The organism is Limnohabitans sp. Rim11, from assembly GCF_001269365.1.
Lineage (GTDB): Bacteria > Pseudomonadota > Gammaproteobacteria > Burkholderiales > Burkholderiaceae_C > Limnohabitans_A.
The window spans coordinates 112245-169915 of record NZ_CXOM01000004.1 but is presented as its reverse complement, the minus strand read 5'-3'; the positions used below and the strand labels follow the sequence as shown (position 1 = coordinate 169915).

Genomic DNA, 57671 nt, shown 5'->3' with positions numbered 1-57671 from the left:
TGACTATCACTTGCATCTGGCTTGGAACAAACAGCCAGAACGCACAGCCAGTTTAGTGGTGTATCCGCATTTTCAAAAGGCGGTCATTCCTGGTTGGCTGGACAAGGGCTTGAAGTGGCGTCATAAGGCCACGGCGTTTCTAGACAACACATTGGTTTTGGCCCCCAACCCAGAATGGGTCAAGACATTGCCCAATGGCAAATTGCCCGATCGAACTGACTTTGCCACTTACGGCCAAGATTTGCAGGCTAGGGTCAAAGTTTGGAAAGCGGCAACATCGGCCAGTCAACAACTTGCCGATGAATTTGCAGATTGGTTACAGAAGCCCAACATGGACTCTGTCCAAGACCTCTAATTACATCGAAGCGATCAGCATCTCTCGGTATTCGTCGGGGGTTGCAATACGGGGGTTGGTTTTGTGGCAATGGTCTGCCATAGCACCCTGAATGACGTCATCAAACAATGATTCTGTAACCCCCATGGCTTTCAAGCCCGATGGCAGCCCCAAGCGTGCGCTCATGTCTTGAATGGCCTGCGGAATGTCCGAGCCTGAAGTTAAGCCCATCACTTGCGCCATGCGGTTCAAACGGTTTTCTTTTTGAACAGACTCGGCAACAGCGTTGAATTGAACAACGGCTGGCAAGAACATGGCATTCAAGGTGCCGTGGTGCAGGCGGGGATTGACGCCGCCCAAACTGTGACTGAGAGAATGGACGCAACCCAGACCCTTTTGGAAGGCCATGGCGCCTTGCATGGACGCGCTCATGAGATGCATGCGGGCTTCTTTGTCTTGGCCATTTTTGGTGGCGCGCTCTATGTGTGCCCAAGCACGTTGCAAACCATCCAGACCAATGCCATCTGCGGGTGGATTGAAAGCTGCGGCCATGAAAGTTTCCATGCAATGGGCAATGGCATCCATGCCAGTAGCCGCAGTCAACATGGGGGGCAATCCAATGGTCAGCTCTGGATCGCAAATGGCGGCCTTGGGCACAATGAACCAAGAATGGAAACCGAGTTTGCGGCCATCGTCCACAATCAAAATCGCACCCCGTGCCACTTCGCTGCCAGTGCCACTGGTGGTTGGAACCGCAATGAGGGGTGCCACGCGGTCTGTAATTTTGAGCGAGCCGCCTTCAATGGTGGCGTAGGTTTTGAGGGTGCCTTCATGCGTGACAGCGATGGCCACACATTTGGCGCAATCAATTGAAGAGCCACCCCCTACAGCGATCAAGCCATCGCAACCCTGCGCTTTGTAAACCTCGCTGGCGGCACGAACGGCGGCCTCAGTGGGGTTGGACGGTGTTTGGTCAAATACAGCCACCTGAAAGCCTGGCAGTGCATCCAAGGCTTTTTGCAAAATACCTGCGGCCTTTACGCCTTGATCGGTGACGATGAGTGGCTTGTGGATGCCCACGCGCTCGCACTCTTGTTTCAAGAGTTGGATGGCGCCGAAGTCGATTTGAATTTGGGTGACGTAATTGATAAAGGCCATGGCAATTTCTTTGAATGAGTTACGATCAACTCTAATCCAAGATGGCCCTGAAGTCAGCCTCCACAACCCTTAAACAGTCACTTTGGCGATAAATCTGCCACCATGAGTTCTCATCCCAATCCTCACAGCCGACTCACCGATGCCATGCGCCTCGTGCTTCGGAACATCGAGCGGGCAGGGCGTCCGCCCATGTATTTGTTAACAGCCCAACAGGCCCGCTTGTTTTACGAAATGTCAGCCAGTATTTTGGATTTGCCCGAGCCCAGAATAGCGCGCGTAGAAAATTTGCAAATTCCTATGCGAGATGGTCAATTGGTCAAGGCCAGGTTGTTTGCGCCAGTCGTCAAGGGGCAGGGCGCGCCCTTGCCATGCTTGGTGTATTTTCATGGCGGTGGCTTCACCATTGGCAGCATTCAAACTCACAATGTGTTGTGTCGTGAACTGGCTCGTATGGGGCACTGCGCAGTCATCTCAGTAGACTACCGCTTGGCCCCTGAACATCGTTTTCCTGTTGCCACCAACGATGCATGGGATGCCGTTCAATGGGTGGCCAATTCAAGCAGCAAACTAGGGCTTCGTGCCAATGCATTGGCGGTAGGCGGCGACAGCGCTGGCGGCACCTTGGCTGCGGTATGCGCCATCCAAGCCAGAGATGTAGGCTTGAAATTAGCCCTGCAGCTGCTCATTTATCCGGGCACAGCCGCACGTCAAGAAACGGCCTCGCATCACACCTACGATTCAGGATTTATGCTCGACAAGGCCACTGTCGATTGGTTTTTTGACCACTACATTGATGCCAAAGACCGCGATGATTGGCGCTTTGCACCGATGCTGGCTGAGCGTCACGATGGCCTTGCGCCTGCTTGGATTGGTTTGGCAGAATGTGACCCGCTGGTTGATGAAGGCGTGGCGTATGCCGATTTGCTTCGCATGTCGGGTGTACCGGTTGATATTGAGATTTACCATGGTGTGGTTCATGGCTTCGTCAACATGGGGCGAGTCATTCCAGAAGCTAGCCTGGCTCACGCAGACGCAGGGCGTGCATTAAAGCAAGCCTTCAGTGCAAGACCTTGAATCAAGATTTATAAAGTCAGAAAGAATGTCCAACATGAAACGCAGTGACTTTCGTTTTTTTCATCGCCTTCGTGTTCGCTGGGCCGAAATTGACATGCAGAAAATTGTCTTCAACGGCCATTACTTGACCTACATTGACACAGCGGTGACCGCATATTGGGGCCGAGTTGCGTTGCCCTACGATACGGCATTTCATATATTGGGCGGTGAGTTGTATGTGAAAAAAGCCACGCTGGAATATCACGCTTCTGCACTCATGGATGACGACTTAAGTGTGGGCATGAAATGCAGCAGATTAGGCAAATCTTCAATGGTCTTTGAGGCCGGTATTTTTCGGGGTGACAAATTGCTCATTAGCGGCGAACTCATCTATGTCTTTGCAGACCCCGCCACCCAAACATCCAAGCCCATCCCTGAAGCTTTGCGCAACATTTTGTTGATTTTTGAAGCAGGTGAATCTGTCGTCGATTTAAAGACAGGTAACTGGGATGAACTCAAAGATGGGGCAGCTGCTTTGCGCACCGAAGTTTTTGTAGAAGAACAAGAAATTCCGCAAGAACTTGAATGGGATGAACACGATGCCAAAGCACTGCATGCGTTGGTCCTGAACAAATTAGGCCAACCCGTTGCTACAGGCAGATTGCTTCAACCTCAACCCAAGCTGGCTCAAATTGGGCGTATGGCCGTTTCTAAAGCATTGCGGGGTGGCAATTTGGGGCGCATGGTCATAGATGCCCTTGTCGATGCCGCTAGACAACGAGGCGACCATCAAGTGATTTTGCATGCGCAATGTAGTGCAGAAGGCTTCTATCGACGCCTAGGATTCAAAGCGCATGGCGAAGTCTTCCAAGACGCCGGCATCGATCACATCGAAATGACGATGAAGCTTGTTTAAATGTCTTCAAGCAAGGGGTAGGGCAGTGCTTTAACCAGCAGCTGAGGTCCCTTGGTGTTACCCACATGAAGCGCTTGCGTGGCGGCACTGATTTGCATAGACACAATGCCCCACCAAGCAGTGTCATTGGCTGGACTGGCTGGACTGGCTGAGCTTGCTGCACTGGCCACGGTGCCACAAGCCTGCTCAGGTTCGTCGGCAGTAAATACCTCTTGCCCCACTTGAAGTGGACTTTGGCTAGAGACAATGTAGGCGCGGCGTTTCAGAGTACCTCGAAACTGGCTTCTGGCCACCACTTCTTGACCTGGGTAGCAGCCCTTTTTAAAGCTGACGCCTTCGACCGATTCATAGTTCAACATTTGGGGCACAAAGGCTTCCGAGGTAACGGTTTGAACCATGCTGATGCCCGACAACACTTCGGCAAGTTGCCACTCGGCGTCACTCACAATGGGCGTGGATTGGCTGACAAAGGCTTGGGTGTTGGGGTGATCTTTCGAGCCAACCCACAAGAGTCTGGCCACTGACATAGAGTCACTTGTAGCGCTGTGCAATTTGATGAAACTGTGCTCACCTTCAGTGCTTGCGCGCCATGAAGGCTCAGAGACCAAGCCAGGGCAAGCTTTTTCAGCCGCTTCGCCCAAAAAACCTCTTAACTCGTACTGCTGTGTTGCATCAGAAAGTTTGACTTTGGCCCGCATCACAAACATCGACAAACGCTTGACGGTGGCTTGCAGCAGATCTTTGTGACAAATCATCAAGAATTTCTCATTGCTGATTTTCAAGACAATGAAACTGGCCATCAAACGACCTTTGGCCGAACAATATCCGGCAAATCGCGCTTGCCCGACAGGCAAGAGCAAGACGTCATTGGTCAATTGACCTTGTAAAAAGGTCCCGGTATCGGGTCCTTCCGCCAAAATGAGGCCCCAATCTGGGGGTGTCAGCATGCCAGAAGGCGAGAATTTCAAATCAGGTTCAATCGGTTCCATGGCTGAATTATGATCTCCTCTGAAAAACCCAAAGGATTCAAGGTTTGAGTCGCCCCGTTTCAAAAGCTAAGAAAAGAAAACCTTCACGAAAAAGTCGTTCGTGGGGCGCTTTTCTGTCCTTGAGTCTATTGACCCTCATGGCTATTTTGGCCGGTGCAGTGGCCTGGTTAGAAATGCCCATGGGGTTCAAGGAACAGCCGCTGAATGCTAGCAGCCCTCAGGTGCTAGATTTGTCCGTAGAACTCGGTACCACGCCCAAAGGCGTGGCTCAAGCCATTGCCGATGCGGGTGCTGATGTGTCGCCTCATTTACTTCGCGTTTGGTTCAGACTGTCGGGCCAAGACCGCGCCATCAAGGCGGGCAGCTACGAAATCACGCCAGAGATGACGCCTAGAAGTGTGCTGAACATGTTGGCCCGGGGCGAAGAAAGCCTGAAGTCAGTCACCCTGGTTGAAGGTTGGACCTTCAAGCAATTTAAGCAGGCATTGGCCAAAGCAGAAACCGTGAAGCTCACCACGCAAACCCTTTCTGACGCCGAAATCATGTCGCAACTGGAGCGTCCTGAGCTACATCCTGAAGGACGTTTTTATCCGGACACCTACACTTATTCAAAGGGTTCAACCGACTTGGCCATCATGAAACGGGCCCTCAAAGCCATGGACCGACAGCTTGAAAAAACTTGGAATCAAAAGCCTGCGCAGCTCAAGTTGGCCAATGCTACTGAGCTGCTTACCTTGGCCAGCATCGTCGAAAAGGAAACAGGCCGAGCCAGCGACAGACCCTTGATTTCAGCTGTGTTTCACAATCGTCTCAAGATGGGCATGCGCCTGCAAACTGATCCAACTGTCATTTATGGCCTGGGTGACGCCTTCGATGGCAATCTTCGCCGAGTTGATTTGAGAACCGACACCCCTTACAACACCTACACGCGCGCCGGTTTACCGCCAACGCCCATTGCGATGCCTGGCAAAGCAGCCTTGATGGCCGCTATTTCTCCCGCGGCCTCCAATGCACTTTACTTTGTGGCCAAGGGCGATGGCTCCAGCCATTTCAGCCAATCGCTGAACGAGCACAATAACGCGGTGAATAAATATCAACGCGGTCTATCTAAACAGGATCCTTGAGTCATGCGACAAGCTTGGTTTATCAGTTTTGAAGGCATCGATGGTGCCGGGAAATCAACGCACATTGAGGGCTTGGCTCAGTGGTTTAAAAGCCGTGGCCATGTGGTCACTTTAACGCGCGAGCCTGGCGGAACGCCCTTGGCAGAAAAATTCCGTGAGTTGGCCTTGCACGAGGCCATGGACCCCCTTACAGAAGCCTTGGTGATGTTTGCAGCTAGACGCGAGCACTTGTTGCAAGTTATTGAACCCGCCCTTGCGCGAGGTGAAGTGGTGCTGTGCGATCGGTTTACAGATGCCACCTTTGCCTATCAAGGCGGGGGGCGAGGATTCGATTGGAACGTCTTGAAAAACCTCGAACAGATGGTTCAAAACGTCCCAGCGAGCCAACTCAGACAACCTGATCTGACCATTTGGTTTGACCTGCCACCAGCCGTTGCAGCAGAACGTTTGAGTACCGCGCGATTGCCTGATAAGTTTGAATCACAGTCGCAATCTTTTTTTCAAGCCGTCCGAAATGGCTATGCCAAACGCATGCAGGAGGCGCCTTCGCGCTTTGCCCAAATTGCGGCGGATCAATCGCGTGAAGCGGTCTGGGCTGATGTTTTGATGGCGATCGAAACGGCGTATGCCAAATGACTGAATTAGCCCCCTGGATTCAAAAACAAAGCGTGTCACTGTTGTCGCAACAGGGGCATGCTTGGTTGCTGCAAGGGCCATCAGGTTTAGGCCAATACAACTTGGCCACCTCGATGGTCAGCGCTTGGCTGTGCGAGTCTGAAACTGCACTAACCCAGGGCGCATGCGGTCAATGCGGTAGTTGCCATGCGCTGAGTGTTCACACCCATGCCGATTTGTTGGTGCTGATGCCCGAAACCATTTTGCTAGAACTGGGCTGGCCACTGAGCGAAAAGGCGCAGTCTGAAATTGACAACAAAACGCGCAAACCCAGTAAAGAAATTCGCATTGAAGCGATGCGTGATGCCATTGAATTTTCTCAGCGCACCAACGCCCGAGGAAAAGGCAAAGCGGTGCTGGTGTTTCCAGCTGAGCGCATGAACCACGTCACAGCCAATGCTTTACTGAAAACCTTGGAAGAACCACCAGGCGATGTGAAGTTTGTATTGGCCACAGAGGCTGCACATCAATTACTGCCCACCATTCGCAGTCGGTGTTTGATTCACACCATGACTTGGCCTATAGAGTCAGAAGCCGTTGCTTGGCTTCAAGCGCAAGGACTTTCAATAGAAGATGCCGCATCACTTTTGAAAGCGGCCGGTGGCCGTCCAGACGAAGTTTTGAAGCAACGAAATTTAGGGCAGTCCATGCAATGGTGGGCCAAGTTTCCCAAGGCCATGATGGCTGGCGATGCTAGCTACTGTTCTGAATTGCCGCCCTCCGAAGTCATCGATGCTTTGCAAAAGCTTTGTCACGATCTACTTATGCTGCAAACGCAGGCTTCTTTGCGCTATTTCAATGAAACTGACCTGCCCAAACTCAAGGTGACTTCAGCCCAACTCACTGCTTGGTTTAAACGCCTTTCTCAAGCCGCCAAAACCTCAGAGCATCCCTTCAATACGGGCTTGATGCTTGAGGCACTTTGCACGGAAGCACGTGAAGTGATGAACAGCCCCGCCTAACATGTACACCGATTCTCATTGCCATCTTTCATTTGCTGAGCTTGCAACTCAGTTACCCGACATTCGCCTGAAAATGCAGGAAGCTCAAGTGACGCGTGCGCTTTGTATTTGCACCACGATCGAAGAGTTTGAAAATGTCCACGCTTTAGCCACCACCTACGACAACTTTTGGAGCACAGTAGGAGTTCATCCAGACAACGAAGACATCTACGAACCGACGGTGGCTGACTTGGTTCAAAAGGCCAGCTTGCCACGCGTTGTCGCCATCGGTGAAACTGGTCTGGACTATTACCAGATGGACGAGAGGAAGGGCGGCAGAGGCATTGGCGACATGGAATGGCAACGGGAACGCTTTCGAACCCACATTCGTGCTGCACGCCAGGTCAAGTTGCCCATGGTGATTCACACTCGTGCCTCTTCGGATGACACCATTCGGATTTTGAAAGAAGAGGGCGAAGTAGGGGACTCCAACAGTGCTGGGGGCGTATTTCACTGTTTTACTGAGACTCAGGCAGTGGCCAAAGCAGCGCTTGATTTGGGTTACTACATCTCTTTTTCAGGCATTTTGACCTTCAAGTCGGCTCAAGATTTGCGAGATGTGGCGGCTTGGGTACCGTTGGACCGGCTTTTAATTGAAACTGACAGTCCTTATTTGGCGCCAGTTCCGTACCGAGGAAAAACAAACAATCCTTCTTACGTTCCTTTTGTAGCCAAACTGCTGGCCGAATTGCGAAACATGGCGCCTGAAACAATGGCTGTACTGACAAGCCATAATTTCGACCGACTTTTTACCAAAGTAGCCGCTTAAAGAAAGCATTTGTATGCTCATATTTAACTTTAATAAATTAATAAAGTGCTCTGTTTTTATTGTATTTTATTCGTTTTCCCACTTAGGCTTTGCAGGATCGTATGAAGACTTTTTCAAGGCGGCACAATTTGATGATTCAAGAACTATTTCCAGCTTGCTTGCAAGAGGTTTTGATCCCAATACAGTCAATTTAAATGCAGAACCTGCCTTGCTGTACGCGTTGAGTGAAGGTTCTTTCAAAGCCTTTGAAGTTTTGGCCAAACATCCCAAAACCAATCTCAATGTGCGCAATAAACATAGTGAGTCGGCCCTCATGCTTGCCAGTCTCAGGGGCAATTTACCTCTGGCCAAATTGCTAATCCAAGGCGATGCGGACATCAATCATCCCGGTTGGACAGCCTTGCATTACGCATCAAGTGGCGGCCATACAGAAATCATGCAATTGTTATTGGACAAAAGTGCCTACATCGATGCTGAATCGCCCAACGGCACGACGCCATTGATGATGGCTGCACGTTATGGCAATAGCAAAGCGGTTCAGATTTTGATTGATGAAGGCGCTGACGTTCAACTCAAAAATCAATTGGGTCTCAGCGCGCTTGATTTCGCCAAACAAGGCAACCGTCTTGATTCTTTGGCTTTGATAGAAGCTGAGATCAATAAACTTCCTAACGATAAGTCTGCAGTGCCATCTGCGAAGCCATAAGTAACCAAGGGCACAGGCCATCTACTTAGAAAACTTGTACCTCACCATCTTACTAACTTCATACGATGTATATTATGTTAAGTAACGTATTGGAGTCAACAGACAAGATCATTAGTTGGAACTCTCAGTCCTAGATGCTCCAAATGAAATGGCCCTATTGGGGCCATTTACATATCAAGGATTCAATTGCAGGACTTGTGTAGGACCAGAGGTCGACATCCTTAATGGTCTGTACTTGACCTGACCCCATTCATCCTTCATGTCTCGATACCGAGGCGAAAACGGATTGCCGCTCTGCCCAGTTTGATAAATAAAGCCAGACTCGTCCAAGTTAGACAAATCGTACACAGCGCGCATTGAAGCTGCATGGCGTGTGGCAAATGGCACGGTAGCGCTACTGGTCCAGTATTGACCCACATTCACTGTGAATGCATCGCCGCAGCTTGGCCCAGACACATCAAAGAACGCAGCCAGTGGCTTTACATTGCCAAAAGGCTTGTGCACGCTCAGCGCAGGATGTGCACGACCCCAATTCCAGCTGGCAACCTTATCGCCCTGCATGGCCATAATTTTGTCCAAGGCCGTATCCAGTGCTTTGTTCATCAAAGATTGGCAACCAGATTCACCGCACCATGATTTGTCTTGGCTAGCCAAAACTCCTTCAACAGCAGGACGAAATGCACGCTTACCAAACAAGGCTTTAAAACGAACCTCGCCAATCTTAGGAATTAGGATGGCGCGTGTGACTTCATCAATCCAAACGGCATAAATCAAAGCACCTGCGGAATCTTGGTTCATGACACCCTTGAATGATTTCAAGATGGGCAACACTTCGGCGGCCTTGGCATGCTGAGAAGTTAAAGACTGCATGTACGGCAACAAACGATCGGCGGCCAAAGAATGCACATCGGCTTGAATGGTTTTCATTCGAGGCGCATCCAATTGAGAGCCCTCAGACAACAACTGCGCAATGCGATCAAAACGCTCAGGCCCTGTCCAATCATTGGTCAAGAATTGAGCATAGCCAGGCGGTAATATCTTTTGATTGGCTGTGGCATGCCAACCGCGCTTTTCAATATCGGCTTGCGACACTTCAGGCGTTTGATCGTAAGGAATCCATGATTGCCAGTCGTATTGGGCCAGCCATCCTGGTGCTGGCACCATGCCTTGCAAATCGTTGGCTGCAGAACGCACGGGCACCTTGCCTGCGGCTTTGAACAAAACACGCCCTGCTTTGTCAGCCATCACCACGCTTTGCATCGGCGAATGGTTCTTAGAAAAAGCCAGCCTTAACTCGGCCACTGAATTGGCAAAATTGGCTTCCATACCAGCCACAATGGTTTGATTGTCGATATCCAACGCAGTCCAGCGCAGTGCAATGGCGTATTTGTCAGTGTTCAAGAACTGAGCGTAGGCGGGTTGTACGTCAGAAATAACTGGACCATGCCGAGTAGTGCGAACCTTGATGTTGACATCGCCCTGCCCTTTGACTTTGATCACTTCGTTGCGCGTCTCAAAAGCTTGTTGCCCTGTAGGAGTACGGTAGTTGTCCTTGCCTTCTAAAGCTTCTAAATACAAATCTTGAACATCAGGACCTGTATTGGTAAAGCCCCAAGCGGCTTGGTTGGTTCGGCCCAAAACAACAAACGGCAAGCCTGGCAAAGTAGCACCCACCACGTCTAAAGCACCGTGCGTTTGACCGTCTGAAAACTTGCCTGCGGGTGCATGCAATCCAGCAAAATACCAAACGGCCGGCGCACTCAAACCTAAGTGTGGATCGTTGGCCAACAAAGGCAAACCCGATTTGGTATTGTTACCAGGCAGCACCCAGTTGTTGCTGCCCTTGCCTTCTAGAACGCCAATATCCAAGGTCGTCGAAGACAACAACTGTTGATTGGCCAAGGCTTGGGCTTGAGGCGACTTCTCTGGGGCATAAACACCTAAGGATTTGTAAAGCGCCGCAACATCCACTTTAGTGCCGCGAGATTCACCTGGATAGGGCGGCATCAGCTTCCACAGATCATCCGTGCTTAAGGTTTGCAAAGCCATCATGCGGGCAAATTCATTGCCCCAGTTGCCACCCAAATCCAAGGCCATCATGAGCGCCCAACCGACACTGTCAACCGCGGTCCATGGCTTCATGCTTTTAGACGGATTGATGCCCAAAATAACAAACTCTGGAGCACGCCACTGCGCGCTTGCATAGCCAGCTTGAACCCCTTCGGCATAGGCTTCTAAGGCCTTTTGAGTATTGGGAGGCAGTTTGTCAAATTGCGCTTGCGCAGCTTTCATGATGCCCAAAGTGCGCATCAGTTTGTCTGTTTCTAAGGTGGGCGTACCCAACCATTCAGACAGCTCGCCATGCATCACTTGGCGATTAAAAGCCAATTGCCAGCCACGTTCTTGCGCGTGAACATAACCAATAGCTCGCCATGCATCCATAGGGGTCTTGGCATGTATGTGTGTCACATCGGATGCATCACGTTTAACTTCGACACCAGCAGCCAAACCCATCACTTGGGCTTCACCCGCCAAGGGCGCCATAGACCGCAAAAGATAAATTTGAAAAGCGCCAAAAGCCGTAAGCGCCAATAAGACCAGTGCCAACACACCACGCAGAAACCATTGGCTCCAACGTACAGATTTTCTAGCCATTAAATGTGGCCCCAAACTAAGAAGGCGTCGCGGCCTTCGGTGGCTAAATCAACTTTGGCCCCAACAGGCAAAAGAACTTTGGTGGCAACGTGGCCAAAAGGCAAACCCGTCAGCACAGGTATCTTCAGTTGGGCGCGCAATCTTTCAATGACGGTTTTCAATTTGAAACCTTTGTCGTGAGGAACCAATTTGTAAGAAGTAAATTGTCCAAACACAATGGCTTTTTGTTGCTGCAAAACACCTGCATTGAACAACTGCGTCAACATGCGTTCAATTTTGTAGGGATGCTCACCCACATCTTCTAAAAATAAAACGCCGCCTTTGATCGATGGAAAATAAGGCGTACCAAGCAAGGATGTGAGCACAGCCAAATTACCCCCCCACAACACGGCATTGTTGACCTTCACAGGCTTTGCAATGTCATCGGCTGAGAATCGCCAACCTGTACCCTCCCCTTGCTCCAAACACAAATCATCAAAGCAAGCTTGCATGATGTCATCGGGCTCACCCTCGGGGCCAAAGTCTTCTCCTAGCGCAGGGCCTTGCCAAGTAATGCGCTGCGTTTTGGCATAAATAGCCAATTGAAAAGCGGTGAAGTCACTCAAGCCGACAAATTGCGTGCCTTTGTCGATGGCTTTGGCAATGGCTTTGTAGGGCAACTGGGTCAGCAAACGAGTCAGACCATAACCACCCCGAGTAATCATGGCAATGTCAGCGCCGCTGGCAGCGGCACGGCCAATGGCGCTGAGCCGTGTTTCATCATCACCGGCAAACCGCATGCTGCTGCTTAATGCATCTGCATCAATTTCAACCTGATGACCTTGGGCTTGGAGACGCTGGATGCCTCTCTTGAATGCCGCTTTATCGCGCACCGCACTGGAGGGTGAAAAAATATAAATGTGACTCATGAGTTCGGTACTTTAAAAAACTGAACGGCAGCTTCAGCGATCGATTGTCCATGTTCCTGAACGAAATGCCCAGCCTCAGGCAACAGCATGGGTTCAGGACAATGGCGTATATTTTTTTGCAATGCGCGCATGATGGGTTCACCCAGCACGGGGTCTTTCATGCCAATGGCCATGAGCGATTGACCTTGCCAGTCATTTCGCCAGAAGCTGGCGGCTTGTCTAGATATCTCTGCACCAGGGCTACCTAAGTGTTCGGGCACCATGGGCGGAAACGCATGCAAGGCGGCTCGATGTCCTTTGTCGGTAAAGGGTCGGTTGTAGGCTTGGGTTTCTTCAGTGCTCATGTGTTTGTTACCCCGCGCAAACAATTTGCCCACATCAAAATCGGGGTTGTCTTTGCACCAAGTACGCCAACTCAGAAATCCCTCAGACAAAGGCTCAGAGCCAGTGCAAAGTTGGGTGTTCATGACCAACAAACCAGCATAACGGTTGGGCAAGGCCATGGGCAAAGTCAAACCCAAAATGCCGCCCCAATCTTGCACCACCAAAACAATGTTGCGAAGGTCAAGCCGCTCCACCAATTCAAGCAGAACCTGTCGATGGAATTCAAAGGTATGAGCTTGCACTTTTTTAAGCTTGTCGCTTTTGCCAAAGCCAATGAGATCGGGGGCCACTACTCTGTGACCTTGCGAAGTGAAGGTCGGAATCATCTTGCGATAGAGATAACTCCAAGTAGGATTGCCATGCAAACACAAATAGGTCAGTTGATCTGGATTGCTGTCTTGCCGAGCTTCATCCAAGTAATGCAATCGAAGTCCGTTAAGTGCGGTCAAGTTAGACACGTAGTTGGCTTGCCAAGGATAGTCAGGCAAGTCATCAAACCATTCATCTAATGGCCTTAGTGCATCGTCACGTAAAGGGTTGGCATTCATTCTTTTTGGCTTAAAAAATTGTTGCAACAATTGTTTAGACTCTTCTGCCATCAAGCCCCCAAATAGACTGGTTTGATGGTTGATGGTCGTATTCTCAAAGACATTGTGGACGGAACCCGCCGCGCCCGTTTTGGGCTCAGAGGCAGCGTAGACCACCCTGGCAATGCGCGAATTTAAGATGGCCCCAGCGCACATGGTGCATGGTTCTAAGGTGACATAAAGCGTGCAGTTTTCTAGCCTGTAATTGCCGATTTTTTTTGCCGCATCACGAAGTGCCAGCAGCTCAGCGTGAGCGGTAGGATCATTGTGCCCAACAGGGCCATTGCGCCCTCTTCCAACCACAACCCCATCTTGAACCACCACAGCCCCAACCGGAACTTCACCCATCTCGCCGGCTTGTTTGGCAAGCTCAATGGCTTGGGCCATGAAGTTTGAATCTTGGTTCATAACACCATTCCAAGACGTCGCATCCAGAGTGCCAAAGCTTTTTCAGACTCCGAGCCTGACTCATAGGCTGTATGCATGGCTGCGTGAGCCTCTGGTCTGTGTTGATTCAGTTTGACTTTGGTTTGGACCTTGAGCACTTGCATTTCAAAAGCCACGATGCCATTGAGCATGGCGTGCGTGTAGGTTTCTGGCAGCGACCGCCACTGCTGTGCATAGGGCGGCTCGTGGTCGGCAATCAGTTGTTTCAAAATGGCATCTTTGGCTTCTTCACCTTCCAACAGGCGAACTTCTGCCTTGACATGAACAGCGACATAACTCCATGTGGGTACTCTGACAAGGTCTGGATAGACCGCGGGGGACATGTAGGCTTGAGGCCCCATGAAGGTCAGCAAAACTTTTGGACGTTGACGCAAAAAAGACGCGTGGGGATTGCCTTTGGCAACGTGACCTAGCAGCACGTCTTTCTGTGGATCTGCATCGTGGGCAATTAATTTGATGGGGATATGGCTAACAAACGGAAAGCCTTCATCGTCATTCGAGACCAAACTGGCAAATGGGTTTTCGCGAATGATGGCCCTTGCATGCTCTGGATGATTGAATTGTTTAGGCAAGTACATAAAAACCTTTGGCGCAATGCTTCAAATTAAATATAAGTACCTGCCAAGGTCAAGACCTTGCCACCCGTTCGCATTTTGAAGCGGGCCACACCTGCACTGCGAACGGTATTGACCCCGCCTAAATCTAACACTCGAATGCCCCTTGATTGAAGCTCTTCGATGGCACGCCACAGGGTCAAGTGATGCGCGTTCAATTCACGACCTTGCTCCGTAGTCCAACCAATTTGGTAAATGGCAGCCTCGCCATGAATTAAAAACAACATGGCCGCAACACGTTCCCGACCCAGATCGGCTCGGATGGTCAAAATGTTTTTGCTGGGTTGTTTGCGCGATTGCACATAGAGATCAAAAAATGGCAAGGGCAAACCATCCAAGTTTTTATCAACCCTTTGTTGCATTTCATTGTCTAGCAACCATCTGTATTGACCCACATTGGTTCCAACTCGATGCACTGTCAAATCACTTGATTCGGCACTGACCAAACTAGAGCGCCAACGGCCCTCCAATTGTGTCCTCAATTGGTCCATGGGCATGCTGATGTCGAGCATGACAGTGGACATGCCCGACATAATTCGGCGCATTGGATGCAGACCATGAGATTGGCCCTCGGAAACTTCGGGTGTGACCGCCATGAATCGAATGCCCGTGAGAGGCAAACTTTTCTTCATGGCTTTGTAAGCCGCAGATTCGGCTTCTGGCGACAAGGGTTTTGACCAGATGGGTCCCCTGGTACAAAGTGCTACCGCACCAAAGCGTCCCCATTTTCTGACAATGAACTGGGCTTGCGCAATTTGTTCGCCTTGATCCATCACCCTTGCTCTAAGGACAGGCACGCCCAACATTTTCAAACAAGATCCGTAAGCCCAATCTTGCTGCAACGAACCGGCAGCAGACGCATGAACACGGTCCCATTCTGCAAGCTCATGACCGTCCCAATGCACTATCATTGAGGAACCTCATTCAATGTGGACGAAAAGCGCAAAGGCATGCTGAAAAAATTCCTTGAAAAACGAAGTGCCCAAACAGTCATGGGATACAAGCTCAAAGAGCCACGCCCCACTTGGTTGGCAGGTTTTTGGGCCGCAGTGTACTTCGGCTTGCCATTTTTCTTATTCACAGTGCTGCTCGACATCGCCATAGAGTGGTTCACTGGCAATTGTTACGGATTGTGGTGCTATTTTCAATGAACTTCGTCCACTGGCAATCTGAAAATCACACCTAGGAAAAATTCATTCCCACTCAATCGTTGCTGGCGGCTTACTGCTCACGTCATACGTCACACGGTTAATGCCACGCACTTCATTGATGATGCGTCCCGATACTTTCTTGAGCAGCGCATAAGGCAACTCAGCCCAGTCGGCAGTCATAAAGTCGGATGTTTGCACGGCACGCAAAGCGACCACATAGTCATAGGTGCGGCCATCGCCCATTACACCCACACTCTTCACGGGCAAGAACACTGTGAAGGCTTGGCTGGTCAAGTCGTACCAAGATTTGCCAGACTCATCCGTAAAATTGCGCAGCTCTTCAATAAAGATGGCATCCGCACGGCGCAGCAAGTCTGCATATTCTTTTTTCACTTCGCCCAAAATGCGGACACCCAAACCAGGGCCTGGGAATGGATGGCGGTACACCATCTCACGGGGCAAACCTAAGGCAACGCCCAACTCGCGCACTTCGTCTTTGAACAATTCGCGCAAAGGCTCCAACAATTTCAAGCCCAACTGCTCAGGCAAACCGCCCACGTTGTGGTGGCTCTTGATGGTCACGGCCTTCTTGCTCTTGGCACCACCCGATTCAATGACGTCCGGATAAATAGTGCCTTGGGCCAAGAAACTTGCACCTTTGTGTCCACCCGTGCCAGCTTTCAACTTAGCGGCTTCGTCTTTGAACACATCGACAAACAAACCACCAATGATTTTGCGTTTTTGCTCTGGCTCGCTAACACCTGCCAACTTGCCCAAGAACAAATCGCTGGCGTTGACACGAATGACACGTGCATTCAATTTGCCTTCGAACATCTCCATGACCATGTCGCCTTCGTTCAAGCGCAACAGACCGTGGTCGACAAACACGCAAGTCAGTTGATCGCCAATGGCGCGGTGAATCAACGCTGCAGCAACAGAGGAATCTACGCCACCTGACAGACCTAAAATAACTTCTTCATCACCCACTTGTTCACGGATTTTGGCTACGGCTTCTTCAATGTAGTTGCCCATGATCCAATCGGGACTGGCTTGGCAAATGTCCAACACAAAGCGGTTCAACAATGCTTGACCTTGAACGGTGTGCGTCACTTCCGGGTGGAACTGCACCGCATAAAAACGACGCGCTTCATCGGCCATACCAGCAATGGGGCAAGCAGGCGTAGAGGCCATCACTTTGAAGCCTTCAGGCAGTTGCGTGACCTTGTCGCCATGGCTCATCCACACCTTGAGCATGCCGTGGCCTTCAGCCGTGGCAAAGTCTTCAATGCCTTTGAGCAATTCTGTGTGACCATGTGCGCGAACTTCGGCATAACCAAACTCGCGTGTGGTACCCGCCTCTACCTTGCCGCCCAATTGTTCGGCCATGGTTTGCATACCGTAGCAAATGCCTAGAACGGGAATGCCCAATTCAAACACCGCATCTGGGGCACGATCGTCCACTTCGTACACGCTGGCATGCGAGCCAGACAAGATGATGCCTTTCAGGTTGCCATCTTTGGCGTAATCGCGAACCCAATCACTGGTGACATCACAAGGATGCACTTCGCAAAAAACATGGGCTTCACGCACACGACGTGCAATGAGTTGAGTGACTTGGGAACCAAAGTCAAGAATCAAAATTTTGGAGTGCTGCATGGAACGTCAATGATCAAAAGAGAAAAGGCTGCTAGTTCAGATGAACTCAGTCAGCGCGGTAATTGGGGGCTTCTTTGGTAATTTGCACATCGTGCACATGGCTCTCGCGAATGCCTGCTGAAGTAATTTCAACAAACTCCGCTTTGTTGCGCATGTCTTCAATGGTGGGACAACCGCAATAACCCATGCTGGCTCGCAAGCCGCCAGCCATTTGAAACAGAATGGCCACCACAGAGCCTTTGTAGGGAACTCGGCCTTCAATGCCTTCAGGCACCAATTTGTCGGCATTTGGATTGCCCGTGCTGGACTCTTGAAAATAACGGTCAGCACTGCCCTGCTGCATGGCGCCAATGCTGCCCATGCCGCGATAGCTCTTGTAGCTGCGGCCTTGGTACAAGATCACTTCGCCGGGGGCTTCTTCTGTTCCAGCAAACATGCCGCCCATCATGACGGTGCTAGCACCTGCCGCAATGGCTTTGGCAATGTCGCCGCTATAACGAATACCGCCATCGGCAATCAAGGGCACGCCAGTGCCTTGCAATGCGGTGGCCACATTGTCGATGGCCATTACTTGTGGCACACCCACACCCGCCACAATGCGAGTGGTGCAAATGGAGCCTGGGCCAATACCCACTTTGACAGCATCTGCGCCGGCTTCCACCAATGCCAAAGCTGCCGCGCCGGTGGCGATGTTGCCGCCAATGACTTCAATGTGGGGATAGTTGTTTTTGACCCAACGCACGCGTTCAATCACGCCTTTGCTGTGGCCGTGTGCGGTGTCAACCACGATGGCATCGACGCCCGCTTTTACCAGGGCTTCAACTCGCTCTTCGGTGCCATCGCCTACACCAACGGCTGCACCCACCAACAAACGGCCAGCAGCATCGCGCGCTGCCAAAGGAAAGTTCAGTTGCTTGGTAATGTCTTTAACCGTAATCAAACCCTTCAATTCAAAGGCTTCATTGACCACCAACAATCGCTCTAATTTGTATTTGTTCAAAAGCGCTTTGGCTTCTTCGGGTGTGGTGCCTTCTGGTACGGTGATCAAACGCTCACGCGGCGTCATGATTTCGCTCACGGGTTGGTCGTAGCGGGTTTCAAAGCGCATGTCGCGCCCCGTCACAATGCCAACCACTTTGCCGCCTTCACAAACTGGAAATCCAGAAACGCCCAGCTCGTCAGACAAAGCCATGACTTGGCGTACCTTGGTGTCGGGGGTAATTACAACGGGATCGCGCAACACGCCAGACTCATAGCGTTTCACTTTGGCAACTTGGGCCGCCTGCTCTTGTGGTGTGAGGTTTTTGTGAACAATGCCAATACCGCCTTCTTGGGCAATGGCAATGGCCAAACGCGCTTCAGTGACCGTGTCCATGGCTGCAGAAACCAGGGGCAAATTAAGTCTTAGTTTGCGGGTAAATTGGGTGGCAAGCGAAGTGTCCTTGGGCAGGACTTGAGAGTAGGCTGGCACCAGCAACACATCGTCGAAGGTGAGGGCTTTACCGAGCAGGCGCATGAGGGAGGGCTCCAAAAAAAGGATTGTACCCTCGTCAAAGACCTATTTGGCTCTGAAATCTGCTGATCAATAGCCCGCCACAGCGCCTATGCGGCGCCTTGCAAAAAGCCCGGTTCTGCCCTTGCCTTGGCGCTTAAAACGTTGTTTTCGGGCCAATTTGGGGTCAACTTGGAGGGGCCGGTACATTTCTAGGCGATCGCCATCTTGCAAAACGTGTGTCTGCGGTACTTTTCGACCCCAAATGCCCTGCCCTGTAACTTGGCTTAACAATTCTTCAGTGGCCAAAGTTGAGTCTGTGTTTGCGTGTGCACTGATGAATGCCGGCTTAAAAACCTGAAGAGCCTGCGCAACAGTGGTTCCCAATTGAAACTCTAAGCAAAGCGAGATGCTCTGCCTGGCCGCTGGGCTCCATACACATTCGACACGAATCATGCCGCGTCTGCCCCATAAACTTGCTCGGCACGCTTCACAAATGCATCCACCAAGCTAGCGGCAATTTTGTCAAAAACGGGGCCTACAACAGCGGCCAATGTGGCACTGGCAAAGCCGTACTCTAAGGAGAGTGTCACCTTGCATGCGCGTTGTGAATTGTCGCCCACTGGCTCGAAGGTCCAGGTGCCGTCTAAATTGGAAAATGGTCCTTTGATTAACTTCATGTGCACCTCACGATTTTCAATGTGGGTGTTGTGGGTCACAAAAACCTGATTCAAGCCGGCCATCCCTATGCCCACTTCGGCGTCCATTTCTAAACCAGACGATTGAAGCACTTTGGACTGATGGCACCAAGGCAAAAAATTCTTGTATTGATCGACATCCGTCACCAGACGAAACATTTCCTCGGGCGAATACCAGATTAGGACGGATTTAAGAAGTTTCTTCATACAATAAGACCAGATCTTTAGATTGTAATTTCTCTGAGACATCCCTTGCAAATGCAAGTCCAGTTAGCGCTTTAAATCACCCTCATGGCAACGCCACCTAAAAAAACAAAAGGTCCTGGTAAATCAGGCCTCATTGCCGAAAACAAAAAAGCAGCTTTTGACTACTTTTTTGAAGAGCGGCATGAGTGCGGCATGGTGTTGGAAGGTTGGGAAGTCAAAGCGGTTCGCGAAGGCAAAGTTCAGCTCACCGATGGCTATGTGGTAATTCGCAACAAAGAGATGTTCATCATTGGCTGTTTGATCAACCCGCTCAAAACGGCTTCAACCCACGTCAATCCCGAAGCAGCACGCACACGCAAGCTGCTTTTAAAGCGCGATGAAATAGACCGGCTAACCAGCAAGGTTGAGCAAAAAGGATTTACCTTGGTGCCCATCAATTTGCACTGGAAAACTGGCTTTATTAAATGCGAAGTGGCGCTGGCCAAGGGCAAAGCCGAGCACGACAAGCGCGACACCATCAAAGACCGTGAAGGCAAACGCGAAGTAGAACGCGCTATGAAAAGCCGCAACCGTTAAGTTTGCGACTTCCTCGCGTCCATTCAGCTGAGGTGACGCAGCGGGTGCGTATCGGGCGTCCAAGGACTTTCAAAAAATACGGGCCATTCAGTCGCCGCGACATCTGAAAGCTTGGCATGCGCCCATTTGGGGTGATGGTCTTTGTCAACGGCCAAAGCACGAATGCCTTCCACCGTCTCGCTGCTTTCACGCAAATGAAAACAGTGGTGAACCAAATCACGCTCCATGCGCAAATCGTCTGCCAAGCCCATGTTTCGGGCTTTGCGAATTTGGGCCAACACCACATGAACCATGAGGGGTGAAGCTTTGTTCAAGCTGGCTAAGCTATGTTGAGCCCATTCTGAGTTGTCTTGCTCTAAAGCAAGTCCAATTTCTAGGGGGGTGGGCAACGCAAAGTATTTATCAATCTCAGCCTTGTTGGGAAATGGCAAAGACTCTAGTTTGGTGAACTGACTTTGAACCCAGCGCTCAACAGCCTCACCACTTTCAAAGGGTGTGCTTAACAAAGTTTTCCAAAGCATGGGCAAGCGCTGTACTTCAATCAAACCATCGGCAAGGCCAGCTTGAATGGCTTGAGGCCCATTGATTTTTTGACCGGTCAAACCCAAATATTCGCCGATGCGGCCAGGGCAGCGACTCAGGAAATAACCACCACCCACATCAGGAAATAAACCAATGTGGGTTTCAGGCATGGCCATCTGTGTTTTGTCGGTCACGACTCGCACGCTTGCACCCTGGCTAATGCCCATACCACCGCCCATGACCACGCCATCCATGAAGGCGATGTAGGGTTTGGTGTAGGTGTGAATGAGGTGGTTCAGGGCATATTCTGCAGTGAAGAAATCGGCCAAACTGCTATCGCCTGCCAACGCAGCCTGATGAAAGAAACGAATGTCACCGCCCGCGCAAAAGTGCCCAAAGGGTCCTTCCTTGCCCTGCCCTCTGACCAACACAGCCAGCACTTGAGCGTTATCTTTAAAGTCCAGCAATGCTTGCGTTAACAGCCTAACCATCTCCAAGGAGAGCGCATTCAAAGCTTTGGGACGATTCAGGGTGATGCACCCGACTCGGCCCACCACCTCAGAAATTACGGTGGGTTCTACGGGAGCGTTCATAGCGTTATTGAGATTCGACATTGCGTTGCCTCCATCCTAACCATTCATTTGCAAACAAAGCGACAAGGACCATACTGCCGCCAATCAAAACGCTAAAGTGAGGCTCTTCGTTACCCCAAAGCCATGCCAAGCTAATGCCAAAAATAACTTCAAGCAAGGAAAGCAAAGCAACTTCGGGCGCCTTTAAGACGCGCGCACAAATTACCGACAAGGTACAGGGAATGGCCAACTGAAACAAACCCAATAAAGCCAACAATCCGACGTCATGTGCGTTTGCTTGCAATGGAAATGCCAAGGGCAATGTGATCAGTGAAGACAACAAAGCACCCACAAAAACACTGGGAACCAAATCAAGCGTAAGACCCTTTGCTTGACTCTTTTGAATCAAGGTCCATTGGGTGGCGCCCGCCAAAGGCACTAGCAAAGCGACACAAATGCCAAGCAAGAAATTAGGATCGCCCAACTGCAATTGAGAATTGAAAATGAGTGCAATGCCAAGACCAGCAAATGCAATAGCCATCCAAGTACGCAAAGGCAATCGATGAGAAATAAACAGCCAGGCACCCAGGGCCGTTAACAAAGGACCGCACGCCAAAGTAATGAGCACATTGGCCACGGCAGTCAATGTCAGGGCCATCATGAAGGCGGTAAACATACAGGCCCAGCACAGGCCAGACAGCCAAAAATAAGGGCTGCGCCAAGGCAAGGACTTCCAGAAGCCAATACCCCGCCACACACTCATGATGATCACCAGGCTTAGCGCTGTAAATGCGCTTCGCCAGAAAGTCACTTCAAAGCCTCGAACCTGATCAAGGTGACGAGTCACCACCCCTGCAATGGACCACATAGCGGTGACCAGCACCATCAAGGCAACTGCGTGACCGTGTTTGATTGTGAGCACGTTGGGTGCTTGAGTGACTTATGTTGTAGATCGCAAATTAAGCGCGACCTGCTTTCTTACGCTCGTGCTCTTTCAAGAAGCGCTTGCGCAGACGAACGCTCTTAGGCGTGATTTCGACCAACTCGTCATCGTCAATAAACTCGACACCGTATTCCAGTGTGAGGTCAATTGGCGGTGTGATTTTGATGGCATCTTCTTTGCCAGACACACGGAAGTTGGTCAGCTGTTTGGTACGTGTGGCATTCACCACCAAGTCGTTGTCACGGCTGTGGATACCCACAATCATGCCTTCGTACACAGGGTCATTGGCCTTCACAAACATGCGGCCACGGTCGTCCAACTTGCCCAAGGCGTAGGTGAAGATTTCACCGTCGTCCATGGAAATCAGCACGCCATTTTTGCGGCCGCCAATTTCACCTTTGTGAGCTTCATAGCTGTCAAAGATGTTAGAGATCAAACCAGAACCGCGTGTCAAGTTCAAGAACTCGTTGGTGAAACCAATCAAGCCACGGGCAGGAATGCGGTACTCCAAACGAACACGGCCGCGGCCATCGGGTTCCATGTTAACCAACTCACCTTTGCGCTCACCCAGGGCTTGCATCACGCCGCCTTGGTGTGTTTCTTCGATGTCGGCCGTAACCAACTCGATAGGCTCATGACGCTCGCCGTTAACATCACGGAACACCACGCGTGGCTTAGACACAGCCATTTCGTAGCCTTCACGGCGCATGTTTTCGAGCAAGATGGTCAAGTGCAATTCACCGCGGCCTGCAACGTCAAACACACCTTCTTCGTCAGTTTCTTTAACGCGCAAGGCAACATTGTGTTGCAATTCTTTTTGCAAGCGATCCCAGATTTGACGGCTGGTGACGTACTTGCCTTCACGACCGGCCAAGGGGCTGGTGTTCACGCAGAAGTTCATCGTCAATGTTGGCTCGTCAATTTTGAGCATGGGCAGTGGCGCAGGATTTGTTGGATCCGTCACTGTCACGCCAATGTTCAAGTCGGCAATACCGTTGATCAACACAATGTCGCCAGGGCCGGCTTCGGTCACTTGAACGCGGTCCAAGCCACGGAATGTCAAAACTTGGTTGACACGGCCTTTGATGGAACTGCCATCGGGGCCTTCCATGACCAACACATCCATCATGGGCTTGATGGTGCCTTGGCTGATACGGCCCACGCCAATACGGCCCACGAAGGTAGAGAAATCGAGCGCTGAAATTTGCAATTGCAAAGGCGCATCTGGGTCACCTGCTTGAGCTGGCACGTGCTTGAGCACAGTGTTGAATAGCGCAGACATGTCTGGGCCCCACTGCTCACCTGGTGCGCCCTCTTCCAAAGATGTCCAGCCGTTAATGCCTGAGGCATACACCACTGGGAAATCGAGCTGCTCATCTGTAGCGCCCAACTTATCGAACAAGTCGAAGGCTTGGTTCACAACTTTATCGGGGTTTGCACCGGGCTTGTCCACTTTGTTGACAACCACGATAGGCTTTAAGCCCAAGGCCAAAGCTTTCTTGGTCACAAAACGTGTTTGGGGCATTGGGCCCTCTTGCGCATCAATGAGCAACACCACACCGTCCACCATGGACAATGCTCGCTCCACTTCACCGCCGAAGTCGGCGTGGCCTGGGGTGTCAACGATGTTGATGTGGGTGCCTTCCCAGCTGACGGCACAGTTTTTGGCCAAGATGGTAATGCCGCGCTCGCGCTCAATGGCGTTGTTGTCCATGACGGTGTCCACTACTTTTTCGTGTTCGGCAAATGTGCCGGACTGACGCAGCAGTTGGTCAACCATGGTGGTTTTACCGTGGTCAACGTGGGCGATGATCGCGATGTTACGAATTTGTCTAGTCATGCTAAGGCTTTCTCCAAAATTGATTGAATCTCTAGGGGGCTTAATAAGCGCCCCGGAATAAGTTCACCAGCTTTCACATGCGCAGTGCCCAAGAGCGCGCGCGGTGAATCGCCGTACACAGCGACATGCAGGTTGTCGGGCCAGTCGCCACGACGGCGCACGCCGCTTAAGAATCTGCCCGCATCATCTGGGGGCAAGGTGACAGGGGTATGACCATCGAGCAAAGCATCGACTGTCAACAATTTCATTTCTCGCTCTGCTTCAGGCAAAGCTTCTAATTCTTGAATGCTGAGGCATTCGACTTCTTTAAATGGACCCGTTTGAATGCGACGCAAGGCACTCAAGTGACCACAAGTCCCTAAGGCAACGGCAATGTCTTCACCCAAGGTGCGGATGTAAGTACCTTTGCTACAAGTCACTGTGACTCTCAAACGACGATGGTCGTTTTCTGGGGCCATTTCTTCCAAAGCCAAGGCGTGGATCACGATGTGACGTGCTTCACGCTCCACTTCAATGCCTGCACGTGCGTAGTCGTACAAAGCTTTGCCGTCCTTTTTCAAGGCGCTGTACATGGGCGGAATTTGGTCGATTGGTCCTTTGAACTGTGCCTGGACTTGTTGCAACTGCTCATTTGTAAAACTGACAGGCATTTCAGCAACCACTTCACCTTCCAAATCGCCGGTGCTGGTTTGAAGACCCAGCACAACAATGGCTTCGTAAGATTTGTCGGCATCTAAGTGCAACTGGCTGAACTTGGTGGCTGCGCCAAAACACAAGGGCAACACACCTGTGGCCAAAGGATCCAAAGTACCCGTGTGCCCTGCTTTTTCGGCGCGCAATAACCACTTGGCTTTTTGCAAAGCATCGTTACTGGACATGCCGTATGGCTTGTCTAACAACAGCACCCCATGCACAGGGCGCCGTTGCACCCTAGTGCGTGGCGCGTTCATGTTAAGCCTCGTCTTTGGAACGTGACGCAACAGCCTTGGAGATCAAGGCGTTCATATCGGATGCGCGCTCTGTGGTGCGATCAAATATGAAATGAAGCGTGGGAACAGTGTGAATTTGCAAACGCTTGAACAAACCATTGCGCAAAAATCCAGCGGCGGCGTTAAGCCCCGCGGTGGCCTCTTCAGGCTTTCCCGTAATGATGCTGAAAAACACTTTGGCGTGCGCGTAGTCTGGCGTCACTTCAACGGCATTCAAGGTGACCATGCCCACCCGAGGATCTTTAAGCTCGCGCGCAATCAGCTCCGACAGATCACGTTGGATCTGATCGGCAACGCGGAAACCGCGGTGTGCTGAGCTGGTTGGTTTGCGAGCCATGATGGTGTGAGCCTGGTTCTGCGTTTACAGCGAACGTGCAATCTCTTTGACTTCAAAGAATTCCAGTTGGTCGCCCACTGCAATGTCGTTGTAGTTTTTGAGTTTGATACCGCACTCGAAACCTTCTTTGACTTCGCGAACGTCGTCTTTGAGGCGTTTGAGTGAGTCGATGTCGCCGGTGTAAATAACCACGTTGTCGCGCAACAAACGGAATTTGGAAGAGCGCGTAACTTGGCCATTGGTAACCATACAACCTGCAACGGTACCAATTTTGGAAGCCACAAACACAGTTCGGATTTCGGCCATACCAATGACTTCTTCCTTCTGCTCGGGCGCCAACATGCCAGACATAGCGGCTTTCAATTCATCTACTGCGTCATAAATGATGTTGTAGTAATGAATGCTGACGCCATTGCCTTCGGCTTGTTTGCGCGCACCGGCATCGGCACGCACATTAAAGCCAATGACCACGGCCTTGGACGCAATGGCCAAGTTGATGTCGGACTCGCTAATACCGCCCACCGCTGCGTAGACCAATTGAACTTTGATCTCGTCGGTCGACAATTTGAGCAAGGAAGCTGCCAAGGCTTCTTGCGAACCTTGCACGTCGGCTTTGACAATGATGGGCAAAGTTTTGACTTCGCCAGCGCTCATGTCGCTGAACATGTTTTCCAACTTGGCTGCTTGTTGCTTGGCCAGTTTGGTGTTGCGGAACTTGCCTGCGCGGTAGGTGGCAATTTCACGGGCACGACGCTCGTCGCTAAGCACCATGAACTCATCACCAGCTTGCGGTACTTCTGTGAGACCTTGAATTTCGACAGGGATAGAAGGACCGGCCGACTTGATTGGCTTGCCGTTCTCGTCCAACATGGCACGAACACGGCCAAATGTTTGACCCGCCAACACCACATCGCCCGTAGACAAGGTACCCGATTGAACCAAAATGGTGGCCACAGGACCACGACCTTTGTCCAAACGCGCTTCAATGACCAGGCCTTTGGCGGCTGCATCTACAGGCGCCTTCAGTTCTAACACTTCAGCTTGCAACAGGACTTGTTCTAGCAAATCGTCAATACCGGCACCGGTTTTAGCGGATACGCCCACGAACGGTGAATCACCACCGAACTCTTCAGGCACCACTTCTTCGGCCACCAACTCACCTTTGACGCGGTCGAGATTGGCATCGGGCTTGTCGATCTTGTTAATGGCCACAACAATGGGAACACCCGCTGCCTTGGCGTGCTTGATCGCTTCTTTGGTTTGCGGCATGACGCCGTCGTCTGCAGCGACCACCAAGATCACGATGTCGGTGGCTTGTGCACCACGGGCACGCATGGCCGTGAAGGCCTCGTGACCTGGCGTGTCCAAGAAGGACACCATGCCGCGTGCAGTTTCAACGTGATAAGCACCAATGTGCTGGGTAATGCCACCGGCTTCGCCAGAAGCCACTTTGGCACGGCGAATGTAGTCGAGCAAAGAAGTTTTACCGTGGTCAACGTGACCCATGACCGTGACCACAGGGGCACGCGGCATGAGCGGCGCGTCGCTTTGCGACACTTCGTCGTCCGTAAAGGCTTCAGGATCATCAAGTGCAGCAATGACTGCTTTGTGACCCAGCTCTTCCACCAAAATCATGGCAGTGTCTTGGTCCAAGGGCTGATTGATGGTGACCATCTGGCCCAGTTTCATCAACTGCTTGATAACCTCTGAAGCCTTAACGGCCATCTTGTGTGCCAACTCGGCCACGGTGATGGTTTCCGGCACGTGCACTTCAATGACGCGAGCTTCAACGGGTGCTGCTTGAACATGATCTTCACGGTCGCGATCGTTGCCACGACGGTTTTTAGGACCACCGCGCCAGTTGTTACGGCCAACACCACCGCTGGTGTCACCCCGTGTGGGAATGGCTTTCTTTTTGGGCGCAGGTTCACCGGCCCAGCTTGAAGACAACTTGGCTGATTTAACTTCCTTGTTGCCACCCGGTGTGGCATCTTTAGCCTCAACGGCAGCAGGCGCTTTCTTGCCAGCTGCGCCAGGGGCTTGAGCGGGTTTGTGCAAGGTGCCTTTAGCCGCTTTAGGGTCCACTTTAGGAACTTCTTTGGGCGGCGCTTTTTTGGCAGGCGCGCTCATCATGGCGCGGATGGCTTCAGCTTCTGCCAAAGCCTTATTACGTCTTTGGTTGAGGTCTAGCTCGCGAGCGGCTTCGTCTTCAACGATGGCTTTGGCTTCAGCTTCTGCCAAATCCTCAGCCGCTTTTTTCTGAGAGGCCTTATCGGCCTTGGCGACATTTTCAGCATTGACGCGTTCAGCTTCAGCATTCTGCGCAATAGAAGGATCAACAGGCTTAGAAGCGGCATTGATGCTATCGGCTTCTTGCTGAGCTGCCGCCACTTTGGCGCTGCGCAAAGCGGCGGCGTCGGCCGCAAGTTCTTCAGCAGATTTGGCAGGCGCAGCTTCTGCAACAGCTTCAGAGGCTTTGGCTTCTTCGCGCTTGGCCAGTTCTTTGGCTTCACGCTCGCGACGCTTTTCAGCCAATGCTTCTTCTTGTCTGCGGAGCAACTCGGCTTGGCTGCGTGCTTCTTCTTCACGGCGAGCCAATTCGGCATGGTCAATGAGAGGTGCTGCTGGCTCTGCGGGTGCAGCAGGCGCAGTCGCTTCTAACTCATCATCACGCTTGATGAATGTGCGTTTTTTGCGAACTTCCACCTGAATGGTGCGAGCCTTGCCCGTAGCGTCAGCTTGTTTAATTTCACTGGTTGATTTTTTAACCAGTGTGATTTTTTTGCGCTCGCCTGTGGCGGTGCCATGGCTGGTTTGCAAATAGCTTAAAAGCTTTTGCTTGTCAGTCTCAGTCAGCGGATCGGACGCTGCTGATTTTTCGACACCTGCAGAGCGCAATTGCTCTAGCAGGGTGTCGGGTGATTTTTTGAGTTCGCTAGCGAACTCGGCGACGGTATTACTGGACATATGGGGTTCGTGCCTCCTTGATATTAGGCCTGACCTGTGAACCAATGTTCACGGGCTTTCATGATCAGGGCGGTGGCTTCACCATCGGTTTGTCCGGTGATGTCGGTGAGTTCGTCAGTGGCCAAATCGGCCAAGTCGTCACGGGTATGAACGCCGGCTTCAACCAACTTGGCGATGAGTTCAGGGGTGAGGCCTTCCAAATCGCGCAGGTCTTGCGACACGTCTTCAACGCTTTCTTCACGGGCAATTTCTAATGTGAGCAAAGCGTCTTTGGCGCGAGTGCGCAATTCGTTCACGGTGTCTTCGTCGAAGCTTTCGATTTCCAACATTTCTTGGATCGGCACATAGGCCACTTCTTCCAAGCTGGTGAAACCTTCTTCAATGAGGATGTCGGCAATTTCTTGGTCCACATCGAGTTTTTCCATGAACAAGGCGCGAATACCAGTTGTTTCTTCGGCTTGTTTTTGGGCTGACTCGGCAGCGTCCATGATGTTGATTTTCCAACCAGTCAGGTCAGAGGCCAAGCGAACGTTTTGACCACCACGGCCAATGGCAATGGCCAAGTTCTCTTCGTCCACCACCACGTCCATGGCGTGCTTTTCTTCGTCCACCACAATGGATTGAACGTTGGCGGGTGCCAAGGCACCAATCACGAACTGAGCTGGATCTTCACTCCACAAGACAATGTCGACGCGCTCGCCGGCCAATTCGTTGGTTACGCCATTGACGCGGGTACCACGAACGCCCACACACGTGCCAATAGGATCGACGCGCTTGTCGTGTGACAGTACAGCAATCTTGGCGCGTGAACCAGGGTCACGGGCGCAAGATTTAATTTCCAACAAGCCTTGTTCAATTTCGGGCACTTCTTGACGGAACAATTCAATCATGAACTCGGGGGAAGAGCGAGACAAGATGATGGGTGCGCCACGCAGTGTGAGGTCGACTTCCATGATCATGGCGCGAACGCGGTCGCCATTGCGCAGGTTCTCTTTTGGAATCATTTCGCTGCGGCGCAGGCGGCCTTCAACGCGGCCAGACTCGACAATGATGTCGCCCTTGTCCATGCGCTTGACGGTACCGACCAAAATCTTCTCGCCACGAGCCATGAATTCGTTGAGCAACATTTCTCGCTCAGCATCACGGATCTTTTGCAAGATGACTTGTTTGGCTGCCATGGCACCAATGCGGCCAATGGGCAATGACTCGACAGCTTCTTCGATGTACTCATCGACTTCAATGTCTGGAATTTGCTCGAGTGCTTCGAACAACAAAATTTCTTGGTCAGGCAATTGCAAACCGGCTTCATCTGGCACAACGTGCCAACGGCGGAAGGTTTCATAGTTGCCGCTGTCGCGATCGATGGCAACACGAATGTCCACATCGCCTTCGTAGATTTTTTTGGTGGCTTGGGCCAGTGCAGATTCGACGGCACCAAACACGATGTCACGTTCAACGTTCTTTTCACGTGAGATGGCTTCAACCAGCATCAACAGTTCGCGATTCATGTTACTTCTCTCCTATGTCTGTTTTGGGCTTACGGCCCTTGAAATCAACCACTGGCGCAAGCCGCGCCTCTCTTAATTCGTCTAAGGTAAAACCCAAAGCCTGCAGCGGCACGGGTGGCCGTTTTTTGCTAACACGGGCACCTGGCTTGGGTTCGGGCGCATCGGACCAAACAATTTGCCAGCCCTCGCCGGCTTCTGCCTTTTCCAAGGTGCCTCTGAATTTTTTGCGCAAGGCATTGACCAAACCTGCAGCAGCCTCTCCCATGGGGGCTTTCAGGGTGATGTCAATGAGCTCGCCTTCAAACCTGGCTAAGTCTCTGTCGTTTTTGAGCGGGCGATCAATGCCTGGCGAAGAGACTTCGAGACGGCGGTATTCAACGCCATCCACTTCCAAAGCAAACATCAATTGGCGATTGACCTTTTCACAGTCTTCGACTGTGACAAACGGAATTTCAAACCGGTCTACGCCTTCTTGCCAAGGGTTGTCGATGGTGATGCGCAGCAAACCACCGGCAGAGCGTTCAATCTCTACCAGTTCATAGCCCAAACCGGCCACGGTTTCTTCAACTATCTGCTGCAATGCCACTTAAAACAAGTCTTTTAAAAAAGGTTAAACATCAATGTTGATGTCGATTCATGATGGGTAAAAACCCTGCTTAAACCCAATATCACTTATCGATCGACCAAAAAAAACGGGCGGTGAAAACCCGCCCGTTTGGTCGTGAAGACCGCATTCTAATCCATAAATACTTGATTTGGAAAGGATTTGTTGGAAAAAAGCGGCAATTTAGACCAGTGCCTGATTCAGTTTGGGTACCGCAGAAAGCAGTGTTTTTGTGTAGGGATCTTGCGGATTGTTCAAAATTTGAGAAGCATCTCCCATTTCGACAATTTCGCCAGCATGCATCACGGCCACCCGGTCGGCCAAATAAGCCACCACCCCTATGTTGTGGGTCACAAACAGGTAACTGACGCCCAAGGAGTCCTGAAGTTCCCTTAAAAGATTCAATATCTGGGCCTGAACCGACACATCCAAAGCCGAAGTAGGCTCGTCGCACACAATCAAACTTGGCTTGACGGCCAAAGCACGCGCAATGGCAATGCGTTGCCGTTGACCGCCGGAAAATTCATGGGGGTAGCGATCGAGGGCGTCGGCTCTGAGGCCAACCTGGTCCATCAGCACCTTCAAGTCAGCGCGTCTTTGGTCTGCAGACCATTCTGGGTGAAGGCTTTTCATGCCCTCCTCCAAAATTTCTAGAACACGCATACGGGGGTTCAAAGAACCAAAGGGATTTTGAAAAATAATTTGCAACTGGCGGCGTGATTCTTGAAGTGCCTGACCCCTCAAACCAAACAAATCTTGGCCATGCAAAAAGGCTTGCCCCGATATTTGAGTTTGTGGTGTGAGCAACTGCAACAGCGCTTTGCCAATGGTGGTTTTGCCACAACCAGACTCGCCCACCAAGGCCAAAGTCTGGCCTTTATGGATGTCAAAGCTGACCTTTTTAACAGCCGAAAAAGTCTTTTTAGCGCCCAAGAAACTGCCACCCATTGAATAGGTCACAGACAAATCTTTGACAGACAACAGCGCCGAATGGTCAGTTGACAAGGCTTTTGCACGATCCAATAGAGGAGGCAAATTGGCTGATTGGAGTGCTAGTTCATTGACTCGAACGCAGCGCACATGGTGTGCATCAGACAATGGCGTCATACCAACCGCTTTGTCTTTGCAACCATCGGTTTGGTACGGACAGCGCGGCGCAAATCGGCAGCCTTTAAAGGCTTGGGTTAATGGCGGTACGGTCCCTTGAATGGCCGCCAATTGCCTGCCGCGCAAATCTTCGCCGGGCAATGCCTGAAGCAACAACTTGGCATAAGGATGTGAAGGACGAACAAAAAAATCAGCAGCTGTGGCCACTTCTACAATTTGACCGGCATACATCAAGGCCACCTGATCGGCCATGCCGCTCACCACAGCCAAGTCATGCGTAATTAAAAGCATGGCCATGCCACGTTCTTGTTGCAGGCTTTTGAGCAAATCCAAAATTTGGGCCTGGATGGTCACATCCAAAGCCGTGGTGGGTTCGTCAGCAATCAGCAGATCAGGCTCGGCTGCCAAAGCGATGGCAATCATCACCCGTTGCAATTGACCACCCGACATTTCAAAGGGATAGCTGCCCATGCGGCGTTCTGGTTCGGGCAATCCAACCTTTGTTAGCCACTCTACTGCGCGTGCGTGAGCTGCTGGGCCTTGTAACGAGGTGTGTTGAAAGATCACTTCCAAAATTTGGTCACCCACCGTCATGACAGGATTCAAACTGGTGGAAGGTTCTTGAAAAATGATGGAGATCCGTCGCCCGCGAATGCTGCGCATTTGGTTTTCGCTGAGCTGAAAAACATCCACATCGCTCAGTTGTACCTGTCCGCTTTGAATCACAGCGTTGTCAGGTAGCAGTCGAAGCAATGACAAAGCGGTCATGGACTTGCCACAGCCAGACTCACCGACCAAGGCAAAGGTTTGGCCTTTTTCGATTGTGAGATTCAGTGCGTCTACCGCGCGGGCCATGCCCACTTCAGTTTGCAAATCGACGACCAGGTTTTTGACATTCAATTGCTGTGTCATGCGGCCACCTTCGCTGCAGGCTCGGTTGAATGGCTATTTGAAATGCTTGAACTTCGAAGTCGGGTTCTAGGGTCAAAGGCATCGCGCACTGCGTCGGCCAACAAATTGGCGCTGAGCACAATCAGAAACATAAAACCAAATGCCGTGGTCAATGTCCACCATACCAAAGGCGTAGCGGCCAACTCAGCACGTGCGGTGTTAATCATGACGCCAAAACTGGCAGTTTTAGGATCGACGCCCACCCCCACATAAGACAACACAGCTTCTGCTAAAACGAAGCTTGAAAACTGCATCACCGAATTGATCAAGACCAAGTGCATCAAGTTGGGAACAATATGCCGCCACAAAACTCGTGGCGTTGAAACGCCAAATGCTTTTGCAGATTGAATGTATTCGAGCTCACGTAACTTCAATGTCTCACCTCGAACCAATCGACACAATCCTGTGAAGGAGGTGATGCCCAAAATGAGGCAGAGGAAAAACAGTCGTGCATCGGCCCGTTCCAACGCGGTTTCAAAAACACCTTGGTTTTTATCAATAAAAACCTGCAACAGCAAAACCGAAGCTGCAATCAAGAGCACATCAGGAATAGAAGCCAACAAGGTGTAAAGGTATTGAATGGCTTCATCTACCCAACCCCGCAAGTACCCCGCCGTGACACCCAGCAGCAAAGCCAAAGGCATGACCACCAAAGTTGTTAAGCCGCCTATCACCAAAGCAGTTCGAACACTTTTTAAAGCAAAGACCAAAACAGAATTGCCTGTACGGTCTGTGCCAAAGACATGGTAAGCCTGCGACAACATGACAACCCAAGTGATGGCCAGAGTCATTAGTGCAAAGGTCAAGGCCATTGAGCGCCAAGGCCAGATGGTGCGGCCTGATTTAAATTTGGTCCACACCACAGACAAAGATTGTTGGGTTGAAAGGCTGGCATAGACAACGCCCAACATCAAACTAAGCACTACGATCAATGTGCCCAAACCCAGTGCTGCCATGCTTCTTTGTGCCAAATCGGATGACAGTTCCTTGGCCGGATCGGTTAAGTGCTTGCCGCCGAAACGCAATCTTGGATAGTCGCGAACCGTCTGACCATCGCGCACAAAAGTTTCTTTCTTAAAGGCCACAGCGGCCAAGGGTTCTGAATAACTTCGCTCCACAGCAGCGGACAAAGGCTGAAGCACTTTGTCCAAAACAGAGGTGGCTTCAGGCGAATACTGAACCTCTTTACCAGCTTCAGTAGGCAGTGCCGTTCTGAAGTGAATCGAATCGGCCAAAGCCAACAACAAGAAAAATCCGAGCACCATGCTGCTCACCATGGCCACTGGACGGCGCATGGCCAAGCCCCAATTGGCGCGCAAATTACGATCTGAACGCACTTGCCACATGTACCAAAGCACAAACAACAAAATAGCGTAGACAAATAAGTCGGTAAGTAAAAAGACGGGTTGCATGATGGACTTACTGCAGGCGAATGCGAGGGTCAGCTAAGGTGTAGCTGATGTCGGTCAAAATTAAGCCAACGATGTACAAGAAAGAACCAATGAAAACCATGGCTCTGACAATGGCAAAGTCTTGCCCCGAAATAGCTTCAATCAAATACGTGCCTAAACCAGGAATGGCAAAAAATGATTCCGATATGAGGCTGCCCATAAACAACAAGGGAATGACGGCAACAGAAGCGCTCAAAATAGGAATGAGCGCATTGCGCAGCACATGTCCCAAAAGTACACGCGCTTCAGACAGGCCTTTGGATCGCGCCGTTCGAACATAGTCCTTGCCAATCTCTTCCATGAACAAGGTTCGGTTAAACCGCACTTCGCCGCCTAGCCTGGCCAAAATGCCAACGCCCACAGGCAGCACCAAAAATCGCCAGGCATCAAGGCCAGAGGCATAACCCGAAACGGGCATGAGCTGCAAAACACGAGAAAAAATGTACTGTCCAATCACAATGAAAAAGAGTGAGGAAATGGACATGAACACCACACACAAAACCGTTCCCCAAAAGTCCAAGTAGGTGCCTCTGAAAAATGCCAGACCCAGGGCCAACACAACGGAGATGCCTAAGCCCACCACAAAGGTGGGCAATGCCAGCGCCAGAGAGGGGCCGGCACGACGCACAATTTCGGAGGCGATGTCTCGGCCGCTGTCGGCGGGGCCAAAATCAAAAGCAAACATGCGCAGCGAGCTGTCTAAGAAAATCGTATTGGTCAATTGCGCCATACCCGATTCAGCGTCATTGAAAAACAAGGGCCTGTCGTAGCCTCGCTCGGCCTTCCATTTATCAATGGCTTCTGAGGTCACTCGTTTGCCACCCAGTTGCATGCGCGCCATGTCATCGGGTGTGTTGACTTTAAAAAACAAAACAAAGGTCAGCAGATTGATGCCAACCAAAATGGCAAAGCCGTACAGCAATTTACGTGATAAAAATTGAATCATTTCAGTGCCCTTTAAGATTGCGCTGAAGTTTGTACAGCTTGCTGCTGTTGGCGTCTTCGCCAAGCTTGCCATGCGGGCCAAGCCACGCCCAGCAGCATCAGTGGCAACAGGAACAATGGCCACCAAATGCCTTGGTTCCATTCGCGTATTTTTTCCACTCTGAGCTTTGGATCTATTCTTAAATAAGGCAGGCCATCACGGATGATGTTGGAGGGTTTGCCGTTGTAGACCCATTGATGGAATGCGCCGCCAAATTCTTCTGACCAACCATTAAGCAGCGGCATATCGTCTTGGGTAATTTCAATCATCTTGCCAATCATTTTTTCACGCTCAGGTGAGTCGTCTAGATCTTTCATCTGATCGAACAATTGGTCAAAGGCTGGATTGATGTAATTGCTAGAGTTTTCGCCGTCCGTTTTAACCTTTGAATTGGGACCGTAAAGCAAAAACAGCAAGTTTTCTGGATCTGGATAGTCTGCAAGCCAGCCCCAGAAAAAGAATTGCGCAGAACCTTTGCGCATCTTGTCTTGAAAGCGGTTGTAGTCGGTGTTTCTAATTTCGACTTCGATGTTGAGTTTTGCAAACTGCTTGGCCACCCAATCCATTCGGGCTTTGTAGCCTGGCCCGACGCCCTGCGCGTCATAATTAATGACCAATGGCCGGCCCGTTTTAACATCGCGGCCGTTGGGATAACCCGCTTCAGCCAATAGTTTTTTGGCTTCTGAGATGTTCCGTCTTTTGTATTCTCCGTTGGCCAATTTTTCATAGATCACCGGATTGGGCGTTGACAGCCTATTGCCAAAAAGACCTTGAACCACAGCGCTGTGATTGACCTTGGCACGATCTTCTTCAAAGATGGAAACGTATTCTTCAAAATCAAATGCAATGGCCAAAGCATGTCGCAATTTTTTGTTTCGAATGCGATCTTCAGGCGTTTTGCCTTGCCCCACCACAGGATCTAACCAATTGAAACCATAGTGCCAAAATCCAACTTGAATGGTGCTGGGCAATTTAATTTGTCGATCGACCAAATCTTTGGCCCGACCCGTGCCATCTTGAATGGCCACTTGATAGCCAATGCCCGGCTCACCTCGCTCTAACTGCGGAATGTCGTAATAGCCTTGAATAAATTTTGTGGCAATAGAGCTCTGCTCTCTGTCGATGATAGAAATGAATTTATCGACGAAGGGGGTTGGCTTGCCACAGTCGTCTAGCAGCCCCTTCTCTTTGTCGCCCGCCTCGCCTTCACAAGGATATGGCACACCTCGGTAATTGGGGTTGCGCACCATTTCCATTTTGGAATTGGGCACGAATTCGGTCAACATGTAGGGGCCTGTGCCCACAGGCCATGTGTCTGCAGTCAGATTGCGTCGTGCCATGCCATCTTGAGAATAGAACGCATCGACTTCCCAGGGAATGGGTGAAAAGAAAGTCATGGCCAACCAGTATTTAAACTGCGGGTACTTGCCAACCACCCTAATTTTTAAGGTGTACTTGTCGACAACTTCAACACCCGAAAGCGCATGCTGCCTAAAGTCTAGCCAAGGCAAGTGGCCAAAGGGGCCCACTTCTTTGGCAGTTTTACCCTGCTTCAATGTTTCATTGACCGCCTTCATCTTTTGACCGTAATCGGCCAAACCCACAATTTTTTCGGCAAGAAATCCAAACGAAGGCGATTTGATGCGGGGAGTAGCAATTCGCTTGATGCCGTAAGCGTAGTCTGCAGCCTCAAGCTCGCGAGTTCCCATGTGTTCAAAATCATAAGGTCTGCGTTTGCCTTCAATGTCTGAGTCTTTCAGGTTGTGATACCTCAATTGACCCTCTGGTGATTTTGCAAATGCGGGGTGCGGCTGATACAAAATGCCGGGTTGAATTTTGAGTTCAAACACACTTTCAGCAATTTGATCTGCGGGTGTTTGGACCGGCAACTCACGCCCATCTTTGCTGAGGTACTGAACGGTTGGCATTTGAGCCAAGGTGCGTGACTCTAATTCGTAGGGACGCTTTAAGTAGTGGTATCTAAGTGGTGGCTCATAGACAGCGTAGGTCCATGGCGTTTCGTTGTTGCTGTAGGACGATGTTGAATCTAAGTATTTAGGAGTTTCGAGGTAGGAGCTGAAAAGTACGTTTTGGTTTAAGAGGTCTTTGGCGACAGGTTGATTTGTGATGACATCGTTCCGAAGGAAAGTAAAACCGACAAACAGAAAAGCGATAAAAAGAATCAACGCTCCTAAATATTGACTATTTTTTAAAAAATTGGACTGCATTTTTAAATTCGGAGTGTCAAAAGAAAAAAGACCGCCGAAGCGGTCTTGGTAATTCTAAAATTAATTTTAGAACTCGTACCTTGTCGTAAATCGAACTGATCTAGGAGTTTGGAATGAGGTTGGCAAACCATAGTTCAAGCTCACGCGTCCAGCAGATCCGACTGTGGTAGTCCCACGGCTGTAATCGTTAATTTCATTGAGTTCGGTTGCTGTTTGAGTATTCAGGAGGTTAAAGATACCCACTTGGAATGTCAAAGTATTGGTATTGATTTTTTTGGTGTAGGCCGCTTGCAAATCAATAGTATGTGTCCAAGGAGTTCTACCTTGATCACCGCGTTGACCCAAAACGGTTGTGCCGGTTGAATCTAAGTAGTAATAGGTTGATGCAGAGGTGTAAAGCGCTGCGTCACCAGGGGTATCACTAGGCACAAAACCGATGCGGCTGAGTGGGCGGCCAGAAGTTGAGTTCAGGTTGACACCAACTTTGATGTTTTCGTTCACAGCGAAAACACCAAAAAGTTTAACTTGATGTCTTCTGTCGTTAGGCAGATAACCCTTAGCGCCGTGAGTAAAGGTACCAAAGTCAAAGTCTTGACTCACGCCAGCATCTTCTTGGTCAATGGTTGAGTTGACATAGCCTTCAGCAGTGCCCTTGCTCTTGCCAAATGTATAAGAAGCTGAACCGCCCCATTTGCCATCGAATGCTTTGTTAAGCGTAAATTCAATGGCATTGTAAGTACGCGTGTACTGGGTCAGGCCAGTAGCAGCTGCAGGAATAGTCACAGGCTTTAAGACGCCATCGTCGTTAACATCCATCATCAATGTGACATCTTTGCCTGGATTGACCAATTGGCAGGACGCCATTGTATGGTAGTCGAAATTGGGGAAACCATTGTCATTAGCCCAATGGCCCACAGTTGGGGGATCGCACCAGTCGTCCATACCGTTGAGAATCTTACGCTTCGTCAACTTTGTACCAAATGTCCAACCTTTTGCAATAGCCTTTTGGAAACCCAAAATGAACTCGTCTTGGGACATAGGCTGTAGGTTTGTATCTGCAATGGTTGCAGGCAGCGCTAAAGAGCCGTCTGCAATGAGGTTTGTTTTACCAATTGGGACAAGGTTAAGCGGTTTTGCGGTAACCGGGTCATTTCCTGTGTAGGTGTAATAAGACTCAGTGTAAGACTCGCCGCGGGTAGCTCGAATGTTTGTGTTTGAGGCAACAGGAATAAAGTAACGACCTGCGTTAGCGTAAACTTTAAACGAGGAGTCTCCATTGACGTCCCATGATGCACCCAGTCTTGGCGCCAACAAATTGTCTCTTTTGACGAAGCTTTCTCCATCGCCATTTTTGTTGTTAAAGGATTCCCAACGCAATCCACCATACAAGAAGACGTCTTTTTGGACTCTCCAGCTGTCTTCAATGTACTTAGCGCTATTTTCTACAGAGTAGACGCCGCTGGTAGCGTTTCTTTCTCTCAGGCGGGTGTAGAGCGTTCCGGATGGTACGGCCACACCATTCACAGTGCCTGATGATAAGAAGTCGCGGAAATATTGTCCGCCACTGAAAGATGAACCACCTGCTTCAGCTGACTTAAATGTTTGGTTGTCAATACCAAAACGAACGGTGTGTTTACCAATGACGTAATCAACATCGAATCGGAACGAATCGCGTTTATCGTAATCAGTTGGCGGGGCATTGGGGTCTCGGCCAGGCAAGCCTGGGAATGGCTCATTCCAGCAACCGGCATATGTGGCACCAGGCAAAACATAAACTGTTGGGCACGCAGCACCCGCTGTTCTAGCGCCTGTTGTCAATGGCTGTTGATAATTCACTTGACCTGCCAATGCAGAAACAGTCAAGTTGTCAGTTAAGTAAGAAGACCACTTAGCAATGGTGACATCGCCACCCGATGTTTGCTGGCTGATTTTTGCCGTGCCATCGTGCGTTGTGCTGTAGGGTGCGTTGTTGGTGTAATCCGCAATTGAATAAGATTTTTTGTTATTAATTGCCGTTAACTCAAGTCGGTTTTGATCGTTAGGCAGGAAGTCAATCTTGACCATGCCATTGGGCTTAGTCGTCTTGGTCTGAGTACTTTGGGAATTGCCAAATGTGTCAGTTGTATTGTTTACACCTTCAGCAAGGGCAAAGATATAAAGTTTGTCCTTGATGATAGGACCGCCAATGTAGGCATTTGTACTGAGTGAATCTCTTTTGTTGGCTTGTTGAAACAGCCAGTAAGTTGAACCAGCGGCTTCTGGCTCGTTATCTTTGATGTTTTTACCCTTCGATTGGAGCGCAGATGGTGCCCAGTAAACAGAAGTTCCGCCTTTCCACTCGTTGGTACCTTTTTTGGTGGAGAGGCTCACTACGCCACCCAGTGAACGTCCGTATTCAGCACCGTAGCCGCCAGTTTTAATTTGTTGCTCGCCAATGGCATCGAAAGGCAAATTGGCATACGAAAGGAAGTTGCGAATGTTGGTAACGTCAAAACCATTGATGTAATAACCGTTTTCAGCCACTGATGCGCCGCCAAAAGAGGGAATGCCACCAGCGCCAAGACCCGCATCGCCTTTGACAACGCCTGGTGCCAACAAAGCAACAGAATTGACATCACGGGCAACTGGCAATTCTCTAATTTGTTCCTGAGTAAAAACAGTGTTTGATTCGACGCTTCGAACGTCAATGATGGAACGACCACGGCTTGATGTCACTTCAACAGATTCAACCTGTCCAGCCAATAAAACTTGAGTGCCAGAACCAATTGACACGGCCACTTCGCGAACCACACCTGCAGATTCAATTTTGTAGCGACCTGGGGGCAATTTGGAAAGGGCAAAATTACCAGCAGCATCAGATTTGATGGTTCTAGCAGCGCCACCATCCAAGTTGGTAATGGTCACTGGCGCATCTGCTTTGGCTTGTCCAAAAATGGAGCCTTCAGAGCTTTGGGCAATGGCGATCGAGGAGATCAGCAAGCCAACGGCCATAGACAAAGAATTTCGAACCAATCTTGAAGTTTTGGTTTGACCGTTTTTAGCAACTAACTGCTGAACCATTTTGATACTCCTGTTAAAACACATAAAAGTGAAGCAATTATGACGAGAGTTATCAAAAATGTCATTTCAAAATTTAAGGATATTCCCTTACAAAATTACATTTTGTTGCGTGAACAATACATGTCCTGGCCGTTATGGATGATGCCTATTGACAATCTTGAATTACGATAAAAACTTTAAAAACGAAAAAGTCGCGAAGCGTTTCTGTCACTCAGCGGTAAAACCACCCATCACCTGACTGAAGCCGCCGTCCACATAGACAATCTCAGCAGAAATACCTGATGCCAGCGGGCTCATTAAGAAAGAAGCAGCGTTGCCAACATCATCAATCGTCACATTGCGCCTGATGGGCGCAGTTGTTTCGACCACATTCAGTATTTTTCCAAATCCTTTGATGCCACTTGCCGCCAAAGTTTTGATGGGGCCCGCACTGATGCCGTTGACTCGGATTCCCTTCGGACCTAAAGAGTCAGCCAAGTAGCGTACAGAAGCCTCTAAAGATGCCTTCGCCAAACCCATGGTGTTGTAGCTTGGAACAACACGCAGCGCGCCCAGATACGTCAAGGTCAACAGGGCGGCATCATGGTTCAAATAAGGAAGTGCGGCCTTGGCCATTGCAGGAAAACTGTAGGCACTGATGTCGTGAGCAATTTTGAAGGACTCACGGCTCAATCCATCTAAGAAATCACCGGCAATGGCTTCTCTGGGCGCAAAACCAATGCTGTGAACAAAGCCATCAAACTTTGGCCAATGTACAGACAGGTCTTGAAACATTTTCTCAATCTGCTGATCGTCACCCACGTCGCAATCAAAAATCAAATTGGAATTGAACTCTGCAGCGAACTCAGTAATTCTGTCTTTAAAACGCTCACCGACATAACTGAACGCTAGTTCTGCACCTTGGGCATGACACGCTTTGGCGATGCCATAAGCAATAGAACGGTTTGACAACAAACCGGTTAACAGAATTTTTTTACCCGTCAGAAAGCTCATAATAATTTCTCAAAAAATAAAACAGACTTCAATTGAATCAACGAACGGCAACGCAATCCGCAAAATACCGCTTCACGCCATCAGCGCCCTTCTCCTCCACCAAGCCATGAATGTCGGTCTCAAAGCCTGGGCACTGCAAGTTGAATTCTCTTGAAAACTTCAAGTAATCCACAATCTTTTTGTTAAACACTTCGCCGGGCACCAGCAAAGGAATGCCAGGGGGATAAGGGGTCACCAAACCAACCGTAATGCGCCCTTCGAGTTCATCGATGGCAACGCGCTCAGTTTTACGCCGCGCAATTTGCGCATAGGCATCTGCAGGGGTCATCGCAGGCGTTAAATCAGACAGATACATTTCAGTGGTCAAACGTGCGATGTCATATTTGGCATACAAGGTATGAATATGCTGGCACAAGTCACGCAAGCCCATGCGCTCATATTTGGGCTGCTTTTGGCAGAACTCCGGCATGATGCGCCACATGGGTTGGTTGCGGTCGTAGTCGTCTTTGAATTGCTGCAAGGCCGTTAGCAAAGAATTCCAGCGGCCTTTGGTAATGCCAATGGTGAACATGATGAAGAAGCTGTACAGGCCCGTCTTCTCAACCACCACGCCGTGCTCAGTCAAGAACTTGGTCAACACAGACGCAGGAATACCTGTCTTGTCAAACTTGCCATCCAAATTCAAACCAGGTGTGACGATGGTGGCCTTGATGGGGTCCAGCATGTTGAAGCCATCAGCCATTTGACCAAAGCCGTGCCACTTGCTGCCCTTCTTGCGGGAATCGCTGCGAATGATCCAGTCTTCGGCGCGGCCAATGCCTTCGTCTACCAAGTTCTCGGGACCCCAAACTTTGAACCACCAATCTTTGCCGTACTCGTCGTCCACTTTGCGCATGGCGCGGCGGAAGTCTAAGGCTTCGGCAATGCTTTCTTCCACCAATGCGGTGCCACCCGGTGGCTCCATCATGGCGGCAGCCACGTCGCAGCTGGCAATGATGCTGTACTGTGGGCTGGTGCTGGTGTGCATTAAGTAGGCCTCGTTAAACAAGTGCCTGTCGAGTTTGGTGTTTTGCGAGTCTTGAATCAGCACATGGCTCGCTTGGCTGATACCGGCCAACAATTTGTGAATGGACTGAGTGGCGTACACCACAGAGTTTTTGGGGCGTGGACGCTTTTTGCCCATGGCGTGATAGGTGCCATAGAAAGGATGGAAGGCCGCGTGCGGCAACCATGCTTCGTCGAAGTGCAAGTTTTCAACATAACCATCCAACATGCCTTTGATGGTTTCGGTGTTGTACAGCACGCCATCGTAAGTAGACTGCGTCAGAGTCATGACGCGTGGCTTCACCTTCTTGGCATCCACACCCTTGAGCAGCGGATTGGCTTTGATTTTGGCTTGAATGTTGGCTACTTCAAACTCGCTTTGGGGGATGGGGCCAATAATGCCGTAGTGATTGCGTGTGGGCTTTAAGAAAACAGGAATAGCACCCGTCATGATGATGGCGTGCAGAATAGATTTGTGGCAATTGCGGTCCACTACCACCACATCGCCAGGGGCTACGGTGTGGTGCCACACCATCTTGTTGGAAGTGCTGGTGCCGTTGGTCACAAAGAAGCAATGATCGGCATTGAAGATGCGCGCTGCATTGCGTTCGCTCTCGCCAATGGCGCCGTTGTGGTCTAAGAGTTGGCCCAACTCTTCTACCGCGTTGCAGACGTCTGCACGCAGCATGTTTTCACCATAAAACTGGTGGTACATCTGACCCACAGGACTCTTTAAGAACGCAACGCCGCCTGAGTGACCAGGACAGTGCCATGAGTAAGAACCGTCTTCAGCATAGTCAAGCAGTGCCTTGAAGAATGGCGGCTGCACACCTTCTAAGTAACTCTTGGCTTCGCGAATGATGTGGCGCGACACAAACTCAGGCGTGTCTTCAAACATGTGAATGAAGCCATGCAATTCACGCAAGATGTCGTTGGGAATATGGCGAGATGTTTTGGTTTCGCCATAAATATAAATAGGCACATCTGCATTTTTGCGTCGCACTTCTTCAATGAAAGCACGCAAACTCAACACAGCAGGATCGAGGTCTGGGCCTGGTGTGAACTCTTCATCGTCAATCGACAAAATGAACGCGCTGGCGCGAGACTGCTGCTGCGCAAACTGTGAGAGGTCGCCATAACTGGTAACCCCCAGCACTTCAAAGCCCTCGGTTTCGATGGCTTGCGCTAAGGCGCGAATGCCTAAGCCAGAAGTGTTTTCAGAGCGGTAATCTTCGTCAATGATGACAATGGGAAAACGAAATTTCATGAGGCCAGCCTTGGGTCTGAGAAAAAATTAGCAAGGTCAAAGTGTAATGAATATTCATGACATTCTGATCAAACTCAGTCAAGATTATGGTCCTCGAATGCTATACTAGCCGGCTCGGAGCGGTGGATGAGTGGTTTAAGTCGCACGCCTGGAAAGCGTGTGTGGGTTAATAGCCCACCGCGGGTTCGAATCCCGCCTGCTCCGCCAATATCAAACCCCGCTAGAACACCATTTAGCGGGGTTTTCTCATTCGGCGCACTGAGTTTTGGACAAATCATCTGAATGAACATTCTGGACAACCCCCTGTTTCAAATTCCCGGCTACCGGCGAATGTGGTTCTCCATTTTGTTCAGCAACTTAGGTGGCCAAATTACCATGCTGGCCCTGCCGCTCACTGCGGTGTTTTTGCTAGATGCCACCCCCACCCAAATGGGCTTTTTAACAGCCATGGAAATCGTGCCATTTGTGTTGCTGTCTTTACCGGGTGGAGTTCTCATCGATCGGATGCGCAAACTGCCCCTCTACATTGCCGGTGAAATTTTCATGGGGTTGACCCTGCTGACCATTCCTGCTGCATGGGCCTTAGGTTGGTTGAACATGCCCCTCATGTATGCCGTCAGCTTTGCCTTGGGCACCGTCTACACCATTGCTGGCTCGGCCTCCCAAATTGTGTTGACGCAGTTGGTAGGCCGAGACAAATTGGTCCAGGCCTATTCTCAAAACGCCATTGCAGGCTCCATGGCTGAAGTGTTGGGGCCAGGGCTTGCTGGCATCTTAATTCGCGTGTTTGGCGCTCCCCTGGCCTTGGTCATGGACGCTTTGTTACTGATTGGCTCGGTGGTGATGCTCAAAGGCATTCACATTCATGAAGTGGTTCCCCCTAGGTCAACTTGGAAAGACAGGTCCTTCAAAGATGACTTGCTCAAGGGGCTAGCCTTTGTTAAATCCCAAAAAATGTTGCTTGAAATGGCTGCCATTGTGGGCGCTTGGCAGTTCTTTGCGCAATTGGCACTGTCGGTTCAAATCATATTTGCGGTCAAAGATTTAGGCCTGGATGAAACCTTGGTCTCCATGAGTTTTGTGGCTTTGGGTATTGGCTCTGTGCTTGGCGGCATGGCCGGCCCAAAGCTGTCCCACAAAATGGGTCCCGGCCCAGCTTTGATTCTAGGTATTGGCATCACCTCGCTTGGATGGATTGGCTTGCTGCTTTTAGAAGGCATGCTGCCCAGCATCGCCTTGTTCTCTTGGATGCTCATTTGCTTTAGCTGGGGCGCAACGCTTTTGTTCGTCAACTTTTTATCTTTGCGTCAGTCATTCACGCCCACAGACTTGCTTGGCCGCATGACCACCACCATGCGTTGGCTAATTTTGCTTCCGGCAGGACCAGGTGCTATTTTGGGTGGGTGGATGGCAGAGCACTGGGGCATGCGCAGCTCATTGGCAGCCGCAGGGGTTGGCACACTGCTGGTTGCTTTTGTGGCCTATGCGCGCCCCTACCTCAAGTCGCTTAAAACTTTGCCTGAACTCAAGGGCTAAGCGTCAAAGCTTCAAAGTCTTTACCAAGGCTAAAAATTTACAGCGCAATAGCCTCAGGCATTTTGGGCACTGCAGCCAGCAAAGTTTGGGTGTAGGTATGTTGGGGTTTGGCATAGATGTCTGCAGCATTGCCCTGCTCTACCACTTGACCTTTGTTCATCACCAACAAAGTGTCTGACATATAGCGCACCACTTCCAAGTCGTGCGAAATGAACAAATAACTCAGACCCAATTCTTTTTGCAAATCCTTGAGCAAGTTCAACACTTGTGCCTGAACAGACACGTCAAGGGCAGAGACCGCTTCGTCTAACACCACCACTTCGGGCGACAAACTCAAAGAACGTGCTATGGCAATTCGCTGGCGTTGACCGCCCGAAAACTCAAACGGATAACGTTTCAGTGCTGAAGCTGGCATGCCTACTTTATCGAGCAAAGCCAAGGAACGTTTTTCCCAATCGGCATGACCAGAACCGATGCCGTGCAGCATCATGGGTTCGCTCAAAATTTCTCCCACCGTGAATCTTGGATTGAGAGACGCATAAGGATTTTGAAACACAATTTGCAAACGACGTTTGTAAGCTGCAAATTGGGAATTGGTCATTTCAAGCAGATTCTTGCCATCAAACAAGACCTTGCCTGCCGTGGCTTCGTGAAGTTTGAGCAAACACAGACCCACAGTGGTTTTACCCGAGCCAGACTCGCCCACCAGACCCACAGTTTGGCCGCGCATCAATTTAAAGCTGACGTTTTCAACGGCCACAAAGTCGTCACTCTTGAACCAGCCACCAGAACGCTTGAACATTTTGCGAAGGCCTTGAACTTCTAGCAATGGCTGTTGGCCAGTTGCCTCCGAAGTAGCGCTTGCGTTTTGCATGGCCGCAATATCAGTGGCAACTTCAGACGCATTATCTGTAGCAGAAACATTCTGAGTCTCGGTGGTTTCTGAATTGGCGTTCATCCAATCATCGATGGTCAGCAATCGCTTGCCCTGACGGTCAGGACTGGGACGGCAACTGAGCAAGGCCTTGGTGTAAGGGTCTTGCGGATTGGCAAACAAGGTGCGAACGGGGCCTGCCTCACGCACTGTGCCTTTGCGCATCACCACAGCATGGTCAGCCACTTCACTGACCAAACCCAAATCGTGCGTGATGAACAACATGGCCATGCGCCTGCGTTCACGCAGCTCAGCGAGCAACATCAAAATTTGACGCTGCACCGTGACATCTAGAGCGGTGGTGGGTTCATCTGCAATAAGCAACTCTGGCTCGCAAGCCAAGGCCATGGCAATCATGACACGTTGCTGCTGTCCGCCAGACAGTTCGTGGGGGTAAGCGTTGACCCTGCGTTGGGGCTCTGGAATACCGACTTCGGCCAGCAAGTCACAGGCTCTGGCTTTGGCCTCCTTGTGACTGATATTTTTGTGAATTCTGAGCATTTCAGCCAACTGATAACCCACGGTGTAAACCGGGTTCAAGGAGGTCATGGGATCTTGAAAGATCATGGCAATGCGCGAACCACGAATGAGTTGCCAATCGGCTCTGGACAAATTCAGCAATGAGCGATTGTCGTATTCGATGCGGGAATGCAAACCAACTTTGGCGTTTTGCGGTGGCAACAAGCCCATGATGGCCAAGGCACTGACCGACTTGCCACTGCCCGACTCGCCCACCAAGGCCACCGTGCGCTCACGTGGAATCACAAATGAAACACTTTCAACAGCGCGCACTGGGGCTTTTGAAGCGCTGATGAAATCGACAGTCAGGTTTTTAACTTCCAACAGATTGTCAGAAATTTGAGCCAAGGGTGGAGGTGTTCTGCGCGATGCCATAGGTTCGGTACGTAAAGTGGTTGTAGTGCGTCTTTAGTGAATCACTTTGGGATCCAATGCATCACGCAAAGAATCGGTCAGTAAAGACAACGCGGTTACAAAAATAGACATGGCCACAGTCGCTGACAACAATTGCCACCACTTGCCCACCAATAAATCGTTTTGCGCTTCGGTCAGCATGGTGCCCCAAGAAACGCCGTCCACAGGTACGCCAAAGCCCAAGAACGAAAGGATCACTTCCGCTTTGATACAAGCCACTGTGAGCAAGGAAAACTGCACCAAAATAACGTGGCTCACATTGGGCAAGATGTGAACGAACATGCGGCGGTTGTTGGATGCGCCAATGGCATCTGCGGCACGCACATAGTCACGGTTGCGGTGCTTCATGTACTCACCGCGAATCAATCGATATGTCGCCGTCCAACCCGTGGTTCCCAAAATTAATACAACCGCCATGGTTCCTTTGGTATTGAGTACTGCGGCAATGGCCAAAATAAGCAAGATGCTCGGTATCGAGTGAAAGACGTTGTAGAGCCAATTGCTCAAGTCATCGACCACCCCGCCATACCAGCCTGAAACCGCGCCCAATGCAGCGCCAATTAGGGTGGCCATCAAAGCCGCAGCCAAGCCAACCAAGATACTGGTTTCGGCACCCTTGATGGTTTTAGCCCAAATGTCACGGCCCCATTTGTCGGCACCCATGGGCAAATGGGTGGCCAAGGCATTGACTTGATCGCCTGAGGGCTTCACGGCTTTTTGAGCCAATTCCCACTGGGCTGCAATGGGGTCGACCACATCTGAAGGCGTGGGCTCATACAAGACCACAGGGGCAGCGGCTTCGGAACCGTCTGCGTTTTGTGTCTCTCCCTTGGCCCAAGATGGCGGCGCATTGCTGATGGCAACTTCTTTTTCCCAATCGGACGCCAGAGAACCAAACAAGGTTGTGAGTACCAAAGCCAAACTCAAAATGACGGTGATGGCACTCCAAACACCAACAGAGTCTGATTTGAAACGTCGCCAAGCCAGCGCCCATGCGCCTTCGCTGACTGCTTGCGGTAATTGAATGCTTGTGCTGTTCATAGGTCAATCATGGAATTTGTTGTTGGCGCATTGATCTGAAGCATGGCTTAACGCAATTGCACACGGGGGTCAGTAAGGCGGTAAAGCACATCACCAATCAAATTGAAGATCATGGTGGCAATGGCCACATACACCGTAACGGCCTTGATCACCGGAAAATCGCTTCGTTCGACGGCCAAAATAATTTCTCGGCCCACGCCTGGTATGCCAAAGAACCTTTCCAACAGAAAGGCCCCCAAAAGCAAAGTAGGAATGTGTGAAATCACAAAGGTGATGACCGGAATGAGCGCATTGCGAAGCACATGAATAAACATCACGCGCGGCTCGGACAAACCCTTGGCCCTGGCTGTGCGCACATAGTCTTGGTCAATTTCGTCCAGAACAAAGCTTCTGAACAAACGCGTGTTGGGGGCAATGCTGACTAGCAAACCCAACAAAATAGGCAGTGGCGCAAAAGTGGTGAGGTTCTTCCAGAAGTCATCGCTCCACCCTTGCACAGGAAACCACCCCAGGCGATAAGCCAAAATGTTTTGACCCAGAATGATAAACACCAAAATACTGACCGACATGAGGCCTGTAAACACCACCATGGTGCCGCGATCAATAGACGAGCCACGCACCCAAGCCAAACCAACAGCCAGCGCCAAAGCAATGACCGTTTCAATGATCAGCAAGGGAACCATGAGCGTCAACGACGCGGGCAAGCGCGTAGCAAAAATACTGGCCACAGATTCACCGGTGGTCCAGCTGTTGCCAAAATTGAAGGTGGCAACCTGTTTGACAAAAATCCACAATTGAACCGCGAGGGGTTGGTCCAAACCTAACTCGGCACGGATGCTGTCGATTTGTTCTTGATTGGAAAAAAGGCCTGCCAAGACATACGCAGGGTCGCCGCCAATCCAATTGAACAAAAAGAACACCAACAAAATAACACCCGCCAAGGTGGGAATCATTTGCCAAAGGCGGCGAAGAACATAAGCACTCATGATTTACTCCCCGCCTTAAGGTTTTTGAATGTCATAGAAAATCCAGTCCCCTAGCATCAAGGGGTGCTTGCGATAGCCCTCTACATTTTGGTGGCTAAGGCGCGTTGCAATGCTGGTCGAACTTAGTCCCAAGACCCCGTTGACCTCCATGAGTCGGTACATGTTGTGCAACACTCGCGTTCTTTCGGGACCATCTGGCAGGCGCTTGAGTTGCTCAAAGTAAGCGTCGTACTCGGCATTTTCAAAACAGGCGTAGTTGTTTTGACCAATGGTTTTGGAGTACAGCAACTTCATCACAAACTCGGCTTCAGAAGAGCGTGTCCACCCCAATGACCATGAAGGAAGAGCGCATTGCTTGCCTTGTTTGAGCATCTCAGGGAACTTGTCTTTTTTGACCTTGAGCTTAATTCCCAAGCGGTCCATGGATTTTTTCCACAATTCATCACGTTCGCGATCGATGGAGGAAGTGGACGAATACATGGTGAAAACCAAAGGCTTGCCATCAGGGTGTGTGCGAAAGCCTTTGGCATCTTTCTTGTAGCCAAATTGGTCAAGCAAGGCATTGGCAGACAAGGGGCTGAACTTGACCAAGCTCTTGTAGTTGGGGTCGTGGCCCGCAATGACAGGTGAGACCATTTGTTGCGCTTTGATGGCCTGGCCTTTGCGAATCACCCGAATTTCTTCGTCAATGTCATAGCCCATGATGATGGCGCGGCGCAAAGCAATTTTTTCAGGGGTAAAGCCGCCAATGACGGGGTCTTTCATGTTGAAGAACTGATACCGAATATCGGGTTCAACGCTGCGGTACATGTTGACGCCTTGTGCCACCCATGTTTGAAGCAGGTCGTTTTTGGGCGTCAATGCTTTCTCAATGAAGGAAGGTGGAACCGCCACCACATCAATCTCTTTGCCACTGAATGCCAGCCACATGGACTGTGGTTCTTCAATGATGCTGACCTCCACTCGGCCAATTTGCGGCATCTTGCGACCCTGCATTTGGTTGGCGATGCGAAGCTCGCTGGGGTTGTTGGGGGGCGCCTCAAAATTCCAAACAAAGCCAGCATATTCAGGATTGGCTTTGAGAATAATTTTGGAGCCACGCACCCACTTTTCAAGAATGTAAGGACCTGTTCCGATGGGGTTGCCCATGACGCCTTCAAAACCGTATTTTTCAACCACCTCACGCGCCATACCAGCCGAATGTGGACTGGTCAGAAGGGTTAAAAAATTGCGATCGGGCTGATTCAGTTGAATGACCAAGGTATATCGGTCAGTGGCATAGATGCCAGGGTGCTTTTGGTCGTAATCGAATTTGCCGCTGGCCACGGCTTGCTTGCGGGACTCGGCAAAACCAAATATTTTGTCGTCCAAGTCAGACACTTGGGGGCTGCGGTTTTTGGGGTCTGCATGCCTTAGCAGTACGTACACAAAATCGTGCGCCGTGAGTTCTCTGCGGACGCCTTTGAAGGCATCATCAGGCGTGAAAAACAATCCTTTTTTAACTTTAAAGGTATATGTTTTTCCATCCTTGGAAATCTCTGGCAAGGCTTCCGCTGCATCGGGCACCAGCTTGGTAGGCATGGCCATCCAGTCGTAGCTAACAAGCGGCTGGAAGATGGCGGCATTGATGGTGTTCGAATAAAGGTCGTTAACGCGAACCGGATCAAAACCGGTTTCAGGAACAGGAAAAGCCAAACGCAAAACCTTGCTGGGGTCGGCAGGATTGGCTTTGGGGTTAGGCCCTGGATTGGCCTGCGCGTTGGATGCAAACATCAAGCTAGCGGCTAGCAGCATGACGCCCATGCCATGCAAGATGCTATTTCGGCAGAGATGGGGCATTTTGACTGTTACACAATCGACAAAATTCACAGCAGTCCTTTGCAGGCAGAAAACACCTGATAGGTGACAAAAGTTGAAGCTCTGAAGAATAATCCAAGAACCGATTTATTATTCAAAATTGTGCCTTATGGCGGGCCATTTCCAGAACATATTCTGCCTACTGAGCGTAAACCCTTAAATCATTTCAACAACTTGACCGAAAGTTAGCAAACCATGATGAACCCTCTGCTAGAAAAATGGAACACACCTTTTGAAATGCCGCCCTTCGAGCAGATTCAGTCTTCGCATTTTTCTGAGGCTTTTGATCTGGCTTTAAACCGCCATCAAGCGGAAATTGATCACATTGCCAACAGTCCTGATGCGCCCACATTTGAAAATACCTTGTTGGCCTTAGAAGGCAGTGGCGAGTTATTGAATCAAACATCAGCCGTGTTTTTCAATTTGAGCGCTTCGCACACATCCCCCGAAATTCAAGCAATTGAGCGAGTGATGGCACCTCAATTGGCTGCGCACTCTGCCGCGCTTTATCTCAATGGGCCCTTGTTTGCGCGCATTGAAAAAATTCATGCAGAACGAAACCACTTAGGTCTTGATGCAGAAAGTATTCGCTTGATAGAAAGGTACCACCTTGATTTTGTTCGTGCTGGCGCCAAGCTGAAAGATCATGACCGTGTCAGCTTTGCCGAATACACAGAAAAATTGGCCTCTCTGTTTACGACATTCTCGCAAAATGTATTGGCGGATGAAGCCTCGTTCAGTTTGATTCTGACGCAGGACGATGAACTTAAGGGCTTGCCAGAATTTGTCCTGAGCGCAGCCAAAAAAATGGCGCAAGACAGAGGCGTGACAGAAAACAATGCGCATGTGATTACCCTGTCGCGTTCATCTCTGACGCCATTCATGACATTCTCAGAACGTCGCGATCTGCGCCAAAAACTTTGGGCCGCATGGTGCCAGCGTGGCGAAAACCAAGGCGCACACAACAATGAAGCCATCATGCGAGAAATTTTGCAACTCAGGTTGGCACAAGCCAAACTGTTGGGATACAAAGATTTTTCGGAATACGCCCTGGCCGACACCATGGCCGGCAGCGCACAGGCGGCCAGAGATTTGCTCATGAAAGTTTGGGCGCCCGCCAGATTGAAAGCACTCCAAGAACGAGAAGACCTGAAACAACTTTCCGGCCTAGAGGACCTGCAAGCTTGGGACTGGCATTTCTGGACAGAACGTGTTCGCAAAGAAAAATACGACTTGAACGAAGCTGAAATCAAGCCCTATTTGCAACTGCACAAATTAATGGAGGCCATGTTCTATGTGGCTCACAAACTCTTCCATTTGAACTTCAAAGAAGTTAACAATATTTCCAAATACCACGACACCGTGACGGGTTGGGAAGTGACCGACGCCCATGGCAAACACCTGGGTTTATTTTTGAGCGATAACTTTGCCAGAAGCAGCAAACGCTCAGGCGCTTGGATGAGCACCTACCGCGACCCTATGCACTTAAAGCAATCGGTTCGACCCATTGTGGTCAACAACAACAATTTTTCACAAGGAGCCGAGGGTCAACCCACGCTTCTCAGTCTGGACGATGCACGCACTTTGTTCCATGAGTTTGGGCATGGTTTGCATGGCTTGTTGTCGCAGGTTAAGTACCCTCGCCTGTCTGGGACCAATGTGCTGCGCGATTTTGTAGAGTTTCCGTCACAGGTTTACGAGAACTGGCTCATGCAGCCGCAAATTTTGAAGCAGTTTGCCACGCATGCTCAAACTGGCGAACCCATGCCAGATGCCTTGCTCAAGCGCATCTTGGATGCGCAAACTTTCAACCAAGGATTTACCACGGTTGAATATGTGTCTTCGGCATTGGTCGATTTGGACCTGCACGAAACCACCGATTTGAACAATTTAGATTTCAAACAGTTCGAAGCCAAAACACTTCAGGCCATTCAAATGCCACCGGCCATTGGCATGCGTCACAGGCTGCCTCATTTTTCTCACCTGTTCTCTTCTAACAGCTATGCCTCTGCCTACTATGTGTACATGTGGGCCGAGGTGTTGGACGCTGATGGCTTTGATGCCTTCTTGGAATCCGGCGACTTGTTTGCACCAGAACCTGCCAGCAAACTGTACGAGCACATTTACGCTGCGGGTAACCGGCAGGATCCCATGCAAGCCTATGTGGCCTTTAGAGGCCGCGAGCCTACCGTCACGCCACTTCTCACCAAGCGCGGGCTCAATTAAACTTTTTTCAAATGCAATGACATAAAAAAACCCCGCCTTGGCGGGGTTTTCGGATGCTGGAGTGAATTAACGAACCACAGCAATTTGTTCACGCTTGCCACCCTTGAAGGTGTACAGGGTCAAAGCGCCGTTTTTGATGTCGCCTTTTTCGTCAAAGGCAATGCTGCCTGTCACACCCTTGTAGCTAATTTCTTTGAGCTTGGGCAAGTACTTGGCTGGATCGGCAGAGTCTGCGCTGACCATGGCTTGGGCCATGACTTTGACGGCATCGTAAACGTAAGGTGCATAAACCTGCACATCGGCGTTGAACTTGGTTTTGAAGTCGGCGCGGAATTTGTCCATGCCTGCTTTTTGCTCGCCTTCAACACCACCGGCTTCAGCACAATAAACGTTGTCGTCGCTCATGCCATCGGCTGCCAACTTGGCCAGTTCTGTGGTGCAGATGCCATCGCCACCCATGAACTTGGCGTTGATGCCCAATTGCTTCATCTGCTTGAGCATAGGACCTGCCACGGCGTCCATACCGCCAAAGAAAATGACGTCAGGCTTCTTGCCTTTGAGCGTGGTCAGAATGGAGTTGAAATCGGAGGCCTTGTCGGTGGTGAACTCGTGCCCCACCAAATTGCCGCCAGCGGCCTTGACCGCTTTTTCAAACTCTTCAGCAACGCCTTGGCCGTAAGCTGTGCGGTCGTCAATGACCGCAATGTTTTTGCCCTTAAGGGTTTCAACAGCGTACTTGCCCAATGTGCCGCCTAAGTGAACATCGTCGGCCACTACACGGAATGCACCGGCATAGCCTTGGCGTGTGTATTTGGGGTTGGTGGCGGAAGGTGAAATCTGGGGAATACCAGCACCGTTGTAAATTTGTGAAGCAGGAATGGTGGTACCGGAGTTGAGGTGACCAATGACGCCATTGACCTTGGCATCGACCAGTTTTTGGGCTGCAGCCGTACCTTGCTTGGGATCAGCACCGTCATCTTCTGCTAAAAGTTCAAACTTAACAGCTTTGCCGCCCAATTTGATGCCAGCGGCATTGAGTTCTTCAATGGCCATTTTGGCGCCGTTTTCATTGTCCTTGCCCAAGTGTGCAATAGCGCCGCTGGTTGGGCCAACGTGACCAATTTTGACAACCTGAACATCATCTGCCTTCTTGCCGCAGGCAACGAGGGTCAAGGCAACAGCAGCAACTGCAACTGCGGTCAGAGGGGACTTAAGGGAAGACAAATTCATTGAAAACTCCATGATAAAAAAGTTCGATCCAAAAAAAACAAACTAACAATTTAATGTAATTTAAATCGCCTAGGCAGACAAGTCATAGCGATTAATGGTAAATCCCTGTTTTGTGTAATGTTTCCAACGCAATCTTGCACTGGTTTTGTCGAACTCCTCGGGGCCAACAACCTCGACCAAGCGACCCGTGGACCCCAAATCGAGGGGCGCTTCGTGATGCAAATTGAGAGCGACATCCAAGCGCGACCCTGCAGAAAGTGAGGACCATTCTGGCGCCAAAATAATACTGGAGCGACTTAAAAGCTTTGCTTCGTCGGTGACCCAACAATGTGTGACAAAGTCTGCAGGATTTAATTGCCATAGACTTAGGTGAAGCGTTTGCAAAGCATCATCAGGGCCACAAACACCAGTTCGCTTGCCTTGACCACTAATTTTACGAAGCAGTCTGCAAACATAGCCCCATTTTTCGGGCGCATTGAAATGAAAATCCACCTGCACCATTATTTTTTGGCGCTGACTTGCTGAGACAACAGATACTGCAACAACAAACCGACGGGTCGGCCGGTTGCGCCTTTTGCCGCGCCACCCTTCCAAGCGGTGCCAGCAATGTCCAAATGGGCCCATGGGTACTTTTGCGCAAAGCGGTGAAGGAATTTGGCCGCAGTGATGGCGCCCCCTGCACGCCCACCCACATTGCCAACGTCTGCAAAATTGGACTTCAATGACTCTGCATATTCATCGTCCAAAGGCATTCGCCAGCACAGGTCCATGGCGTCATTGCCTGCCTTTTGGAGCGCCTCGGCCAATGAATCCTCTGTGGCGAACATGCCTGTGCGAATGGCGCCAAGCGCAATGACGCAGGCGCCTGTGAGAGTGGCAATGTCAATGACGGCTTTGGGTTTGAAACGCTCGGCGTAAGTGAGGGCATCGCACAAAATCAGGCGACCTTCGGCATCGGTGTTTAAGATTTCAATGGTTTGACCACTCATGCTGGTCACCACATCACCAGGCTTAACCGCCAAACCATCGGGCATGTTTTCACAAGCGGGAATGAGGCCCACCACATTGAGTTTGGGTTTGAGCAAACTCAATGATTTAAAGACGCCCAGAACGCTGGCCGCACCGCCCATGTCGAATTTCATTTCGTCCATTTCGGCTGCGGGCTTGATAGAAATACCGCCTGTGTCAAAGGTGATGCCTTTGCCCACCAAGACCACAGGTGCTTCTGATTTGGCTGCGCCTTGGTATTTCAAAACAATGAATCTCAAGGGTTCTGCAGAACCTTGGGCCACCGACATGAAAGAACCCATGCCCAACTTGGCCACTTCTTTGGGTCCCAAGACCTCGCAAGAGATGCCAGCTGTTTTGGCCAAGCCCTGCGCTGCTTTGCCCAACATGGTGGGGGTGGCATGGTTGGCAGGCCGATTGGCCCACTCTTTGGCCATTTCAATGCCCTGAACAATGGCCACGGAAGATGCAAAAGCATCTTTCAACCCTTGGTTTGAGGACTCAACACCCAGGGTCACTTGCGTCAATTTGCGAAGTTTCGGTTTTGAATAAGTGGCGCCATAGACATACGTGCTATCAGCCACAGTCAAAACAGCCGCATGCAACTGTGCAGCACTGACGGGACCTGCAAAAGCCAACACAGCCTTGGCTGTTTCGGCTGATTTGAGGCTGCCCATGGCACTCGATACCGCCGACTTAATGTCCGCAGCCCTGCCCTCGCCCACACCCAGCAGAATGGTTTTGCTGGCAGAAATACCAGGTAGCGCATAAGTTTGAAGAGATTTTCCGGCCTTGGCCGAAAAGTCCTTGGCCTGGGTGGCTTTGGTAATCAGTGCAGAAAGAGGGTCTTTACCTGCTTGAAAGTGCTCAGAAATGAGGACAATCAGGGTGTCTGTGGTTGTTTTGGCAGCTGCGGCCAATGAGAGTGTTTTTAATTCGAAGTTCATAATGGGTGTCTCCTAAGCCGCAATGTTATTCCATTCTTCCATTCGAAAAGACTTGGCACGAAGTTTTGGTGCCACGGTTGTGGTTTTGGCCACCATCGTGATGACCATTATTTTGATCCGAACTTTGGGTCAAGCCACCCGAGGCAGCGTCAATCCTTCCGAGGTGATGTGGGTCATGGGGCTTACCGTGCTTGGCCACCTCACCACCATTTTGACCCTGAGCTTGTTCATTGCGGTTGTCTCCACCCTTTCCCGCATGTACGCCGACAGCGAAATGGTCATTTGGTTTTCTAGCGGCAAGGGCTTGGCCAACTTTTCCAAACCTCTTTTTCAATTTGCTTGGCCCATCTTGGCTGTGATTGCCTTACTGGCTTTGTTTGTTTGGCCTTGGAGTAACAAGCAAATTCAAGACCTGCGTGAGCGCTATGAGCGGCGCAATGACATTGAGCGGGTTGCACCGGGTCAATTTCAGGAATCTTCTGGTGGGAAGCGAGTCTTTTTTATAGACAAAGACACGCCGAACAATCAGACAGGTCGCAATGTCTTTGTGTCCAGTGTCGATGGTCAATATGAAAGCATCACGACCGCACAGCAAGGCCGAATTGAAATCAAAGATGGCGAACGATTTTTGAACCTGCAGCAGGGACAGCAAATGCTGAAAAACCTCAACACAGGCGAGATTCGCATCACCGAGTTCAAAGACTACCAACTGCTGATCGATCCCTCCTCAAAATATGCGATGAGTGAAATGCAAAGTCGCACCCTCAGTTCGATAGACCTTCTGAAAAATCCAACTGCCATCAACCTAGCCGAACTCTCTTGGCGTCTGGGCTTGGCATTGGCTGCTTTCAATTTATTGTTGATTGGCTTGGCCGTGGCCAGCGTCAACCCTCGCGTAGGCAAAAGCTACAACTTGGCTTTGGCTTTGTTTTGCTTTGTGGGTTACTACAACATGGTCAACGTAGGTCAAAACTGGATTGCAGCTGGAAAAATAACGATGCCTGTTTATACGCTCAGTCTCCATGGAGTGGCTTTCGCTTTTGGCCTTTTATGGTTAATGATTCGCCATTTAAATCTCTCTTGGCGTAACTTGCTGCCTTTGGCAATAACTCACAATAAGGCAGCCAACGCATGAAAACCATACGACGCCTTATTCATGGCGAAATTATTCGCTCAGTGAGCTTTGTGGCCATTGGCTTTTTAGCCTTGTTTGTATTCTTTGACTTGGTCGATCAACTCCAAGCATTGAGCAAAAACAGAATGCAGGGTTATCAATTTCAACATGCCTTGATGTATGTGGGTTTTCTCATTCCCAGTCATTTGTATGAGCTGCTACCCATCTCTGTCTTGATTGGCTCCATCTATGTGATGGCCAGATTTGCGCAAAGTTCTGAATTCACCATTTTGCGAACGGGTGGCTTAGGACCCTGGCGCGCTTTGGGTTCATTGTTTCAGTTGGGTTTGATTTTTGTCTTTGTCACATTCATTTTTGGTGACTACATATC

General features: G+C 50.4%; 47 protein-coding genes and 1 tRNA gene (2 of these 48 cut by a window edge). 15 read left to right on the top strand and 33 right to left on the bottom strand.

Annotated elements, in window-relative coordinates; translation table 11 throughout:
* A protein-coding gene (locus AMM03_RS11860; protein WP_090131877.1) for a patatin-like phospholipase family protein crosses the window boundary here: on the top strand, positions 1 to 355 show its final stretch. 725 nt of this gene lie to the left of the window's left edge; 355 of the gene's 1080 nt are visible here — the last part of the coding sequence; its start codon lies beyond the left edge, outside the window; the stop codon is at positions 353 to 355.
* Here AMM03_RS11860 and AMM03_RS11855 read toward each other — a convergent pair whose 3' ends face one another.
* Positions 356 to 1492: an iron-containing alcohol dehydrogenase gene (locus AMM03_RS11855; RefSeq protein ID WP_090131876.1), complete on the bottom strand. Its 1137-nt coding sequence runs from the start codon at positions 1490 to 1492 to the stop codon at positions 356 to 358.
* A gap of 102 nt (positions 1493 to 1594) precedes the next feature.
* Between AMM03_RS11855 and AMM03_RS11850 the strand changes: the two genes are divergently transcribed.
* Together AMM03_RS11850 and AMM03_RS11845 are read left to right on the top strand one after the other, a co-directional pair.
* A complete protein-coding gene (locus AMM03_RS11850; protein WP_090131874.1) occupies positions 1595 to 2566 on the top strand; it encodes an alpha/beta hydrolase in 972 nt (323 codons plus the stop codon).
* A gap of 34 nt (positions 2567 to 2600) precedes the next feature.
* Positions 2601 to 3461, top strand: a complete 861-nt coding sequence (locus tag AMM03_RS11845) for a YbgC/FadM family acyl-CoA thioesterase (RefSeq protein ID WP_090132116.1) — start codon at positions 2601 to 2603, stop codon at positions 3459 to 3461.
* Here the strand turns inward: AMM03_RS11845 and AMM03_RS11840 are convergent.
* Entirely contained in the window at positions 3458 to 4450 is a 993-nt protein-coding gene (locus tag AMM03_RS11840) for a CAF17-like 4Fe-4S cluster assembly/insertion protein YgfZ (RefSeq protein ID WP_228764687.1), read from the bottom strand. The genes AMM03_RS11845 and AMM03_RS11840 overlap by 4 nt on opposite strands.
* 119 nt (positions 4451 to 4569) lie before the next feature.
* Between AMM03_RS11840 and mltG the strand changes: the two genes are divergently transcribed.
* From mltG to AMM03_RS11815, 5 genes are read left to right on the top strand one after another with little or no spacing between them, the layout of a single operon-like run.
* Entirely contained in the window at positions 4570 to 5574 is a 1005-nt protein-coding gene (mltG, locus tag AMM03_RS11835; RefSeq protein WP_369793703.1) for an endolytic transglycosylase MltG, read from the top strand.
* Between the two features lie 3 nt (positions 5575 to 5577).
* Positions 5578 to 6210, top strand: coding sequence for a dTMP kinase (gene tmk, locus AMM03_RS11830; protein ID WP_090131871.1), 633 nt, complete (start codon positions 5578 to 5580; stop codon positions 6208 to 6210).
* Positions 6207 to 7211 (top strand): DNA polymerase III subunit delta', encoded by a 1005-nt coding sequence (locus AMM03_RS11825; RefSeq protein WP_090131870.1) that lies wholly within the window; start codon positions 6207 to 6209, stop codon positions 7209 to 7211. The genes tmk and AMM03_RS11825 overlap by 4 nt, the downstream gene beginning before the upstream one ends.
* A gap of 1 nt (position 7212) precedes the next feature.
* The gene (locus AMM03_RS11820) at positions 7213 to 8019 is read left to right on the top strand and encodes a TatD family hydrolase (RefSeq protein ID WP_090131867.1); all 807 of its coding nucleotides are present in this window, start codon (positions 7213 to 7215) and stop codon (positions 8017 to 8019) included.
* 13 nt (positions 8020 to 8032) lie between these two features.
* Positions 8033 to 8725, top strand: coding sequence for an ankyrin repeat domain-containing protein (locus AMM03_RS11815; protein WP_090131866.1), 693 nt, complete (start codon positions 8033 to 8035; stop codon positions 8723 to 8725).
* Between the two features lie 174 nt (positions 8726 to 8899).
* Here the strand turns inward: AMM03_RS11815 and AMM03_RS11810 are convergent, their stop codons facing one another.
* Genes AMM03_RS11810 through AMM03_RS11790 form a run of 5 tightly spaced genes read right to left on the bottom strand, consistent with a single transcriptional unit; the run spans position 8900 to position 15231 of the window.
* A complete protein-coding gene (locus tag AMM03_RS11810; protein WP_090131864.1) occupies positions 8900 to 11380 on the bottom strand; it encodes a penicillin acylase family protein in 2481 nt (826 codons plus the stop codon).
* Positions 11380 to 12288: an LD-carboxypeptidase gene (locus tag AMM03_RS11805; protein WP_090131862.1), complete on the bottom strand. Its 909-nt coding sequence runs from the start codon at positions 12286 to 12288 to the stop codon at positions 11380 to 11382. Before AMM03_RS11805 ends, AMM03_RS11810 begins: the two co-directional genes overlap by 1 nt.
* Complete coding sequence (gene tadA, locus AMM03_RS11800; RefSeq protein ID WP_090131861.1) at positions 12285 to 13667, bottom strand: tRNA adenosine(34) deaminase TadA; 1383 nt, start codon at positions 13665 to 13667, stop codon at positions 12285 to 12287. Before tadA ends, AMM03_RS11805 begins: the two co-directional genes overlap by 4 nt.
* Positions 13664 to 14284, bottom strand: coding sequence for an FMN-binding negative transcriptional regulator (locus tag AMM03_RS11795; protein WP_090131859.1), 621 nt, complete (start codon positions 14282 to 14284; stop codon positions 13664 to 13666). Before AMM03_RS11795 ends, tadA begins: the two co-directional genes overlap by 4 nt.
* Before the next feature lie 26 nt (positions 14285 to 14310).
* Positions 14311 to 15231 (bottom strand): peptidoglycan bridge formation glycyltransferase FemA/FemB family protein, encoded by a 921-nt coding sequence (locus tag AMM03_RS11790; RefSeq protein WP_090131858.1) that lies wholly within the window; start codon positions 15229 to 15231, stop codon positions 14311 to 14313.
* 39 nt (positions 15232 to 15270) lie between these two features.
* Here AMM03_RS11790 and AMM03_RS11785 point away from each other — a divergent pair, with 39 nt between their 5' ends.
* Positions 15271 to 15471 carry a hypothetical protein gene (locus AMM03_RS11785; protein ID WP_194942878.1) on the top strand — a complete coding sequence of 67 codons (201 nt, stop codon included), beginning with the start codon at positions 15271 to 15273 and terminating at the stop codon, positions 15469 to 15471.
* Positions 15472 to 15513: 42 nt separating this feature from the next.
* Here the strand turns inward: AMM03_RS11785 and guaA are convergent, their stop codons facing one another.
* The 4 genes from guaA to AMM03_RS11765 form a co-directional block, all read right to left on the bottom strand.
* On the bottom strand, positions 15514 to 17127 hold the full coding sequence (guaA, locus tag AMM03_RS11780) for a glutamine-hydrolyzing GMP synthase (RefSeq protein ID WP_090131855.1): 1614 nt from the start codon (positions 17125 to 17127) through the stop codon (positions 15514 to 15516).
* A 46-nt stretch (positions 17128 to 17173) separates the two neighbouring features.
* Complete coding sequence (gene guaB, locus AMM03_RS11775) at positions 17174 to 18643, bottom strand: IMP dehydrogenase (protein WP_090131853.1); 1470 nt, start codon at positions 18641 to 18643, stop codon at positions 17174 to 17176.
* 66 nt (positions 18644 to 18709) lie between these two features.
* Positions 18710 to 19075: an RnfH family protein gene (locus AMM03_RS11770; RefSeq protein WP_090131851.1), complete on the bottom strand. Its 366-nt coding sequence runs from the start codon at positions 19073 to 19075 to the stop codon at positions 18710 to 18712.
* The gene (locus tag AMM03_RS11765; protein WP_090131849.1) at positions 19072 to 19524 is read right to left on the bottom strand and encodes a type II toxin-antitoxin system RatA family toxin; all 453 of its coding nucleotides are present in this window, start codon (positions 19522 to 19524) and stop codon (positions 19072 to 19074) included. Before AMM03_RS11765 ends, AMM03_RS11770 begins: the two co-directional genes overlap by 4 nt.
* 84 nt (positions 19525 to 19608) lie before the next feature.
* On the opposite strand from AMM03_RS11765, the gene smpB reads away from it, so the two are divergent.
* Positions 19609 to 20100: an SsrA-binding protein SmpB gene (gene smpB, locus AMM03_RS11760; RefSeq protein ID WP_090131848.1), complete on the top strand. Its 492-nt coding sequence runs from the start codon at positions 19609 to 19611 to the stop codon at positions 20098 to 20100.
* A 23-nt stretch (positions 20101 to 20123) separates the two neighbouring features.
* Here the strand turns inward: smpB and AMM03_RS11755 are convergent, their stop codons facing one another.
* The 15 genes from AMM03_RS11755 to AMM03_RS11685 form a co-directional block, all read right to left on the bottom strand.
* Positions 20124 to 21215 carry an enoyl-CoA hydratase/isomerase family protein gene (locus AMM03_RS11755; protein WP_090131846.1) on the bottom strand — a complete coding sequence of 364 codons (1092 nt, stop codon included), beginning with the start codon at positions 21213 to 21215 and terminating at the stop codon, positions 20124 to 20126.
* Positions 21216 to 21219: 4 nt separating this feature from the next.
* Complete coding sequence (locus tag AMM03_RS11750) at positions 21220 to 22116, bottom strand: DMT family transporter (protein ID WP_369793702.1); 897 nt, start codon at positions 22114 to 22116, stop codon at positions 21220 to 21222.
* Between the two features lie 37 nt (positions 22117 to 22153).
* A complete protein-coding gene (gene typA, locus AMM03_RS11745) occupies positions 22154 to 23977 on the bottom strand; it encodes a translational GTPase TypA (RefSeq protein ID WP_090131844.1) in 1824 nt (607 codons plus the stop codon).
* Positions 23974 to 24927, bottom strand: a complete 954-nt coding sequence (gene truB, locus AMM03_RS11740) for a tRNA pseudouridine(55) synthase TruB (RefSeq protein WP_090131842.1) — start codon at positions 24925 to 24927, stop codon at positions 23974 to 23976. Before truB ends, typA begins: the two co-directional genes overlap by 4 nt.
* Before the next feature lies 1 nt (position 24928).
* Positions 24929 to 25303 (bottom strand): 30S ribosome-binding factor RbfA, encoded by a 375-nt coding sequence (gene rbfA / locus AMM03_RS11735; protein WP_090131841.1) that lies wholly within the window; start codon positions 25301 to 25303, stop codon positions 24929 to 24931.
* 24 nt (positions 25304 to 25327) lie between these two features.
* Entirely contained in the window at positions 25328 to 28270 is a 2943-nt protein-coding gene (gene infB, locus AMM03_RS11730; RefSeq protein WP_090131839.1) for a translation initiation factor IF-2, read from the bottom strand.
* A 23-nt stretch (positions 28271 to 28293) separates the two neighbouring features.
* The gene (gene nusA, locus AMM03_RS11725; protein ID WP_090131837.1) at positions 28294 to 29778 is read right to left on the bottom strand and encodes a transcription termination factor NusA; all 1485 of its coding nucleotides are present in this window, start codon (positions 29776 to 29778) and stop codon (positions 28294 to 28296) included.
* A gap of 1 nt (position 29779) precedes the next feature.
* Positions 29780 to 30364 (bottom strand): ribosome maturation factor RimP, encoded by a 585-nt coding sequence (rimP, locus tag AMM03_RS11720; protein ID WP_090131835.1) that lies wholly within the window; start codon positions 30362 to 30364, stop codon positions 29780 to 29782.
* 201 nt (positions 30365 to 30565) lie between these two features.
* Positions 30566 to 32401 carry an ABC transporter ATP-binding protein gene (locus AMM03_RS11715; protein WP_090131834.1) on the bottom strand — a complete coding sequence of 612 codons (1836 nt, stop codon included), beginning with the start codon at positions 32399 to 32401 and terminating at the stop codon, positions 30566 to 30568.
* Positions 32398 to 33852 carry an ABC transporter permease gene (locus tag AMM03_RS11710; RefSeq protein WP_090131832.1) on the bottom strand — a complete coding sequence of 485 codons (1455 nt, stop codon included), beginning with the start codon at positions 33850 to 33852 and terminating at the stop codon, positions 32398 to 32400. Before AMM03_RS11710 ends, AMM03_RS11715 begins: the two co-directional genes overlap by 4 nt.
* Positions 33853 to 33859: 7 nt before the next feature.
* On the bottom strand, positions 33860 to 34837 hold the full coding sequence (locus tag AMM03_RS11705; protein WP_090131830.1) for an ABC transporter permease: 978 nt from the start codon (positions 34835 to 34837) through the stop codon (positions 33860 to 33862).
* Positions 34838 to 34848: 11 nt separating this feature from the next.
* Positions 34849 to 37062 carry an ABC transporter substrate-binding protein gene (locus tag AMM03_RS11700; RefSeq protein WP_194942877.1) on the bottom strand — a complete coding sequence of 738 codons (2214 nt, stop codon included), beginning with the start codon at positions 37060 to 37062 and terminating at the stop codon, positions 34849 to 34851.
* A gap of 108 nt (positions 37063 to 37170) precedes the next feature.
* Positions 37171 to 40164 carry a TonB-dependent receptor gene (locus AMM03_RS11695; protein WP_194942876.1) on the bottom strand — a complete coding sequence of 998 codons (2994 nt, stop codon included), beginning with the start codon at positions 40162 to 40164 and terminating at the stop codon, positions 37171 to 37173.
* Between the two features lie 207 nt (positions 40165 to 40371).
* Positions 40372 to 41157 carry an enoyl-ACP reductase FabI gene (gene fabI / locus AMM03_RS11690; protein WP_090131826.1) on the bottom strand — a complete coding sequence of 262 codons (786 nt, stop codon included), beginning with the start codon at positions 41155 to 41157 and terminating at the stop codon, positions 40372 to 40374.
* Positions 41158 to 41194: 37 nt separating this feature from the next.
* Positions 41195 to 43468 (bottom strand): arginine/lysine/ornithine decarboxylase, encoded by a 2274-nt coding sequence (locus AMM03_RS11685; protein WP_090131824.1) that lies wholly within the window; start codon positions 43466 to 43468, stop codon positions 41195 to 41197.
* Positions 43469 to 43584: 116 nt separating this feature from the next.
* On the opposite strand from AMM03_RS11685, the gene AMM03_RS11680 reads away from it, so the two are divergent.
* Positions 43585 to 43675, top strand: a tRNA-Ser gene (locus AMM03_RS11680).
* 75 nt (positions 43676 to 43750) lie between these two features.
* Entirely contained in the window at positions 43751 to 45004 is a 1254-nt protein-coding gene (locus AMM03_RS11675; protein ID WP_090131823.1) for an MFS transporter, read from the top strand.
* A gap of 37 nt (positions 45005 to 45041) precedes the next feature.
* Here the strand turns inward: AMM03_RS11675 and AMM03_RS11670 are convergent, their stop codons facing one another.
* From AMM03_RS11670 to AMM03_RS11655, 4 genes are read right to left on the bottom strand one after another with little or no spacing between them, the layout of a single operon-like run.
* The gene (locus AMM03_RS11670) at positions 45042 to 46832 is read right to left on the bottom strand and encodes an ABC transporter ATP-binding protein (RefSeq protein ID WP_090131821.1); all 1791 of its coding nucleotides are present in this window, start codon (positions 46830 to 46832) and stop codon (positions 45042 to 45044) included.
* A 33-nt stretch (positions 46833 to 46865) separates the two neighbouring features.
* Positions 46866 to 47912, bottom strand: a complete 1047-nt coding sequence (locus AMM03_RS11665; RefSeq protein ID WP_090131820.1) for an ABC transporter permease — start codon at positions 47910 to 47912, stop codon at positions 46866 to 46868.
* A gap of 47 nt (positions 47913 to 47959) precedes the next feature.
* The gene (locus AMM03_RS11660; protein ID WP_090131818.1) at positions 47960 to 48898 is read right to left on the bottom strand and encodes an ABC transporter permease; all 939 of its coding nucleotides are present in this window, start codon (positions 48896 to 48898) and stop codon (positions 47960 to 47962) included.
* Between the two features lie 15 nt (positions 48899 to 48913).
* Positions 48914 to 50737, bottom strand: coding sequence for an ABC transporter substrate-binding protein (locus tag AMM03_RS11655; RefSeq protein WP_090131817.1), 1824 nt, complete (start codon positions 50735 to 50737; stop codon positions 48914 to 48916).
* Between the two features lie 213 nt (positions 50738 to 50950).
* On the opposite strand from AMM03_RS11655, the gene AMM03_RS11650 reads away from it, so the two are divergent.
* Positions 50951 to 52981 (top strand): M3 family metallopeptidase, encoded by a 2031-nt coding sequence (locus AMM03_RS11650; RefSeq protein WP_090131815.1) that lies wholly within the window; start codon positions 50951 to 50953, stop codon positions 52979 to 52981.
* Between the two features lie 66 nt (positions 52982 to 53047).
* On the opposite strand, the gene AMM03_RS11645 is transcribed toward AMM03_RS11650, so the two are convergent.
* The 3 genes from AMM03_RS11645 to AMM03_RS11635 all read right to left on the bottom strand — a co-directional run bounded on the left by AMM03_RS11645 (position 53048) and on the right by AMM03_RS11635 (position 56166).
* Positions 53048 to 54211 carry a branched-chain amino acid ABC transporter substrate-binding protein gene (locus tag AMM03_RS11645; RefSeq protein ID WP_090132111.1) on the bottom strand — a complete coding sequence of 388 codons (1164 nt, stop codon included), beginning with the start codon at positions 54209 to 54211 and terminating at the stop codon, positions 53048 to 53050.
* A 69-nt stretch (positions 54212 to 54280) separates the two neighbouring features.
* On the bottom strand, positions 54281 to 54712 hold the full coding sequence (locus AMM03_RS14410; protein ID WP_090131813.1) for a DNA polymerase III subunit chi: 432 nt from the start codon (positions 54710 to 54712) through the stop codon (positions 54281 to 54283).
* Positions 54712 to 56166 carry a leucyl aminopeptidase gene (locus tag AMM03_RS11635; protein WP_090131812.1) on the bottom strand — a complete coding sequence of 485 codons (1455 nt, stop codon included), beginning with the start codon at positions 56164 to 56166 and terminating at the stop codon, positions 54712 to 54714. Before AMM03_RS11635 ends, AMM03_RS14410 begins: the two co-directional genes overlap by 1 nt.
* 22 nt (positions 56167 to 56188) lie before the next feature.
* Between AMM03_RS11635 and lptF the strand changes: the two genes are divergently transcribed.
* On the top strand, positions 56189 to 57301 hold the full coding sequence (gene lptF, locus AMM03_RS11630) for an LPS export ABC transporter permease LptF (RefSeq protein ID WP_090131810.1): 1113 nt from the start codon (positions 56189 to 56191) through the stop codon (positions 57299 to 57301).
* Positions 57298 to 57671 carry the beginning of an LPS export ABC transporter permease LptG gene (lptG, locus tag AMM03_RS11625; protein WP_090131808.1) on the top strand. 733 nt of this gene lie beyond the right edge of the window, so 374 of the gene's 1107 nt are visible here — the first part of the coding sequence; the start codon lies at positions 57298 to 57300; the stop codon falls past the right edge of the window. The genes lptF and lptG overlap by 4 nt, the downstream gene beginning before the upstream one ends.

Coding starts and splice junctions, on each gene's coding strand:
- AMM03_RS11855 (WP_090131876.1), bottom strand. CDS start 1,492: ATGGCCTTTATCAATTACGTCACCCAAATTCAAATCGACTTCGGCGCC.
- AMM03_RS11850 (WP_090131874.1), top strand. CDS start 1,595: ATGAGTTCTCATCCCAATCCTCACAGCCGACTCACCGATGCCATGCGC.
- AMM03_RS11845 (WP_090132116.1), top strand. CDS start 2,601: ATGAAACGCAGTGACTTTCGTTTTTTTCATCGCCTTCGTGTTCGCTGG.
- AMM03_RS11840 (WP_228764687.1), bottom strand. CDS start 4,450: ATGGAACCGATTGAACCTGATTTGAAATTCTCGCCTTCTGGCATGCTG.
- tmk (WP_090131871.1), top strand. CDS start 5,578: ATGCGACAAGCTTGGTTTATCAGTTTTGAAGGCATCGATGGTGCCGGG.
- AMM03_RS11825 (WP_090131870.1), top strand. CDS start 6,207: ATGACTGAATTAGCCCCCTGGATTCAAAAACAAAGCGTGTCACTGTTG.
- AMM03_RS11820 (WP_090131867.1), top strand. CDS start 7,213: ATGTACACCGATTCTCATTGCCATCTTTCATTTGCTGAGCTTGCAACT.
- AMM03_RS11815 (WP_090131866.1), top strand. CDS start 8,033: ATGCTCATATTTAACTTTAATAAATTAATAAAGTGCTCTGTTTTTATT.
- AMM03_RS11810 (WP_090131864.1), bottom strand. CDS start 11,380: ATGGCTAGAAAATCTGTACGTTGGAGCCAATGGTTTCTGCGTGGTGTG.
- AMM03_RS11805 (WP_090131862.1), bottom strand. CDS start 12,288: ATGAGTCACATTTATATTTTTTCACCCTCCAGTGCGGTGCGCGATAAA.
- tadA (WP_090131861.1), bottom strand. CDS start 13,667: ATGAACCAAGATTCAAACTTCATGGCCCAAGCCATTGAGCTTGCCAAA.
- AMM03_RS11795 (WP_090131859.1), bottom strand. CDS start 14,284: ATGTACTTGCCTAAACAATTCAATCATCCAGAGCATGCAAGGGCCATC.
- AMM03_RS11790 (WP_090131858.1), bottom strand. CDS start 15,231: ATGATAGTGCATTGGGACGGTCATGAGCTTGCAGAATGGGACCGTGTT.
- AMM03_RS11785 (WP_194942878.1), top strand. CDS start 15,271: ATGCTGAAAAAATTCCTTGAAAAACGAAGTGCCCAAACAGTCATGGGA.
- guaA (WP_090131855.1), bottom strand. CDS start 17,127: ATGCAGCACTCCAAAATTTTGATTCTTGACTTTGGTTCCCAAGTCACT.
- guaB (WP_090131853.1), bottom strand. CDS start 18,643: ATGCGCCTGCTCGGTAAAGCCCTCACCTTCGACGATGTGTTGCTGGTG.
- AMM03_RS11770 (WP_090131851.1), bottom strand. CDS start 19,075: ATGATTCGTGTCGAATGTGTATGGAGCCCAGCGGCCAGGCAGAGCATC.
- AMM03_RS11765 (WP_090131849.1), bottom strand. CDS start 19,524: ATGAAGAAACTTCTTAAATCCGTCCTAATCTGGTATTCGCCCGAGGAA.
- smpB (WP_090131848.1), top strand. CDS start 19,609: ATGGCAACGCCACCTAAAAAAACAAAAGGTCCTGGTAAATCAGGCCTC.
- AMM03_RS11755 (WP_090131846.1), bottom strand. CDS start 21,215: ATGAACGCTCCCGTAGAACCCACCGTAATTTCTGAGGTGGTGGGCCGA.
- typA (WP_090131844.1), bottom strand. CDS start 23,977: ATGACTAGACAAATTCGTAACATCGCGATCATCGCCCACGTTGACCAC.
- truB (WP_090131842.1), bottom strand. CDS start 24,927: ATGAACGCGCCACGCACTAGGGTGCAACGGCGCCCTGTGCATGGGGTG.
- rbfA (WP_090131841.1), bottom strand. CDS start 25,303: ATGGCTCGCAAACCAACCAGCTCAGCACACCGCGGTTTCCGCGTTGCC.
- infB (WP_090131839.1), bottom strand. CDS start 28,270: ATGTCCAGTAATACCGTCGCCGAGTTCGCTAGCGAACTCAAAAAATCA.
- nusA (WP_090131837.1), bottom strand. CDS start 29,778: ATGAATCGCGAACTGTTGATGCTGGTTGAAGCCATCTCACGTGAAAAG.
- AMM03_RS11715 (WP_090131834.1), bottom strand. CDS start 32,401: ATGACACAGCAATTGAATGTCAAAAACCTGGTCGTCGATTTGCAAACT.
- AMM03_RS11710 (WP_090131832.1), bottom strand. CDS start 33,852: ATGCAACCCGTCTTTTTACTTACCGACTTATTTGTCTACGCTATTTTG.
- AMM03_RS11705 (WP_090131830.1), bottom strand. CDS start 34,837: ATGATTCAATTTTTATCACGTAAATTGCTGTACGGCTTTGCCATTTTG.
- AMM03_RS11695 (WP_194942876.1), bottom strand. CDS start 40,164: ATGGTTCAGCAGTTAGTTGCTAAAAACGGTCAAACCAAAACTTCAAGA.
- fabI (WP_090131826.1), bottom strand. CDS start 41,157: ATGAGCTTTCTGACGGGTAAAAAAATTCTGTTAACCGGTTTGTTGTCA.
- AMM03_RS11685 (WP_090131824.1), bottom strand. CDS start 43,468: ATGAAATTTCGTTTTCCCATTGTCATCATTGACGAAGATTACCGCTCT.
- AMM03_RS11675 (WP_090131823.1), top strand. CDS start 43,751: ATGAACATTCTGGACAACCCCCTGTTTCAAATTCCCGGCTACCGGCGA.
- AMM03_RS11670 (WP_090131821.1), bottom strand. CDS start 46,832: ATGGCATCGCGCAGAACACCTCCACCCTTGGCTCAAATTTCTGACAAT.
- AMM03_RS11665 (WP_090131820.1), bottom strand. CDS start 47,912: ATGAACAGCACAAGCATTCAATTACCGCAAGCAGTCAGCGAAGGCGCA.
- AMM03_RS11660 (WP_090131818.1), bottom strand. CDS start 48,898: ATGAGTGCTTATGTTCTTCGCCGCCTTTGGCAAATGATTCCCACCTTG.
- AMM03_RS11655 (WP_090131817.1), bottom strand. CDS start 50,737: ATGCCCCATCTCTGCCGAAATAGCATCTTGCATGGCATGGGCGTCATG.
- AMM03_RS11650 (WP_090131815.1), top strand. CDS start 50,951: ATGATGAACCCTCTGCTAGAAAAATGGAACACACCTTTTGAAATGCCG.
- AMM03_RS11645 (WP_090132111.1), bottom strand. CDS start 54,211: ATGAATTTGTCTTCCCTTAAGTCCCCTCTGACCGCAGTTGCAGTTGCT.
- AMM03_RS14410 (WP_090131813.1), bottom strand. CDS start 54,712: ATGGTGCAGGTGGATTTTCATTTCAATGCGCCCGAAAAATGGGGCTAT.
- AMM03_RS11635 (WP_090131812.1), bottom strand. CDS start 56,166: ATGAACTTCGAATTAAAAACACTCTCATTGGCCGCAGCTGCCAAAACA.
- lptF (WP_090131810.1), top strand. CDS start 56,189: ATGTTATTCCATTCTTCCATTCGAAAAGACTTGGCACGAAGTTTTGGT.